This is a genomic window from Hyphomicrobiales bacterium (genome assembly GCA_039973685.1).
Lineage (GTDB): Bacteria > Pseudomonadota > Alphaproteobacteria > Rhizobiales > JACESI01 > JACESI01.
Window position 1 is genome coordinate 114,103 of record JBDWKL010000020.1, and the last position, 41,807, is coordinate 155,909.

Here is a 41,807-nt window from a genome sequence, read left to right on the forward strand (position 1 = left end):
GAAGCGTTGATCCCCAGCTTCATCGCCGGAGAGAGGTCGGGTCAGAAGGGGGTGTTAGGTTGTCTTGGTGGTTTTCGTCTTTGATGTGGCAGTCATAAACGCGCACGGCTTTGAAGACGCTGTGAACGCCGTCGTTGAAACCGTTTTTGTTGTCTTCATTGCAACTAAAAAGCGCATGACATTTCCATCTAAAATTCGATGGCGCACTCTATGCCCGCTCCAAGCCCTGCTGTCAATTAAACGATGATGTTACCGATCGTAGTCAACGTTAGGAAACGGGATAAAAACGCCCTGTTATTGTGGCAAAACTCGCCTCGAACAAACTGACACAATTATATGAACAGACATTTAGCTGTGCTTTTGAATAATTTTCGCTAGGCTCACTAACAAATCAAATCGGAGATATAAATGGCACTCTCAACCAAAGAACATGAAAAATCATTCGTATCCGTCGAGGGTAAGAAAATGGCCTATGTCGCCTTAGGAGAAGCTGACAACACGCCGATATTGTTTCTGCATGGCAACCCAACCTCCAGCTATCTATGGCGCAATGTTATGCCTCATGTGGCTGATGACTATTACGCCATCGCGCCAGACCTAATCGGCATGGGTGATAGTGATAAGCTCGATAACCCCAATGCTGAGAGCTACCGTTTTGTTGAACATCGCCGCTATCTTGATGGTTTCATTAATGCGGTTTTGCCTGAAGGCCCGATTTATCTTTGTATCCATGATTGGGGGTCCGCGCTGGGCTTTGATTGGGCACGTCGCAACAGCGAACGCGTTAAAGGCATTTGCTTTATGGAAGGCATCGTTGCACCCGTTCCAAGTTGGGATGATTGGCCCGAAGAAGCCCGCGCCGTCTTTCAAGGCTTCCGCTCTGAGGCGGGCGAAGACATGGTGTTAGAAAAAAACATCTTCATCGAAGCCGTTTTGCCAGGTTCCATCTTGCGCAAACTAACGGACGAAGAAATGGAGGTTTATCGTCGTCCTTTCAAAGACAAAGGCGAAAACCGTCGCCCAACACTCACATGGCCGCGCCAAATTCCAATTGAGGGCGATCCTGAAGACGTCACCAAGATTGTCGAAGATTATGCCGCATGGCTTGCTAAAACCGAGATACCCAAGTTGTTCGTTGACGCCTCACCTGGCGCTATTTTACGCGGGAAGCTCCGTGATTTGTGTCGCTCATGGCCGAATGTTACCGAAGTACAAGTTGCAGGCAGCCATTTCATTCAAGAAGATAGCCCCGATGAAATCGGTGGCGCAATGGCGGGTTGGTTGTCAGAAGTAGATAGCTAATCCCACCTATAAAAAAGCACACATTAAACGAAAAAGGCCCAGCAGTTGCTGGGCCTTTTAAATTTCAACTTATAAAACCGTGCTAGCCAGCCGCCTTACGACGCCCTCTGTCAGCAGCAGGTTGATAGGCGATCCGGCGATGATGCCCACAATAAGGAACGCCTTCATCTGATTTACGACCACAAAAATGGAATTCACTCTCTGTCGGGTCACCAATTGGCCAGCGACATGTGTGCTCTGTCAGGTCCATAATATTAGCGCGCTCACTAATTGGGATCACCAATTCTTCAAAACGCTGCGGACGCGGCGCTGGCTCAGCGGCTTGGTCCGGCGACATTTTGAGCGCCGCATTACCAACACTGCCACCTGATTGCCCCCTCGGTCGTGACGATGCATTAGGCGCACGCTGCGGACGACTACGACTTGCGGTTGATGTGGTTTTACCACGGCCAGACAAACCAAGTCTGTGCACTTTACCAATCACGGCGTTCCTTGTGACGCCCCCAAGTTCAAGCGCGATTTGGCTGGCGCTCAAGCCATCCATCCAGAGTTTCTTTAAAACGTCTACCCGCTCATCAGTCCAAGACATAACATCCCTCTCAAAAAATTGGCAGAATCCCTTACCATTCACAGCTGATACTTTTATCAAACTGTCTAAGTGGCCTTACATTTCAGGACTGCCGCACTTGTCGTGCTTTTCTATTTCTACTTTAATCAAACGACTGAATCCGCCGCAAACGCTCAGACCGTAAAAGTTAACGATTAGTTACTTTGTCCCCAAGTGAACAAACACTACTACGAATCAAAACGAGTCTTTTTTTAGCAATACAACCATAAGTTGAATTTAGAGTGTCGTTTACGCCATCAAATTTGAGCTGTCGTTTGGCCACAAAATGCTGAAAATCTTGACAATTATCCCTGTGCAATGCACATAAGCATCAAGAGAATTTAGGGGTCGCCGTTTCGAGGCGACTTTTTTCGTTTTAACAAAGCAACAACCGTCATACGGGCAACCCACAAGCACAGTACAATGTCATCTAACGCGCTTTTTCAGTCTTATAATCGTATCCCCCTCAAATTCGTATCCGGCGAAGGCAGCTGGTTGACGTCTGACAAGGGTGAGCGATATCTGGATTATGCGTCAGGCATTGCCGTGAATTCACTGGGTCACAGCCATCCAAAACTTGTGGAAGCACTTAAAACTCAAGCTGACGGCATTTGGCATCTGTCAAACCTTTATGAAATTCCAGAACAAAGCGCGTTTGCTGAACGCCTTTGTGCAGCAACCTTTGCTGACCGCGCCTTTATGGCAAATTCTGGCGCAGAGGCGATGGAATGCGCAATTAAAACGGCACGGCGCTATCACTGGCTCAAGGGCGACACGGACCGCAATCGGATCATTACGATTGAAGGAGCATTCCACGGCAGAACCCTTGGTACAATCGCCGCAGGTGGCAAAGACAAATACATGGAAGGCTTCGGGCCTAACATGGATGGCTTTGACCAAGTTCCCTTTGGCGACCATGACGCGTTGAAAGCTGCCATCACAGATAAGACTGCCGCAATCCTTGTCGAGCCTATTCAAGGTGAAGGTGGCATCCGTCCCGTTCCATCGCAATGCTTACGTGGCTTACGGGAATTATGCGACGAACATGGCCTCTTGCTGATTTTTGATGAAGTGCAATGTGGGGCCGGACGCACTGGCACTTTGTTTGCCCATGAAGCCGCAGGCATTACACCAGATATCATGGCCGTTGCAAAAGGCATCGGTGGCGGCTTCCCGCTCGGCGTGTGTTTAGCAACAGAAGAAGCTTCCACAGGCATTGGACCTGGCGTTCACGGCTCTACTTATGGTGGCAACCCGCTTGGCATGGCTGTTGGTCTCGCTGTTCTCAATGTGATGTTAGAAGACGGCTTCCTTGATGAGGTCAAACAAAAGAGCTTGGTGCTCAAACAAAAGCTTGCAGCTTTGATCGACACCAATTCAGATATCTTTGAAGAAGTTCGCGGTGAAGGACTTTTGCTCGGCCTTAAAACCCGCATTCCCAATTCAGATGTTATTGCAAGTGCACGCAACAACAATCTATTGATGGTACCAGCAGGCACCGACGTAGTCCGGCTTCTGCCGCCACTTACAACGACCGCCGAAGAACTCGACATTGCTGTTCAAAGCTTAGAAAAAGCCTGTTCAGAAATTCGAGCCGCGCAATCCGCTCAATAATCTAACTTTATTTATGCAAGAACCGAGAGTCGACATGACCAATCCTCGTCATTTTTTGGATTTGAAAGATCATAGTTCCAAGACACTACGCGCCATCATTGATGATGCGCGCTCCATTAAAGATGAGCGCACGAAGTCTGGTCGCATGAGCTACCAACCGCTTGCTGGCAAAATGCTCGCTATGATCTTTGATAAACCTTCTACCAGAACCCGTATTTCCTTTGATGTTGGAATGCGTGAGCTTGGTGGGGAAACGCTTTATCTATCCGGCGCCGAACTTCAGCTAGGTCGCGGAGAGAGCATTGCAGACACGGCAAAAGTAATGTCTCGCTATGTGGATGCGATCATGATCCGCACCACCGATCATAGTCGGCTGATCGAATTGTCGGAAGCGGCCACTGTGCCGGTCATCAACGGCCTGACAGACGATAGCCATCCATGCCAAATCATGACTGACATTATGACCTTTGAAGAGCATTGCGGCCCGATCAAAGGCAAGAAGCTTGCGTGGTCTGGTGATGGCAATAATGTGCTTTCCTCCTTCGTTCATGCCGCCGCACGTTTTGATTTCACGCTGGCAGTCGCAACGCCACAAGAACTGAAGCCAACAGATGCGATCCTTAAATGGGCGGAAAGCGAAGGTGCGAAGCTTGAGCTTACCAGTGACCCTTATGAGGCTGTGAAAGGTGCGGATTGTGTGATCACGGATACATTTGTTTCCATGGGGGACAATCAAAAATATCGTCGTCATAATCTACTCATGCCGTATCAAGTAAACGATGAGCTGATGGCAGCAGCCAAAGACGATGCAATCTTCATGCATTGCCTACCAGCACACCGCGAAGAAGAAGTAACAGCATCCGTCATGGACGGTCCGCAATCTGTTGTTTTCGATGAAGCAGAAAACCGATTGCACGCACAAAAGTCGATTTTAAAATGGTGCATGGAATAAACCCATGAGTTCTTTGAGCGATAAGAGCATTGATTTTAACCAGATCACACCTGCAGGTGATGATGCTGTGTTGCCGTTTGCTGTTGAGGACCTTGATACACGAGGCCGCGCTGTAAAATTGGGTGTTGCCCTTGATGGCATCATCCGCCGCCATGAATACCCAGAGCCAGTTGCCAGATTGCTGTGCGAAATGGTGACGCTCACCGTTCTGCTTGGCACCAGCCTAAAATTTGACGGCCAATTCATTGTTCAAACCCAAACCGATGGCCCCGTAACACTGCTCGTTGTCGATTTTCGCACCCCAGGCGACATTCGCGCCCATGCTCGATTTGACGAAGAGCGATTAGCAGCAGCCATTGAAGCCGGAATGACAGAGCCTGAGCATCTTCTTGGCAAAGGTGTGCTAGCGATGACTGTTGATCAAGGCGCTTATATGCAGCGTTATCAAGGCATGGTCGCACTTGAAGGTAACAGCCTTGAAGAAGTCGCCCATTCATATTTCATGCAGTCAGAACAAATTCCGACGTATGTTCGACTTGGCGTTGGTGAATTAACAGAAGCCGATGAGACAGGTAAACTTGTTGAAACGTGGCGCGCTGGTGGCGTGCTTATTCAGTTCATGCCTGAATCTGAAGATCGCATAAAACACCGCGACCTTCATGGTGGCGATGGTGAAGACACACGCGACCCATTAGACGAAGACAATGCATGGATAGAGGCGCAAAGCTTATTTGGAACCATCAAAGACCACGAGCTGACCGACCCACAAATTGGCGCTGAAAAGCTGCTGTTTAATCTGTTTCACGAACAAGGATTACGCATCTTTGAACCGCAACCAATAAACGATAAATGCTCCTGTTCTTCTGAAAAGATCTGGTCGGTCTTGCGCGCCATGTCAAAAGAAGAACTTGAAACTGTCGTCACCAACGGCAAAATTGAGGTGAAATGTGAGTTTTGCTGTACTGATTACACCGTTACACCAGAAGAATTAGCAGCGGGTAAGGCCTAGCATAAAACCCAGTTTCACTAGAACTTGAACACGCGGCCTTAAGGATAGGCGCAATTATCATTTCTTCTGGTCAAATATCCACTATATTATACGAACGGGCGCCATTGCCTTAAGCTGATCATATTCCACGTGCAATTTTGCTCAATCACTCTGGCCTGACCGCCAACAAAACAGAACCCAACATGAAGCAACCGCCTTCCACCGACATTACTGTTAGCGAAGCGACAGAGATTACACCGCATAACGCGGAAGTAGTGGCCAATACTGACGCCGTGGCAGAGCCAATGGTTGCTAACCCGTCACGCGGAAGTAAAACCTGGCAACTTGCTGTTTTTGCTGTGCGCAGTGGAATGCAATTTATCATCATGGCGGCAGTTTTGGTGGCCTCTGGCTTTTTGATGAACCAATTGGCTGACTCACGCAAAGAACGGCCAAAGCGAGTTCAAAAAGAAGCCATCTACACCGTTCAAACCCAAATTCTACAAGCAAGCCTCAATCAGCCAATGATTTCTGTTTATGGCGAATTGGTTGCAGGGCGAACGCTTAATCTAACCTCTCTGGTCAATGGAACAGTTGTTGAGATCAACCCAAATGTTAAAGCTGGTGCACGAGTTAAGGCGGGCGAAACCCTCATAAAACTCAATCCATTCCCCTTTGAAATTGCTGTTGCAGAAGCCGAAGCCAATTTAAAGGAAGCGGAAGCTTCCGTATTGGAAACCACAACCCGCATTAGTACCGAAGAAACCGGGTTGGAACGCGCCCGCGAACAATTAGCACTGGGGCAAGACGATTTGGACCGAGCCAAAAAGCTGCTCTCCAGAAAAGCCGTCACACAAAGAACAGTCGAAGAGCGCGAGCTCATTTTCAGCCAAAGACGTGCATCCTTCCAAACCAGTCAAGCAAATATTGCCATTCAAAAAGCTCAACTTGAAGCGCGCAAAGCCACTGTATTGCGATTGCAAGCATTGCTTCGCCAAGCCAAGAGCAACATCAAAAAAGTAAATCTCAAAGCCCCCTTCAACGCTGTCATTCAAGCAACAAACGTGGAAATTGGGCAGACAATTACATCAGCGCTTAACATCATTACGCTTTATGAGGCTGAAACACTGGATGCAGAATTTGTGCTTTCAGATGGACAATATGGTCGCCTTGTTACCAACAACAAAGACATCGACGGTCGTACTGTGAATGTTATTTGGAAGATTGGTTCATCTACCCTCGAGATTCCTGCAAAAATTGACCGTATTGGTGCTGAAGTTGCCGCCGGACGAGGCGGTGTTGCCGTCTACGCGAGGCTGGATAAAGCCGCCGTTTCAAAAGGCGTACGACCAGGTGCATTTGTTAGCGTCGCAGTACCGGATCAATCTTTTGAGCAAACTTTCCGCATCCCTGAAACCGCTCTTTTTGAAGGCGATACAGTTTATGTTGTCAGCAACGACAATCGCTTAAGCGCACGAAAAGTGACCATCGCAGCCTTTGACGGGCAGTCTGTTATTATCGGTGACGGTTTGAATGTGGGTGACGAAGTGATCATCACGCAAATTGCTGAGGTTGGTGAAGGCATTCTAATCCGACGCGAAGAGCAAACAACTGAAAGCGCCGAGACACCATCAACACAACCCAAAGGGTAAACCGTGATGAGCGAAAACGCTGAGCCAAATCACCAATCCAAAGCAAACGGATTGCTTCGCCTTTTCGTTCGCCACCCCAATGCCGCTAACCTACTGATGGTGGTTTTGTTGATTGCAGGCGTCTTTGCCGTTCAAAAACTGAATACGCAATTCTTCCCAAATTTCGTCGTCGACCGCATTACGGTCAACATCAATTGGCCAGGTGCTAGTGCGGAAGATGCTGAAGCTAATATTCTGGCCGCTGTTGAGCCGCAACTGCGCTTCCTTAATGATGTAAAAAAGCTTGATTCAACAGCCCGTGAAGGCGGCGCTGCGATTACGATTGAATATGATAGTGGAACCAATCTTAAAGACGCAGAAGCAGAAATAGAGACAGCACTCGATGCCGTCACCACTTTGCCAGAAGAATCGGAAGAGCCAGAAATTACGATCCCACGTTTCTTTGACCGCGTGGCGACACTCGTGGTGCATGGGCCGTTCCCAGAATCCACCATTCGAACGTTTGCAAAACGGATCAGAGACGATCTTCTCAACCGTGGCATTGATAATATCGAACTGAGCGGTCTGCGCGACAAGGAAGTTCATATCGATATTGAGCAAAAAATACTGCGCCAGCTCAATATGACAGTAAATGATGTCTCCACCGTATTGCGTAACAACACCCGTGATTTACCTTCTGGTGATCTAGAAGGATTGGTGGACAAACAACTGCGCACCATCGGTGAGACGGCGGATATTAGCAGCCTTCGCAAGCTTGAAGTACGCGCACTCGAATCAGGCGACCGCATCACGGTCGGCGACATCGGATCCGTGCGCGCCTCCTACGACATTGATCAAACCCGCGCCCTCATCAATGGCAATCCTGCCATCTCACTCACCGTCAATCGCGCTTCAAACAGTGATACGCTTGAGCAATCGAAAATTGTCGATGACTACTTGGCTGAGGTTTCCAGCACATTTCCAAAGTCTCTCATTGTTACGGCAGATTCAGGGCGGACAGATGCCTTGAAAGCACGCATTCAGCTTTTGCTGAAGAACGGCATTGGCGGCTTGTTATTGGTCGTTATCGTGCTCTTCATCTTCTTGAACGCACGTGTTGCCTTTTGGGTAACAGCTGGTATTCCCGTGGCCATTGCCGCCACCTTGGGCGTCATGCTGGTGGTGGGCGCTTCCATCAATATGGTTTCGCTTTTTGCCCTGCTCATGATGCTTGGCATTATTGTTGATGATGCCATTGTGGTGGGCGAACATACCGCCACCCGCCTTTCAATGGGCGATGATTCCTTTGTCGCGGCGGAGCGTGGAGCGGGCCGCATGATGCTTCCCGTATTTGCCGCAAGCCTAACCACTGCGGCGGCCTTCGGCCCAATTTTGCTCATTGGCGACGTGGTTGGTCAGATCATGGGGGCAATACCAATTGTTGTCATCTGCACCCTGATTGCCAGCCTAGTTGAATGCTTCTTGATTTTGCCCGGCCACCTCGGACATTCATTGCAATCCCACAAGAAGCGGCTTTGGTCACCGTGGCGCCAATTCCTGATTTCTCTTCTCATCGTGGCTTTTGCCTTTACTGTGCAAAACGCCAATGGCCCAGAAATAGCGACACTCATTTCAACTGCCGTTTCAAGTGACGTATCATTCGCTGGCGCATCAAGCATATATGCTTCATGGTTTGGTGCTGAAAGCTGGGTTGGGTTCGTCAAAGCAGATAGCAACCCGCTTGCTCATTTGCTCGTTGCCTTCGTTGAGCTTGTTCAACTTTGCCTCGCGCCAGTTTTCGCCACAGTACAATTGCTCTTCTCTTGGGTCGGCTCAGCTGCAAGTTATATGCTCTCCCTTTTCCTAGGTGGCCTTGGCTTCATGATCGGACAAGCCATCGCGATTTCGCAATGGGTAGCAGGACTTGCCTCCGCCAGCCTTCTCCCCGTTGTCCTCGGCCTCTTTGGATTTATTGTTGGCTTCTTGATTGAAGGCATCTTTTATCTCATGGCTCTCAATCGCAACCGACGACCTGAAGGGCAAGAAAGCTGGTTTCGCCGCCTCTTTGATCGTGGGTTCGGCACCTTCCGCGATCGTCCGTTTGACTGGGCCATTCGGACCTCTTTCCGTTGGCGCTATGTGACAATCGCAATTTGTCTTGCTGCCATGATGGTCTTTGCCGTTGGCCTCATTCGTAGTGGCAAAATCGGATTTAGCTTCTTCCCATCCCCTGAAGCTGAAACGATCACGGCGAACATTGTTTTCAACGCGGGCATTCCAAGACCAGAAGCGCTGAAAATTCTAGCCGATCTGGAACAAACAGCTTATGGCCTTGAAAACAAACTCGGTGATGGCGAGAAGTTCATCGACAGTGTTTTAATCACCTATGGCCAATCTGGTGTGAACCGTGGACAGAATGTAGCCGACATCAAAGTCGATCTCACCGTTTCTGAAAACCGAAATGTTCGCACCCCACTTATCGTGAAAACATGGCGTCAAAGCGTGCCAACAATTGCTGGCTTAAAATCTTTCTCAATCTCACAACGCCGTGGCGGCGCGCCAGGTCGCGATATCGATATTCAATTGCAAGGGGCAACCCCTGGCATTTTGAAACAAGCAGCCAATGAGATCACCCAGTTGATCGCCGTCATCCCTGGCGTATCAGGCACCGCAGACAATCTGCCATTTGGTAAGCCTGAAATAATACTGGAACTCAACGACCGTGGCCGCACGCTTGGTTTATCTATTGATGCGGTTGGCCAGCAAGTTCGAAGCGCATTTGAAGGGGCCATTCCGCGCCTTTTAGCTGAAGGTGACGAAGAGATCACGCTTAGGGTCAAACAAAAAATGGAAGCGCAAGGCACAGCCGCCCTTCGCAATTTCCCAATCCGCACGCCCACAAATAATTTTGTGCCGCTTGGCGAGATTGTTGAAATCAATGAAAGCCAAGGTTTTGCAGTGATCCAACGCAAAGATGGCAAGCTCACCGTTTCTGTTACCGCTGACATTAATGACAACGTGACCACCACCCAAGAAGTCATCGACGAGTTGGAAGAAAACGGTAGCGTGCGTGCCATTACATCAAAATATGGCCTTACCTACCGCTATGATGGAAAAGACAAAGAACGCGCCGATGCCTTCGCCGATTTAAAAGTTGGTGTCGCCATCGCGCTGGCCTTTATCTACATCATTTTGGCCTGGATTTTCGGCTCCTACACCATGCCGCTTGCCGTGATGATGATCATTCCATTTGGCGTTGTCGGTGCTGTGGTTGGGCATTTCGTGCTGGGCTTCAAGCTCACCATTTTGTCTTTTGTCGGAATGCTGGGCCTATCCGGTATTTTGGTGAACGACTCCCTCATTTTGGTGAGCCGTTTCCAAGAGCGCCGCGAGGAAGGTGAAAGTATTTTTGATGCAGCCATCGGCGCCAGTCGAGATCGTTTGCGCGCAGTGCTGCTAACCTCGCTATCCACCATCGGCGGACTAACACCGCTCATGTTTGAAACCAGCCGCCAAGCACAATTCTTGCTGCCGATGGTCATTACCATCGTGTTCGGTCTAGCCTTTGCAACGATACTGGTCTTATTCATGGTGCCAGCATTGCTTGGCATTGGTGCTGATATTAAATGGTTCTTCCGCTCGATCTTTTACGGCACGAGCGGACAGGTTGACCAACTAGCCAATCAAACCACGCGAACATCTGCAGAAAACAGACTTGCTACACCCGCCAAAACGCAGGCGTTAGAAGGACCAGCACAGTAAAGAGTTCCAACCGTCCAAGCAGCATACCAGCGGCAAGAAGCCATTTGGCAGTATCGCTCAACGTTGTGTAATTACCTTCTGGCCCGATCACCAAACCAAGGCCCGGCCCCACATTGGAAATGGCAGACGCAGCACCAGACAAGGCCGTCAACGTATCAAGCCCTGTCAAGCTCAACAAAGCGGCAAGCACGGCAAAGCAGGCAAGGTATAAGAAGAAGAAACCCATCACCGCAACCGACACGCTGTCTTGCAGCACAAGGCCATTAAAGCGCTTTACAAAGACGCCATTGGGAAACACCACACTATTTACGTGTTGCTTCAAATCTTGAAACAAAACCTGCCAGCGGAATATTTTAATGCCGCATGAGGTAGATCCAGCGCAACCACCAACAAACATCAGCAAGAAGAAGATCGCCGTGGAAAACGCACCCCAAGCGCCATAATCTTGGGTTGCATATCCAGTACCCGTCATGATCGAAACAACGTTGAAAGCCGCATGGCGAAACGCTTCAGCAGGCACAAAAAACTCGCCTGCCACTTCAAGCGACGTGACAATGATAATGAAGCCTAGAAGCGTCAACAAAAAGGCCCGCACTTGGCCATCGGTAAAAAGAGCATCCCTCTGTCCCTGCATCATTTTGATATAGAGCAGAAAGGGAAGCGACCCGAGCACCATGAAAATGACAGCAACCAAATCGACCCACCCGCTGTTGAAAGCGCCGATTGATAAGTCTTTGGTCGAAAAACCACCTGTTGCAACTGTTGTCATTGCATGGACCAACGCATCAAAGGCTGGCATGCCAACCACAAAATACGCAATCATGCAGGCCACTGTCAGCGCAGAGTAAATCGCCGTCATAATACCTGAAATTTGGGTTGCACTTGGCAAAATTTTCTCTGCCGTATCAAAAGCTTCCGCTTTAAAGATCTGCATGCCACCGACTTGCAGCATCGGCAAAACAGAAACCGCCATAACGATGATACCCAAACCACCAATCCACTGGAGTATGCCCCGCCATAGCAGCAAACCAGCAGGTGTATCATCCAACCCGACCATAATCGTTGCGCCTGTCGTGGTCAGACCAGAAATCGATTCAAAGTATGCATTTGTATAGCTGTCTATGTAAGTAGACCAATAAAATGGCAGCGCACCAAAGGCGCCAAGCATCACCCACGTCACAACAGACATTAAAAAAGCTTGCCGAAGATTTAGGCTGGGGCGGTCACCACGAGACGCGATAAAAAGGCCAAAGCCAATCAAAACTGTAATCAATCCTGAAGCAACGAATACCTTCCATTCCTCATTACCATTCACCCCGTCAACCAAAGCGGGAATGAACATTGCCACGCCAAGAATAGACGACAAAACACCAACAACCATTATGATAGGGCGAAGATCAATCACTAAATTCAGCCCTCAATTCAAAACAGGTTTTGCATCAGGCAAATCGAGCGAGAAGGCTGGAATTTCAGCATTGAACTCTTCGCCATCCTCATCAATCATCGAGTAATGCCCCATCATAAACCCAGAAGGAGTCGTCAGCGGGCAGCCGCTTGTATATTCAAACCGCGCACCTGCTTTAATGTATGGTTGTTGCCCGATAACCCCCGGCCCCTCAACTTCTTGAACGTTTCCGTTCGCATCTGAAATTTTCCAAAATCGGTCTTTGAGCTGCACGACAGTTTCGCCCAAATTCTCAATTTCCACACGATACGCCCAAAAATAACGATTCGCATCGGGGCTGGATTCGTTTTCCAGATAAATTGGCTCAACGACCACTTTAATATTGTTGGTAATGGCTTCGTACATAGCGATTTGGCCGTTTGTCATGATTGGTTACACTTCAATAACACTGGAGGCGGCGCATAAAAAGCTGAATTCACCAGACCTTAAGATGGCGCTGGCAAAATAAGGACCATGAGCAGCGCTGAGAACATTTTGATTATTGCTAGTCCTGACCTCGCCAAAGCGCGGGAACGGTGGGTACAATCTATTGAAAGCGAACGACAACTCGCTGAAAAAACCATCGAGGCTTACGAGCGGGATGTAGAACAATTTTTCCGGTTTTTAACCGAACATCTGGGTCATCCGCCAAAAGTGAAAGACCTATCAAATTTACGCCCAGCTGATATTCGTTCCTTCATGGCAAGAAGACGCGCCAATGGTGCAGGGGCAAGAACCATGGGGCGAAGCCTTTCTGGCATTCGCTCACTTGCCCGGTTTTTGGAACGCCAAGGCGAAATTGACGCCTCCGCTTTTGGCGCTATCAGAAGCCCAAAACGCGCGGCGACCCTGCCAAAGCCCTTGACTGAGAACCAATCAAAGCGCGTGGTCGATGCAAGTGAGCAACTCTCAGAAGAACCGTGGATTGCAGCCCGCGATGCTGCAGTTCTCACTCTTTGTTATGCAGCTGGATTACGTATCTCAGAAGCACTTTCGCTCACCCGCGCAATGGCGCCTGATCAACGAGCCAAAACAATGCGGATTATCGGCAAAGGCAATAAAGAGCGGATCATACCCCTGCTCCCAGCCGTTTCCGCTGCTATTTCGCAGTACATTCGCCTTTGCCCCTTTACCCTTGCCAAAGATGAGCCCCTGTTTCGAGGCGCGCGCGGTGGCCCACTTAATCCACGCCTTGTTCAAAAAGCCGTTGAACGCCTACGCTCCGCCTTGGGTTTGCCGTCAAGTGCGACACCCCATGCACTACGCCATTCCTTTGCGACCCATCTGCTCAGTCGTGGCGGTGACCTTCGTACTATTCAAGAACTACTCGGCCATGCAAGCCTTTCAACCACTCAAATCTATACCGGTGTTGATATGGATCGTCTGGCCGAAATCTATGATAAGGCCCACCCGAGAGCTTAGCATGCAAAAATATTTTCTCATCCTCACAGCATTCTTTATTGCCGTTCTTTCGCTAGGAACATCAGCAGTCGCAGAAACTTGCAAGGCCCATGAGCTAGATGGAAAATGGATCAATGTACGTGCAGAGAAAAAGGTTATACATCGCATTGAAATCGAAACTTCCTGCGCACAAAATACAGATGTTTTGAAGCTAAAAATCAGGGCACTCGAAAAATGTCACCCCCGTGATTGTTCTTGGGGTTGGAGCGAGCTTGTTGATCTTGGCCAAGGAGAATTGGTCGCCGTCTTCAAAACATTCATCGCCGAGCGGCGTTTAGAAATTTCGCCTGTGGGCAGCAGATTGCGCGTGGGCGTGGTTACGAATTATATCAGTCCAGAACGCCAAGACACATCCGTGTCGCACGTCTTGGTTCGGCAAGCCAATTAATCACGTTGCAACTGCAATACTGTCACCCATTGCAGTGATGAAACCAGTCATGCATTGTTAGGCCCTTCGCATAAGGGGAATTTGACAATGACGAATGCTTTTAATCCGCTTGATTACTTCGATTTGGACGATCCAGACCTCGCCGATGAAATCGCGGATCTTACATTTTCTTCCGGTGGTTATCCGCACAAAAAACCAATGAAGCGCAAAGAGTATGAAAAGCAACTTGAGCCGCTTCAAATTGAATTGGTGAAAGTTCAGCGTTGGTTACGTGAAACTGGTGAGCGTGTCGTCATGGTGTTTGAAGGTCGCGATGCGGCAGGCAAAGGCGGCACCATTCATGCGGTGAAAGAATTCCAAAACCCACGCTATACCCGCGTGGTGGCCCTATCTAAGCCAACCGACCGCGAGCAGGGCGAACTTTACTATCAGCGTTACATCAAGCATCTGCCAACCGACGGCGAAATGGTGTTGTTTGATCGCTCTTGGTATAATCGCGCCGGCGTTGAACCTGTCATGGGCTTTTGCACGCCTAAGCAACATGATAAATTCTTGACCGAAACGCCGCGCTTCGAAGACATGCTGGTGGATGACGGCATTAAACTATTCAAAATCTGGCTCAATGTTGGTCGCGAAATGCAGCTGAAACGCTTTCATGACCGTCGCCATAACCCGCTCAAGGTTTGGAAGCTCTCCCCTATCGACATCAAGGCTCTCGATAAATGGGATGATTACACCAAAGCACGTGACGAGATGCTAAAGCGCACGCACACAGATCATGCCCCGTGGACAATTGTCCGCTCAAACGACAAAAAACGTGCGCGGCTGAACGTCATTCGTCACCTCCTTCAATCGCTTGATTATGAGGGCAAAGACGAGAAGGTGATTGGCAAGCTCGATGATGAGGTGATCGGCTTTGGTCCAGAGTTTTTAAGCGGAGGCAAAGATTGAATACTTTCACGCCGAAATCTGAAAATTTCCAACAGCGCGTCCGCGAAAATTTCAACTTGCAGCCTATGATGAAAACCTTAGGCGTCAATCTTGAAACGGTTGAAGCTGGCAAAGTGATCTTTACGGTTCAACACCACAACCCAATCACTCAGCAACATGGGTTTTTGCACGGGGGTGGCGTTGCAGCGATTTTAGACAGCGCTTGCGGCTATGCGGCCTTGTCATTGCTGGGTGACGCGGAAGAAATTTTGACCGTTGAATTCAAGACCAATTTTTTAGCCCCTGCCCTCGGCGAGACCTATCGCTTTGAAGGAACCGTCGTAAAACCTGGTCGCACGCTCGTTGTAATGGAAGGCAAAGCTTTCGCCATTAAAGGCGGCGTGGAAAAGCAAGTGGCAATGATGACGGCAACCATGATGCCAATCAGGGATCGCGAAGACGTGAAACCAGCGCTTTAGACCGAAGCTTGCCATAACCTCAATTTTGCTAACAATTGGCCAACGACTTTCTTCCAAAATCTGAATTACCTTCTTGGAAAAACAGATTTACTTTCGTAGAAAACATTACAATGATGACCGTAATTTCACTACTTGGTTGCTTTTATGCTGACAGTTCGAGGCATTACAAAAACTTTTGGCACACTCGTTGCCAATGATGCCGTTGATCTCAACATAGGCACAGGAGAAATTCACGCCCTACTCGGCGAGAATGGAGCGGGCAAATCAACACTTGTCAAAATGCTCTACGGTGCACTTGCCCCAGACGGTGGTGAAATCAATTGGCAAAACACCCCCGTACAAATCGCCAGCCCCGCTTATGCGAGAAAACTTGGCATTGGCATGGTGTTCCAACATTTCTCACTGTTTGACGCGCTTAATGTTGCTGAAAATGTCGCGCTTGCCCTGCCAAAAGACAGAAGCTTGAGAGAAGTAAGTCAAAGCCTCTCAGAAATATCTCGCGAATACGGGCTCCCACTTGATCCAACCGCACAAATTGCAGACTTATCCGTTGGTGAGCGCCAACGAGTGGAGATCGTTCGTTGTTTGTTGGCCAATCCAAAACTGATCATTATGGATGAACCAACATCCGTGCTGACCCCGCAAGAAGCCGATACACTGTTTATCACACTGAAAAAGCTGCGCGATGAAGGGCGGTCGATCCTTTATATTTCCCATAAACTCGATGAGGTGCGGGCCCTATGCGATACGGCGACCATTTTGCGTCACGGGAAACTCGTCGGCCATTGTGACCCGCGCGAAACCTCAAAAGCAGAACTTGCAAGATTGATGGTTGGCACCAGTGTTGCTGATGTGAAAACCAGCACCAAACATCACGGCCAAGCTGAAACCGCTTTGGAAGCAAAGAACATGTCTTTGCCAACGGACTCGCAGTTTGGAACATCCCTCCACAACATCTCGTTCTCATTGAAAGCTGGAACTGTCGCCGCGATTGCAGGTATTGCGGGCAATGGACAAAACGAGTTTTTTGCAAGCCTAACTGGCGAAGCAAATTTAGATAATGCCTCAGCTCTTGAAATATTCGGCAAGCCCGCAGGACAAATCGGCGTCAACAAACGTCGTCAAATGGGCATGGCTTTTGTTGCAGAAGAGCGCCTTGGCCATGGGGCTGCACCCAGCATGTCGATGAGCGAAAATGTGATTTTGACCCGTGCGACAACCAGCAATGACCTGCGGTCTGCTTTCGGGTTAAAACGTTCCAGCGCTGATAAAATTCGCGAAGAAATTTGCGACGATTTCGATGTTCGTCGCGGCAGCAAAAACCCGCCCGCAGGTTCCTTGTCTGGTGGCAATCTGCAAAAGTTTGTTATAGGTCGCGAACTTGGCAGTGACCCTAAAATCATTGTCATCAACCAACCAACGTGGGGCGTTGATGCAGGTGCGGCTCGCCACATTAGGCAAACGCTAATCGATAGCGCAGAAGCAGGTATGGCGGTGTTGATCATCAGCCAAGATTTAGATGAGATTTTCGAAGTTGCTGACGAAATTGCCGTCTTGCATGAAGGCAGCCTTTCACCTTTTGTGGATGCATCGACAGTGACCCGCGAAAGCCTCGGCCTATTAATGGGTGGCGAAGGCTTTGACCATTCTAATACGGAGGCGGGCCATGCCACTTTCGCTTGAACGGCGGGTCGCTCCCTCTAAATGGATGATGTTCGCATCACCAATTATAGCGATCATTTTCACCCTTATTACCAGCGCCATCATCTTGCTTTTTCTCGGCAAAGATCCAGCCAATGGTCTCTATGTCTTTTTCGTTGAGCCGTTGACACAAGCATGGTCGCTTGAAGAAATTCTGGTCAAAACCATCCCGCTCGCACTTATTGCAGCAGGGCTTACGATTTGTTTCACCGCCAATGTTTGGAATATTGGCGCAGAAGGACAATTCATTCTCGGCGCCATCGCGGGCGCGACTATTCCAGTGCTCCTGCCTGACATGCAAGGCCCATATACTTTGCCGTTAATGATGATGCTTGGCTTTATGGGCGGGATGTTTTTTGCCCTTATTCCAGCCCTCTTCAAAGTGCGTTTTGGCGCCAATGAAATCCTTACCTCGTTGATGCTGGTCTATGTGGCTGAACTCATTCTCGACTATGTCGTGCGCGGCCCTTGGCGTGATCCAGCAGGATTAAATTTTCCACAAACCATCCGCTTTAATGAATGGGCGACTATGCCAATCATTGGTGCAGACCGTTTGAACATTGGCCTTTATATCGCCATCGCTGCCGCCTTTATCTTGCTGTTCTTTATGGGTCGCACCTTTCAAGGCTTCGGCATCAAGCTCGCTGGCCAAGCGCCAAAGGCTGCGAAATTCGCAGGTTTCAGTCGTGATAAAACGGTCTATCTCGTGCTCGCCATATCAGGCGGTCTTGCTGGCCTTGCAGGCATCATCGAAGTTGCAGGGCCAATCAAGCAACTCCGCCCTGCCATTTCGCCTGGTTATGGCTTTACGGCAATCATCGTTGCATTCTTGGGCAGGCTTAATCCAGTCGGCGCGCTGATCGCGGCATTCATTTTGTCGATTACTTACATCGGCGCCGAAAACGCGCAAATTTTCCTCAAGGTCACCAATAAAATCACCAGCGTGTTTCAAGGTGTCTTGCTGTTCTTCGTGCTCGCCTGCGACACGCTAATTTATTATCGTTTGCGCCTCAAAACGCGACTGAGTGAGGTACGCTCATGAGTGTTGATATTATCTTTGCCATTGCTGTCACCATTATGACAGCAGCAACACCCTTGTTGCTTGCAGCCATTGGTGAGCTCGTAGTTGAACGCTCAGGCGTTTTAAACCTCGGCGTCGAAGGCATGATGATCATCGGCGCAATCGCGGGCTTTGCAGGCGCTCAGCTAACTGGTTCGCCAACAGCAGGCATTTTCTTTGCCGTTGGTGCTGCCATGTTGCTTTCCGTTTTCTTTGCGTTGTTGGTTCTTGTCATGGCTGCCAATCAAGTCGCGACGGGCCTTTCAATCACACTTTTAGGTCTTGGGTTATCCGGTCTCATCGGCAATGCTTATATTGGTTTGCCGGGTTTAAAATTACCGAAGATGGACATTCCCGGCCTGACGGATCTTCCGCTTATCGGCAATTTGCTGTTTGGCCACGACATTTTGGTTTATGCGTCTTTTGCGTTGGCCTTCGGCGTTTCATGGTTCTTATTCAAATCAAGAAGCGGCCTCATTCTGCGTGCCGTTGGCGACAATCACAGCTCAGCTCACGCCATTGGTTATCCCGTCTTGTTCGTGCGTTTCTTGGCTATCTTGTTTGGTGGTGCCTGTGCGGGCCTTGCGGGTGCTTATCTATCGCTTTCTTACACAACACAATGGATTGAAGGCATGAGTGCGGGACGCGGCTGGATTGCCTTAGCCCTCGTGGTTTTCGCCTCTTGGCGACCAATGCGAGCGATTGCGGGCGCTTATCTCTTTGGCTCAGTGCTCATCCTACAAATTCACGCTCAGGCGCTCGGATTTAATGTTCCCACACAACTTCTGTCCGCTCTGCCCTATCTTGCCACTATTTTGGTCTTGATTCTGATCTCGAGAAACAGAAGACTGGTCCAAACGAATACCCCAGCTTGTCTTGGCTTGCCGTTCGTCGCTGATAAATAGCAGCGCGTTAAGGCATCAACCAAGTTTGCGGGCATAATAAAACCTGACAAGAACGTCAGGTTCGCGAATAAAATAAAGAGGAGACGTCATGAAAAAAACAGTAATCGGCGCACTTGCAGCACTCTCTATGATTGCCGTTGGTGCCACAGCAACAGTGCAAAACGCACTCGCAGCTGGCAAAGACAAAGTTAAAGTAGGTTTCGTTTATGTGGGACCAGTTGGTGATTTCGGCTGGAGCTACCAGCACGACCAAGGCCGCCTAGCCGTAGAACTAGCACTCGGCGATAAAGTTGAAACCACTTATCTTGAAAGCGTGCCTGAAGGCGCTGACGCGGAACGTGCAATTGAAGGCCTTGCCCGCTCTGGTCATGACCTGATTTTTACAACATCATTTGGCTATATGGATCCAACCAATGCGGTTGCCAAAAAATTTCCAGACATCAAGTTTGAACACGCAACTGGTTTCAAACGCGAGCATCCAAATGTTTCAACTTACGATAGCCGCTTTTATGAAGGCCGCTACGTTCAAGGCATGATTGCAGGCACAATGTCTAAAACAGGCGTTGCAGGCTATATCGCGTCATTCCCAATCCCAGAAGTTGTGCAAGGCATCAACTCATTCTTGCTTGGCGCACAATCTGTAAACCCAGATTTCAAAGTGAAAGTTGTTTGGGTAAGCACATGGTTTGACCCAGGCAAAGAAGCAGATGCTGCAAAGTCACTCCTTGATCAAGGTGCTGACATTTTGACACAACACACCGATTCTACAGCTGCAATGCAGGTTGCTGCAGAACGCGGTGCGAATGCATTTGGTCAAGCCTCAGACATGATCAAATTTGGTCCAAAAACTCAGCTAACAGCCATCATCGATGACTGGGCGCATTACTATGTTAAGCGCACGAAGCAAGTTCTTGATGGCACATGGACACAGCAGGCAACATGGGACGGCATGACTGAAGAGCACGTCATTATGGCGCCTTACACCAACATGCCTGCAGAGTTGGCTGAAAAAGCTGCTAAACTTGCTGAAAGCATCAAAAACGACACGTTCCACCCATTCACAGGTCCGATCACCAAAAAAGACGGCACTGTGTTCTTGAAAGCGGGCGAAGTGGCTGAAGATGGTGTACTTGCCGGCATGAATTTCTACGTGAAGGGCATGGACAGCGAGCTTCCAAAATAAGCGAATTACTTAGGTAAAAAAATTGAACCCCGGTCAGAAATGGCTGGGGTTTTTTACGGCTTGAAGAAGCGATAACTAGAACCCAGTCAATTATAAACTAACCCTTTTTACACCAATCATTTTCATTAGTTTAGAATTATTCTAAATTGACTTTACATAGATTTCTCGCTGGCCTATATAAATTGGGAGAACCCCAAACAAAAAGGAACGCCCTATGAAAGGCAGCGCAAAAGTAATTGAGCGATTAAACGAAGCCCTCCATCTGGAACTTGGCGCGATCAACCAATATTGGTTGCACTACCGCCTTTTGGATGATTGGGGTTATGGCAAGCTTGCTAAAAAAGAGAAAGAAGAGAGCCTTGAAGAGATGGTTCACGCTGACAAATTAATTGAGCGTATCCTCTTCTTAGAAGGCCATCCAAACCTGCAAACAGTCGCACCGCTGAACATTGGTACGAATGTAAAAGAAGTTCTGGAAGCAGACCTTGCAGGCGAAATGGAAGCCCTCGCATCTTACAGAAAATCCCGTGAAATCTGCGAAGCTGAAGGTGACTATGTTTCAATGAAGATCTTCGATGAGTTGCTTGTCGACGAAGAAGGCCACGCTGACTTCTTGGAAACGCAAATGGATTTGCTCGAAAAAATTGGCGAAGAGCGTTATGGCATGTTGAATGCCTTGCCAGCTGACGAAGCCTAAGCAAGACCCATTGCACGATACAAATTTTCAATAAGATAAAGGCCGCTTTTTGCGGCCTTTATACTTTTAAGTTCACGGCAGTTTAAAATGCTTTGAAAGCTTCAAGCCCTGCCCTTGATAATTGGATGTGGCAATTTCGCCGTAAAGGGTTTTTGGGCGCTCTAACATTTTCTCATAAACCAAGCGGCCAATGGTTTGCCCGTGCTCCAAAATAAACGGCACTTCATGGCTACGCACTTCCAAAACAGCGCGACTACCCGTTCCACCCGCGGCTGAATGACCAAAGCCCGGATCAAAGAAGCCTGCATAATGCACACGGAATTCACCAACTAGTGGATCAAACGGCACCATCTCAGCGGCATAATCTGGTGGCACGTGAACTGCTTCATTGGAAACTAGAATATAAAACTGATCAGGGTCCAAGATAATCGATCCAACTTCCGGCCCAGAGCCGCGCGCATAAATTGGTTCCCAAAAATCGCGCACATCGTGTTGCGTCTTTTTGTCCATATCAATCACGCCCGTATGACGCTTACCGCGATAGCCGACCAACCCATCTTCACCGCCTTGAAGATCGATTGAAAGAGAAATGCCGTGCTGAATGTAAGGTGTGCTGGAGGCAACCAGAGTTTCGCTATCATGCAATTCTTGCAGAGCAGCGTCAGACAAAAGTGAATCGCCCGTTCTAAACCTGATTTGGCTAAGCCGTGAGCCAGTACGCACCACAACAGGGAAAGTACGCGGACTGACCTCAAGATAAAGCGGCCCTTCATAAGCCTCTGGCACTTGGTCAAATTCGCGAGCACGGTCAGCAATCACACGGGTGAAAACATCAAGCCGCCCTGTCGAGCTTTTTGGATTGGCAGAAGCCGTCATGCCTGATGGCAGTTTAAAATGCTCAAGCAGCGGAATGATATAAACACATCCAACTTCTAAAACCGCCCCTTCGCGCAGGTCAATTTCGTGAAGTTTCACAGATTGCAACCGATCAATCACTGAGCGCTGCGGGCCGGGCAGAAAGCTCGCTCGCACACGATAAGCGATCTCACCAAGCCTAAGGTCCAAACTTGCAGGTTGGATTTGATCATCGTCCAAAGCTCGGGCTACCGAAATCGCATTAGTCGCGACCAGTTCAGCAATATGATGCTCTGCCAGAATGCCTGTTTTATCCATGAAACTCACGCTTTGCTTAGTTACTCTCTCTAATTCCTAACCAATCCGTGAATTGACGCCAAGAGACGATGAGTTTATACCCGTTCTTATCCCGTGGTGATTTGAGCGACCAGCTTGCGGCCACGTTAAAAAAGCAGCTAAACGGTTGGAGCTGGGTGCATCCCGACCAATCGTATTGGTCGGGTTTTTTGTAAGGAAAGTAATATGGTCTCCTCCCCCTCTGACCTCCAGTCCCTAGATCTTGCTACCAATCTTGTTCATGGCGGTTCAACGCGCTCTGAATTTGGCGAAACCAGCGAAGCGCTTTATTTAACGCAAGGCTTTGTCTATGACAGCGCCGAAGCGGCCGAAGCTCGTTTTGCCGGTGAAGAAGACGGTTATGTTTATTCACGCTACGCCAATCCAACCGTTGCCATGTTTGAAGAGCGCATGAAATTGCTCGAAGGCGCACCGGCTGCAATGGCAACAGCAAGCGGTATGGCCGCCGTTCATTCCGCTATTATGAGCATTGTAAGCGCTGGTGATCATATCGTTGCTGCCAAAGCATTGTTTGGTTCATGCCGCTATATCGTTGAAGAACTTGCGCCACGATTTGGTGTTGAGACAACCTTGATTGACGGCACTAAAATTGAAGAATGGGAAGCTGCAATAAAGCCAAACACCAAAGTTTGCTTTTTTGAATCACCCACCAATCCGACCCTTGATGTGATCGACATTGAAGCTGTTTCTACCCTTGCCCACGCGGTCGATGCAAAAGTAATCATCGACAATGTATTCGCAACACCCTTATGGCAGCGCCCTCGCACATTCGGTGTAGATGTCGTGGTTTATTCCGCAACAAAGCACATTGACGGCCAAGGCCGTTGTCTTGGTGGCATCATTCTTGGTGAAGAAGATTATATCGAGAAGGTTTTCGCTTATAACAAACACACTGGCCCGAGCATGAGCCCGTTCAACGCATGGGTCTTGCTTAAAGGTCTTGAGACGCTACCGCTTCGTGTGGAACGTCAGACAGAAACAGCAGGTAAGATTGCGAAAGAATTTGAAGGAAACTCAGCGCTCTCAAACCTGATCTATCCAGGCTCGGACACTCATCCACAGCGCGAGCTTATCAAAAAGCAAATGGCCGCAGGGTCCACCATGTTGGCACTTGATATTCACGGCGGCAAGAAAGCAGCTTTTGCCTTTTGCAATGCGCTCAACATCATCAAGATTTCAAACAATCTAGGTGACGCAAAAAGCCTTGTGACCCATCCCGCCACAACCACGCACCAACGCCTATCCGCAGATGAATGTGCGGAGCTTGGTATTGGTGATGGCTTGATCCGTTTGTCGGTTGGCCTTGAAAGTGCTGATGATTTGATTTCTGATATCACGAGAGGCTTAGATGCCGCCAAAAAAGCGGCAAAAAACCTGCGCGCTGCGTAGGCCCAAAAGTTAAAACCCACGCAAGAGATCAAAACCTTCGTGGGTCTTTTAAACCTCGCTTGAAACGTTGAAAGATTATCCTCCTTGCAGCAAGCCTGTCGACACTGATACAACGAGGTGCGTAGTCTCGAGCTTGCATCAGGCAGCCAATAAACTTTGTAGGAATTGTAGTTATGGTGTTTTCCCTTTTGAATTTTGAAAATCTACTTACTGGGATGCTCCAGCGTGCCATACGAACGGGCACATTGAACGTGCATTATCCTTCGGGTGAGCAGGTCAATTTTGGTAACGGCGAAAACCCTGTAGCGACTGTTCATTTTCAAGATGCAGAAGCCGTGCGCTCAGTCTACTTTGATCCAGCGTTGAAATTTGCTGAGATGTATATGGACGGTCGCATGACCATAGACAGCAGTGAGTTGGATCGCTTTATTGAGATTGTAAAAATTAATGGGGCCAAAAAATTTGCAACCCCACCTGCCGTTGCCCTTAGTTTATGGCGGGTCGTTGATCGATTTTGGCGCCGCCGTATTGCGCCTGAAAAGGCACAGCGTAATGTCGCGCATCATTATGATTTAGATGACCGCCTGTTCAAACTGTTTCTCGATGATGATTTGCAGTATTCGTGCGCATATTTTGAAACTCCTGATGCCAGCTTAGAAGAAGCCCAAAGCGCTAAAAAGCGCCATATCTCAGCTAAAATGATGCTGGAAGAGGGACAACGTGTATTAGATATTGGCTGCGGTTGGGGCGGCACAGGTTTATTCTTAGCCCAGAATTTTGATGTCGATGTTACCGGCGTTACATTGTCAATCGAACAGCAACGCGTTGCCCAGCAGCGCGCGCAAGATCTCGGCCTTAGCGAAAGCGTTCGTTTCAATTTAACCGACTACCGTGAGGTTGAAGGAACCTTTGATCGCCTGGTTTCTATCGGTATGTTTGAACATGTAGGGCCGCAAAACTTTATTCCTTATTTCAAAACCGCAAAAAAGCTGATGAAGGATGATGGCGTGTTTGTTTTGCACTCCATTGGGCGTGCGAAACCAAATGCGTTTGACCCTCCTTTCGTTGAAAAGTATATTTTCCCGAATGGGCATATACCGTGCCTTTCCGAAACTCTACGCTCTATTGAAAAGAGCGGATTGCTCGTGAAAGATATCGAGATTCTGACTTACCACTATGCTGATACACTCAAACATTGGCGTGAAAGGTTCAACGCTAATCGTGACAAGGTATTAGAGTTGTATGATGAACGCTTTTTCCGCATGTGGGACTTATACCTTGCAACGTCTGAGGTGAGTTTCCGTCATGGAAAGCTTTTTAATTTTCAAATTCAAGTTGTAAAAAAGCAGTCAACGGCAAAGCCGACGCGTAATTATATTCATGAAAACGAAGAGAAATTACGCAAGAACTCTCATAAGAATGCGGCTTAAAAAGCCGCATGGGTCTGCGTACGGTATGTCACGCACAATCATTTTAAGTCTGTATTTTACTGCGTGTTTCGTTCAATCAGGCACCTATGGCCTAACCTTTTTATTGCCCGACTTGTTCCAAACCTTTGGGGCCAATGAAAAGAATGTCGGGCAAATGCTTGCGGTCACAACAGTTGCAACATTGATTGTGGTGTATTTCGCGGGGCATCTTTCAGACAAAATTGGCCGTATGAGAACACTCAGCCTTTCAGGGGTTTTGATCGCAATCAGCCTGATGCTGTTCAGTGTGGCCACGTCAGTTGGCTTGGTTTTGATCATCGCAAGCATTTTGCTTGGTTTGGGCTGGGGTCTATTTTATAGCCTAATCCCCGTCGTCCTCACCCGTATCACTGACGCCCGCAAACGTATCAAGGCCTTCGCGGTTTTATCCGTGTTTGTTATGGGCGGCTTTGGAATTTCGCCTGTATTGGCGGCTTGGTTGCAAACCATAGAAGTTTCGATAGCTGAGACATTTCAATTAATGGGCCTTTTGTGCCTTGGCAGCGGCGCGTTATTCTTTGCAATCACAACCCACGTTCAAGCCCTTGCAAAGGACGCGACTACGCAACCAACCTCAAGATTAAATTGGTCTTCCCTTAAACGCATCATGCAATCCCCAGCTTGGCTTCCCATTACGATGGCTTGCATCGGTGCGAGCGTGTTTGCTGGCATGAACAATTTTCAAACCGTTTTCGCCAATGCCAGAGGTTTGGATTATTCTATCTTTTTCCTCACCTATACCATCACCGTTTTATCGTGCCGCTTACTGCTAATCGGCTTTCAAGGTGGCACTTCGCCCTATCGAACAATTGCGGTTATGCAAGCGGCCATGACAGCGAGTGTCGTCGTATTCATCATGATGGAAAACACCGAGCCGCTATACATATTGGTCGCCTTCATGTTTGGCATTGGCTACGGCGCTTCGTATCCCATTCTCACAGCAATGGCGGCAAATGATGCGAGAGACGATCTTGTCCCTCAAACGCTCCAACTTTTTGCCCTTAGTTATTTCATCGGCGTTTTTGGCTTTCCTCTCATTGCTGGAACGCTCATTGTTTGGATCGGGCACACCCCTTTGCTCATCATCGTCGCTATTCTTGCAAGCATTGAAACCTGCATGGCTATCCTCAGAAGCCGAAATCTAAAGGCAATGAACACGGTTGTGCACTAGTCATAGCATTGCTGCCAGATTGAAAGTTTATTGTTCTGGGACTCCACAAACTTGAGAATTTTGATACGTTAATCCAATATAGAACGACCAAACCACTTATAGATGCTGCACTTCTTATGGGTGTTTAATTTTGATTGATGGGACCATTTGACGTGACTAGGCACAGCGTGACAAAAACCTTATTTACAAGTTTGCTAGGTTTCTTTGCTGCAAGCATACTGGCTGCGTGCACGTCCACAGGTTCTTCAGGCTTGAAACCAACAGCAAACCAAGCCGTAGAAACAGCTCCAGCTGACCTTCAACTCGCCTGCTCATCCGAAATCGCAACCCGCTTCCCAAATTCTGGTAATATTTTACCCCTAAGCTCTAACCTCTTAGGTGCAGACGTTTTCCGTATCCGCATTACATCACAAGCTGGAAGCTACGTCTGCGACATTAATCGCGCTGGCATCATTGTGTCACTGCTGCCCGCAGCAGAATCTACGGATCAAATAGCCGTCGACCAAGAAGCCATTAAAAACGCGGACAAAGCAGTCCAAAAGAAAAATAAGGTCAAGTTATTCTAGGATAGCCGTTAGCTTCGCTGATCTGCTAACCGCTCTTGCCGGCTTTGCAAGGCTTGAATGCCATTGGCACGAATAATGCTGGCCGCCGTCACATTTTTAATGACGGCATCAGGCATGTCTTTGTTCGGCGTGTCAGCTGGGTTTTGGGGTTTGCTTGCTGGCGGGGCTCGTTATGTTTTTAAAGAGCCTCCGCCAACAAAAACCTAAATGTAGACTTACGTAATCGACTGGCCCGTCTTCGCCCAATCAGCCATAAATGTTTCAAGGCCTTTATCCGTCAATGGATGCTTGACCAATCCTTTGAGAGTAGACGGAGGGATAGTTGCTACATCTGCGCCTGCAAGGGCTGCGTCTTTTACGTGATTGGCTGTGCGAATGGAGGCTGCCAAGATTTCAGTCTCAAAACCGTAGTTGTCATAAATGGTGCGGATGTCTTCAATCAGCTCCATGCCATCAATTGCCATATCATCGAGGCGACCAATAAACGGTGAGATAAACGTCGCGCCTGCTTTTGCAGCAAGCAGCGCTTGGTTAGCTGAGAAGCAAAGCGTGACGTTGGTTTTATAACCTTCATCCGTCAGCGCCTTACAAGCTTTCAAGCCTTCCATTGTGAGTGGCAATTTAATGCAAATATTGCTCGCGATTTCAGCAAGCAATTTGCCTTCTTTAATCATGGCGCCGGCTTCCATAGCCACAACTTCGCCAGATACTGGACCTTCAACAGCGTCACAAATTTCCGCGAGCACTTCTTTGATGTCGCGACCAGATTTCAATATCAACGATGGATTGGTTGTCACACCATCCAAAAGGCCTGTTGCCTCCAATTCACGGATTTCAGCAACATCGGCGGTATCTACAAAAAATTTCATGGGAATAGCTTTCCTTGGATAGAATGCGAATTTGTACTTTCAATATCCGAATCCGGAAGCAAATGCACGGTTGTTTTGCTACTGTAACCGGTGAATCACCATCAGTTCACGGAAAACATGAGCGGACAAAAACCACCATCAGGGCTTTCCGACAATTTGTTGGGCTTTTTTGAGGAAGAGCAAACAGATTTCACGCCGGAAAAGACCCGTCCAAAGCCGGATGAAGCACGCCCATCTGTCGTAAAGACGGCGGGCGATGTAGTCGCTGTGATGGTGCCGCTTCCAACTGATGGACCATATTCCTATCTGGTCGGCGAAGATATGAACGTTGAGATAGGCTCAATTGTCAAAGTCCCGCTTGGCCCTCGCACCGTGATCGGCGTTGTTTGGGATGATGAGGGGGCTGAAAACGTTGATCCTAAGAAGCTCAGACCCATCGTCGACGTTTATGATGTACCCCCCATTTCCCACGACATTCGCCGCTTCGTTGACTGGGTAGCACGCTACACGCTTTCAAGCCCCGGTTTGGTTGCTCGCATGGTGGTGCGCATACCAAAAGCACTGAGCGAAGATAAGCCAATCATGGGTGTCCGCAGCAATGGCGAAAAGCCCAGCCGGATGACACCAGCGCGGGAAAAAGTGCTGGCCCTTGCGGATGATGGATTGGCGTGGTCCAAATCAAACCTTGCCTCTGCTGCTGGGGTCACACCGAGCGTTATTGATGGGTTGGTAAAAGCGGGTGCATTCGAAACCGTAATCCTACCGCCAAAGCCTGTTGCTGATAGACTTGATCCTGACTTTAGCGCCGTTGAACTTTTTGAAAGCCAAAAGGGAGCAGGCGCAACGCTGAGACAAGCGGTTGCAGCGGGTAAATACAGCGTCACGTTGATTGATGGAGTGACGGGCTCCGGGAAAACTGAAGTTTATTTTGAAGCCATCAGCGAAGCCTTGAAAGCAGGCAAACAGATATTAATCTTGGTGCCAGAAATCTCACTAACAGGCGCGTTCCTCGATCGCTTTGCTGCCCGTTTCGGTGGGCTACCAACGGAATGGCATTCCGACATCACATCAAAACGGCGGGAACTTGTTTGGCGGGGTGTTGCTGATGGAGAAGTCCGTGTTGTCGTGGGTGCGCGCTCGGCGTTGTTTCTTCCCTATCAAGATTTGGGCCTCATCATTGTCGATGAAGAACATGACATGGCCTATAAACAGGAAGATCGCGCAATCTATAACGCGCGGGATATGGCCGTGGTTCGGGGACACTTGAATGATTTTGCCGTGGTTCTCGCATCCGCCACGCCGTCGCTAGAAAGCTACGTCAATGCGGAAGAAGGCCGGTATCAGAAGGTCGTTCTTAAGGGCCGTTTTTCTCATGCAGAATTGCCGTCCCTAGCGGCGCTCGACATGCGGGTTAATCCGCCAGAAAAAGGCCGCTGGCTCGCCCCAGATTTGGTATCTGCAATGAAACAAACGATAGAGGACAGGAAGCAATCCCTTCTCTTTCTCAATCGCCGTGGCTATGCACCTTTGACGCTTTGTCGCCAATGCGGATTTCGGTTCCAATGCCCTGATTGTTCAACTTGGCTGGTGGAACACCGTTTTCGCAATACGATTGAATGTCACCACTGTGGTTACTCATCTAGAAAACCAGATAAGTGTCCCAATTGTGATGGCGAAGATACCTTGGTTGCCTGCGGTCCAGGTGTTGAGCGTATCCATGAGGAAGTGCTTGAAATCTTCCCTGATGCGCGATCAATTATTTTGTCGTCAGATATGTTCACGTCTGCGAAACGGCTAAAACAAGAACTCGCTGCCATTGAACGCGGTGAGGCGGACATCATAATCGGGACGCAGTTGGTGGCGAAGGGACATAACTTTCCCAAGCTATCTCTGGTCGGCGTCGTCGATGCGGACTTAGGTCTTGGCAATGGCGATATGCGCGCGGCGGAACGTACCTTTCAATTACTCAGTCAGGTAACAGGGCGTGCGGGTCGAGCTGGTGGGAAATCGCGCGCGCTTTTGCAAAGCTATGCGCCCGATCATGTGGTGATGAAGACCATTCTAGCGGGTGACCGTGATGCGTTTTATAAAGCGGAAAGCGAACAACGAAAACAAAACGGCCTTCCCCCTTATGGCCGCCTCGTCTCCTTCATCATCTCTGGGAATGATAAGGCCAGCGCCATGCAATATGGCCAACATTTGCGAATGAGTGCGCCAAACGATGCGCGAATATTGATCCTCGGTCCTTCTGAAGCCCCTCTTGCGGTCGTACGGGGCCGGTTTAGGGCGCGGCTTTTGATACAAGCGCCGAAGAACCTTGATATTCAATCTTATATCAAAGGTTGGCTTGGCGGCTGTCAAAACCCACGCAACGGTGTTCATTTGCAAATTGATGTCGACCCACAAAGTTTTTGGTAAAAGGTGCTGGGGTGATCGTTTCCGATTATCGAACAGTCTGATCACCTGTGTGTGTAATCGTCTTGCTATGAAATTTCACATAACGCACTATATTCAACGAGATGAACAATGCAGTTTAACTGCGATAGACCGGAGTTTGAATGATGGCCGAGCAAGATGAATATACACCCCCTAAGGTGTGGACGTGGGATGCTAAAAATGGCGGTGAGTTCGCCAATATCAATCGCCCGATCTCGGGACCAACTCATGACAAGGTTTTAGAAGTTGGCAAACATCCAATTCAACTGCATTCGCTTGCTACACCGAATGGTGTGAAGGTGACTGTGTTGTTGGAAGAGCTTTTGGCGCTTGGTCATACAGGGGCAGAATATGATGCTTATTTGATTAGCATTGGTAAGGGTGACCAATTTTCCAGCGGGTTTGTGGATATCAATCCAAACTCCAAAATTCCTGCGATGATGGACCACAGCACGACACCACCTACGCGGATTTTTGAATCAGGTTCAATCCTGCTTTATCTCGCGGAAAAATTTGGTGCTTTCATCCCAGAAGATGCGGCTGGACGCACTGAATGCCTTAATTGGCTGTTTTGGCAGATGGGTTCTGCCCCGTATCTTGGTGGGGGCTTCGGGCATTTTTATCACTACGCGCCCTTTAAGATGCAATATCCAATCGACCGTTTTGCTATGGAAACAAAACGGCAGCTTGACGTCTTAGACCGTCAATTGGCGAGCAATAAGTACATTGCAGGGGATGAATACACCATTGCAGATATCGCAATTTGGCCTTGGTATGGTTTGGTCGTGCTGGGTCGTATTTATGGTGATAGCGCTACATTCCTTGATGCCGCTTCTTATAAGAACCTGACCCGATGGGCTAAAGAGATCGACGAACGCCCTGCGGTAAAACGGGGTAAAATGGTCAATCGCGCCTTCGGTGAACTAAGCGAGCAATTGCATGAACGCCATGATGCCAGCGATTTTGATACGAAGACGCAGGATAAGATTGAAGCGGCTGAGTAGTCTGTTCAATATTTGTGATGAAGGGCGGCTTTGAGCCGCCCTTTTTTATAATTGAATGTGAACGTGATCATCATGTCTTGCAGCGCGGCAACCTTGAAAACGTACTTTATCGCTTTTTATATTCAATCTGTTCTTCAAGTGTGGCTCTAAAAGCAATTTTGAAACGTGGGGATCATCTGCGATTATATCAATTAATGCTGCAGTGCGTTTCTCTTCAAGCGGGTATTTGGGCAGCAACGACTGTAACCAGTTGAAATCCCATCTAAGGGTAATCCAGTTTGCTGGACATTCCGTCGGGCCTTGGATAAATCCAAAATAGCCGATTGGAGAGGGTGTTTTATCCGCGATATATTCACCATCTGCGTCTTGATAAAAGAAAGAAAAATCTAGCTTTTTCCCGTCGTGGTGAGATAGATGCGGCAGGAGCGGAAAACTGGCGAAATAGGGAAACCCGCCATCGAGGGTCAGTGTTTTCGTGCCAGGAAAGGATGCATCTATTTTATCGGCAATATCAAGCGCCACGCTTTTCAACTCGGGCGTTACATAGTGTCGGTTCAACACACAATATAACACGGACTGTGATTGCAGCGGGCCATCAGACCAACACGGAAGCGGAACGCGCCCGAGGGTTGGAGCGATGTAAATTGTGCTGATAGAGAGTACTGCATATACACCGACAAATGCTATCAACCGCAATCTAAAACGGAGCGCGATCAACCACGCAATGCCACCAATCTGAGAGAGAATAGTGAGTAGGATAAATATGAATGCATGGGATATTATTTTGATCATGGGCTACATGCTACTGACATAAAACCCTAATTCAATCAAAAAAAAGCGGGCTAAAAAGCCCGCTTTTAAAATTCATTATCGATAAAAGATTAGAGACCGAGGGAAGCTTTCACTTCTTTCAATTGGTCAACCTTCTCTTGTGCCGCTTGTTTTTTGTCTTCAATGGCGGCCTCAAGATCTGCTTCAGCGGCAGAAATTTGATCATCCATCATTGCTTTGTCCATGGCGGCAACCTCAACGGCTTGTTCAGCCAGTAGAGTGAAACCATTTGGTGAAACATCAGCCAAACCACCTTTGACGAAGATTTTCATCTCAGCGCCATCAGCAAGCTTTGCCTCAACAATGCCCGGCTTAACAGTAGACATAAACGGCGCATGGTTGGTCATGACGGTAAAGTAACCCTCAGAACCTGGCACCATAACTTCAGTTGCATCGCCAGAGAAGATCAGCTTCTCAGGGGAAACGAGTTCGAATGTGAAAGCGTCAGCCATTCGTTTTCTCTTCATTCAGCGCTGCTTCAAAATGCGAGGCAGCTTGTTCGAATTTATCCCGACATCCCGTATTGCAAAAGCCGACGACCTTATCTTTGTAGAGGGTCAAACTATCGGCACTTACCGGTTTGCCGGACCACGGGCAGGTTTCGTTGACACAATCGTCAAGCGAAAGATCTGCCCGATCCAACTTTACTAAGCCGCTTCAGCAGCGAGCTTTTCAGCTTTTTCTTTCGCTTCGTTGATATCACCAACGAGGTAGAAAGCAGCTTCTGGAAGGTGATCGTAATCACCAGCCACAAGACCTTTAAAGCCTGCAATTGTGTCTTCAAGAGCCACCAATTTACCAGGTGAACCAGTAAAGATTTCAGCAACGAAGAACGGCTGTGACAAGAAGCGTTCAATCTTACGGGCACGTGCCACTGTAATTTTGTCTTCTTCTGAAAGCTCGTCCATGCCGAGGATGGCGATGATGTCTTGTAGCGCTTTATAACGCTGAAGAATTTCTTGCACTGAACGTGCAACATCATAGTGCTCTTGGCCAACAACCAATGGGTCGAGAATACGTGATGTTGAATCAAGTGGATCAACCGCAGGGTAGATACCTTTTTCAGCAATCGAACGGTTCAACACTGTTGTCGCATCCAAGTGAGCAAACGTTGAAGCAGGCGCCGGGTCAGTCAAGTCATCGGCAGGAACGTAAACGGCCTGAACAGATGTGATTGAACCTTTAGTTGTCGTTGTAATCCGCTCCTGCATGGCGCCCATATCGGTACCAAGTGTTGGCTGATAGCCCACAGCAGAAGGAATACGACCGAGAAGCGCGGACACTTCAGAACCAGCCTGTGTAAAGCGGAAGATGTTGTCCACGAAGAACAAAACGTCTTGGCCTTTGTCACGGAAATCTTCCGCAATTGTAAGACCTGTCAAAGCAACACGAGCACGCGCTCCAGGAGGCTCATTCATCTGACCGTAAACGAGGGCCGCTTTAGAACCTTCGCCGCCGCCTTCTTTGTTCACACCAGATTCGACCATTTCCCAGTAAAGGTCATTACCTTCACGTGTACGCTCACCAACGCCAGCAAACACAGAATAACCACCGTGTGCTTTCGCGATGTTGTTGATCAATTCCATAATCAAAACGGTTTTACCAACACCAGCACCACCGAAGAGACCAATTTTACCACCTTTTGAATAAGGGGCGAGAAGGTCAACAACTTTAATACCTGTGACCAAGATTTCCGCTTCTGTTGATTGCTCAATATAAGCAGGCGCATCTTGGTGGATACCGCGTTTTTCTTTTGTTTTGATTGGGCCAGCTTCATCAACCGGCTCACCAATCACGTTCATGATGCGGCCAAGTGTTTCGTCGCCAACAGGAACCAAGATCGGCTCACCCGTGTCAGCAACTTCCTGACCACGAACCAAACCTTCAGTACCGTCCATCGCGATTGTACGAACAGTGTTCTCACCCAAGTGCTGAGCAACTTCGAGAACCAAGCGGTTACCGCCGTTGTCCGTTTCAAGAGCGTTCAAAATTTTTGGTAGATGATCATCAAACTGAACATCAACAACCGCACCAATCACCTGCGTTACGCGACCAACGGCACCTTTTGCCTTTGGTGCTGCTTTCTTCGGTGCGGCCTTTTTTGGCGCTGCTTTCGTAGCTGCTGCTTTAGCCATTTCTTTCCCTTTCGGTCTTTACTCATGCCCACCAAAGGCGGGGTCAATAAGGTTCTGGTTACAGTGCTTCTGCACCAGAAATAATTTCGATCAATTCTTTAGTAATTTGAGCCTGACGCTGACGGTTATAGCTAATCGTCAATTTGTCGATCATCTCACCAGCATTGCGTGTTGCGTTGTCCATGGCGCTCATCCGTGCACCCTGTTCAGAGGCCGCATTTTCTAGCAATCCACGGAAAATCTGCATGGCAATATTACGCGGGAGAAGGTCTTCAAGAATTTCGCCTTCTTCCGGTTCATATTCATACTGAACCGCATCGCCGTCACCTTCGCTAGCTTCCGGCACATCAGCAGGAATAATCTGCTGTGCAGTTGGAATTTGGCTAATGACAGACTGGAATTCTGAGTAGCAGATTGTGCAAACATCAAATTCTTCGCCATCAAACATGTCGATGACTGTTTTGCCGACGTCTGCTGCGTTTTCAAAACCGATCTGCTTTACGTCTTTCAGCTCGACCAGCTTAATGATTTGATCTGCAAATTGGCTTCTCAAGGCATCATAGCCTTTTTTGCCAACACAGATCATTTTCACTGTTTTGCCGTCAGCCATAAGACTGGTCGCTTTTTCGCGAGCAATACGTGCAATGGATGAATTGAAGCCACCGCAAAGACCGCGCTCAGCCGTCATAACAACAATAAGATGCACATCATCCTTGCCGCTACCAGCCATAAGCTTCGGTGCGTTATCGCTTCCTTGAACACCAGCAGAGATATTGGCCATAACCGAACTCATACGCTCGGCATATGGGCGCGCTGCTTCAGCGGCTTCTTGCGCTTTGCGAAGCTTCGCTGCTGCCACCATCTGCATGGCTTTAGTAATCTTCTGCGTCGCTTTAACAGACGCGATCCGATTTTTAAGATCCTTAAGGCTCGCCATCGAGGTCCCTTTGGTCAACAATCATAAAAGAAAGGTGCGAGGCATAATCGCCTCGCCCTTGTTTGTTTCAGTTAAGCAAATGATTTAGCAAACGCTTCAATCACGTCTTTCAATTTGCCTTCTGATTCGTCTGTCAGTTTCGCGTCATCACGGATCTGATCAAGAAGCGCTTGGTGGTCGCCACGCAAGCTGGTCAAAAGACCCTGCTCAAATGGGCCAACTTGGCTTACTTCAAGTGTATCAAGATAACCGTTCACACCAGCGTAGATCACAGCCACTTGCTCTTCCGTTTTAAGCGGAGAGAACTGTGGTTGCTTCAAAAGCTCTGTCAAACGCGCACCGCGGTTCAACAAACGCTGAGTTGAGGCATCAAGGTCAGAACCGAACTGCGCAAACGCTGCCATCTCACGATACTGGGCCAATTCACCCTTAATCGAACCAGCAACCTGTTTCATCGCTTTAATTTGAGCAGATGAACCAACGCGGGAAACCGATAGACCAACGTTCACAGCTGGACGGATACCTTGGTAGAACAAGTCTGTTTCAAGGAAGATCTGGCCATCTGTAATTGAAATCACGTTTGTTGGAATAAACGCTGACACGTCATTACCTTGTGTTTCAATCACTGGAAGTGCTGTCATTGAACCTGAACCATTGTCTTCGTTCAATTTAGCAGAACGCTCAAGAAGACGAGAGTGCAAGTAGAAAACATCACCAGGGTAAGCTTCACGTCCTGGTGGACGACGAAGAAGAAGTGACATTTGACGATAAGCAACAGCTTGTTTTGAAAGGTCATCATAACCGATCATCGCGTGCATGCCGTTATCGCGGAAGAATTCGCCCATCGCAGAACCAGTAAACGGTGCAAGATACTGCATCGGTGCTGGATCAGATGCGGTTGCGGCAATCACGATTGAATACTCAAGAGCGCCACGCTCTTCGAGGATTTTCACGAACTGAGCAACAGTTGAACGTTTTTGGCCAACAGCAACGTAAATACAATAAAGCTTTTTGCTTTCGTCTTTACCTTTGTTGATCGGCTTCTGGTTCAAGAATGTGTCGAGGATGATCGCTGTTTTACCAGTCTGACGGTCACCAATCACAAGCTCGCGCTGACCACGACCAACTGGGATCAAAGCGTCAATCGCTTTAAGACCTGTCGACATTGGCTCATGCACAGATTTACGCGGAATAATGCCTGGCGCTTTCACGTCCACACGAACACGGTCACCTTCGATCGGGCCTTTGCCGTCAATCGGGTTACCAAGCGCGTCAACCACACGACCAAGAAGGCCGCGGCCAACTGGTACGTCCACAATAGCGCCTGTACGCTTAACTGTGTCGCCTTCTTTAATGTCACGGTCAGAACCGAAGATCACAACACCAACGTTGTCACTTTCAAGGTTCAGCGCCATGCCACGAATTCCACCAGGGAATTCGACCATCTCACCGGCTTGTACATTATCAAGACCATAAACGCGAGCGATACCGTCACCGACGGAAAGCACTTGACCGACTTCAGAAACTTCCGCTTCTTTGCCGAAATTCGCGATTTGCTCTTTGAGGATTGCGGAAATTTCCGCGGCTTTGATTTCCATCAGCCGACCTCTTTCATCATCATTTTGAGGGAAGTAAGTTTTGTCCGAATGGACGTGTCAATCATCTGACTGCCAACCTTAACAATAAGGCCACCAAGAACAGATGGATCAACAATTTCGTTAAGCGCCACGTCTTTGCCAACTTTGGCCTTCAGTGCTGCCTTTAGGTCTTTAAGCTGTGCAGCGGTAAGCTTTACAGCAGACGTCACATCACCTGCGACTTCGCCACGGGCATCAGCTGCCATGCGACGGAATGATTCGATAATCGCAGGTAAAACAAACAAGCGGCGGTTTTGAGCAACCACGCGAATGAAGTTCGCTGTCATATCGGTAGTTTTTGATTTTGTCAGAAGCGCGTCAATTGCACGGACCTGATCTTCCGTTGAAAATACAGGGCTTTTGATCAGCCGTGTCAGGTCTTCGCTGCCAGAAAGGCTTTTATCAAGCGCGTCTAAATCTTTTTCAGTCGCTTTGATTTTTGCAGCAGTTGTGCACAGCTCGAACAGCGCACCCGCATAACGATCAGCAACACCGGAAAGAGGAGAAGATGCAGTCACTGGAACCCTATCGTAACTCGTTTGAATATTCGCTCAGACGCCATTTTTATTAACTCCTTGATTTTATTTAAAAAACCATCTTATCAATTTAGGAGGTAAAGCAAATATGCCTGAAATTTGCGCTTTGGTAGCACAGCAATATAAGCGACGCAATAACGTCTAAGGTCTGATAAGGCAGGAAATTCAATGATTCTGCCCCCACCTTCAGTTTATAAAGCTTGAACTGCGTTTAAATTCAAACAAATGGCTGGTTTCTCGCACCAGAATATAAATCGCCAAGCTTTATATTGTCCGACAATAATACATCTCTGGGTGGAAAATAGTTGCAACGCAACTTTAAATATATATGGTTTTGGCAGATTTCACTATTATTGGAGGATTTAACGTGAAAAAATTAATGGCTGAAGCCTTTGGCACATTCTGGTTGGTGTTTGGTGGTTGCGGCAGTGCTGTGTTCGCAGCTGCATTTCCAGATGTAGGCATTGGTTTATTGGGAGTTTCTTTTGCTTTCGGCCTAACAGTGCTGACAATGGCTTATGCCGTCGGCGGCATTTCTGGCGGGCACTTTAATCCCGCTGTCTCTGTTGGTCTTGCTGTGGCAGGCAAATTTTCTTTCAAAGAATTACCAATGTATGTGATCGCACAAGTTGTCGGCGGCTTGTTGGCAGGTCTTGCCTTGTTTCTCATTTTGTCTGGAAAATCAGATTTCACCTCAGTCGGCGGATTTGCATCAAATGGATTTGGCGAACATTCGCCAGGTGGTTTCTCTTTGATCAGCGTAATTATTGCTGAAGTCATCTTAACCGCCTTTTTCTTGATTGTGATTTTGGGTTCAACCAGTAAAATTGCTCCCGCAGGCTTTGCGCCAATCTCAATCGGCCTTGCCTTGACCTTGATCCACTTGATCTCGATCCCAATCTCCAACACCTCAGTGAACCCAGCGCGCTCAACTGGCGTTGCAATTTTCGCTGAACCTTGGGCGTTGCAGCAACTTTGGGTTTTTTGGGCAGCACCAATCGTCGGCGCTGTAATCGGCGCTATTTTGTGGAAAGGTTTGCTTTCACCAGACGCTGAATAAACAGTACAAAACAATCTCAAGAGAAGCGCGGTCTTGGCCGCGCTTTTTCTTTTGCTGGATTTCACCTTCTTTATTTGCCATGAAAAATGACCCTTATTTAATGATGAACCTAGTGATGAAGAAATGAAAAATCGCCATTTTGAAGATCAAGGCGACGCCTACGCGCAATATCGCCCGACATATCCCGCACAACTTGCCCAAGCATTGGCAAATATTTGCTCCACCAAAAACCTTGCGATCGATGTTGGATGCGGCAACGGGCAATTCTCTTTGTTGCTGGCCGAACATTTCGACACTGTATTAGCAAGCGATGTCAGCGCAGACCAAATTTCTAACGCAACCGCTCACCCCACCATCACCTACAATGTTGGCCCAGCCGAAAAAATCGAAGTTCCAGATCAAAGCGCTGATTTGGTGGTTGCCGCGCAAGCTGCCCATTGGTTCGATCTGCCAGCATTTTATAAAGACGCAAGACGCATCTTAAAGCCTGACGGCATTATCGCGCTCATCACCTATGGCGTTTTGGAAGTGGACGGACCAGCAAGCCAACGTATCGATGATTTTTACTGGAAGGAAATTCATCCGTTTTGGCCACAGGGTCGGGAAAATGTGGAAAATGGCTACAAAGACTTTCCGTTTCCCTTTAGCCCAATCGAAATGCCAAGCCTTGCCATTGAGCGCACATGGTCGGTCGATCATTTCGCCAATTATTGCAACACGTGGTCAGCTGGTAAACGCGCCAAAGCGGCAGGCCGCAGTGATATTATTGAAACCATGCGTGACGAGGTAGCAGAGATAATTGGTACAGATGGAACATTATCCATACGGTGGCCTATTACCATTCGTGCCGGAACTATAGAGAACTATTGAGAACCATCAATAAGAGCTGCATCAACGCTGATTCGTGATATAACTGGAAATTACGCGCAACATCCGCCATATAGTCGGCAATCACAAAGCTGGACATACCTTATGAGCGACAACGCTGTACCTCTTTTTAAAATGAACGGGGCGGGAAACAAAATTCTCGTCGCTGACCTGCGTGGTTCTGAAAAACCACTAACGGGAAAGATGGCGGCTGTTCTCGGCAAAAACGACATGCTGCATTTTGACCAGTTGATGGCAATTGAGGCGCCGCAAACTGATGGCACCAATGCCTATGTCAAAATCTATAATATTGATGGGTCTGAAGCTGAAGCCTGCGGCAATGGCACGCGCTGTGTTACCGATGTTATGTTGAATGCAGAAGGTGGGACACAACTCAGCCTTGAAACCTCACCCGGCATTTTGACTGCTAAGCGCTTAGACAATGGGTTGATTACTGTTGATATGGGCGAACCGAAATTTGCATGGCAGGATATCCCGCTTGCAGAAGAGTTTCGCGACACCCGCATGATCGAATTGCAAATCGGCCCGATCGACGATCCTGTTCTCCATTCTCCTTCTGTTGCCAACATGGGCAACCCTCATGCGATTTTCTGGGTTCAAAACGATGTCGAGAGCTACGGCCTTGAGCGTTTCGGCCCGCTTTTAGAAAATCATCCAATCTTCCCAGAAAAAGCCAACATCTCTCTAGCCCAAGTGGTAAGTGAGACGGAGATCAATCTAAAAGTATGGGAACGCGGTGTCGGCCTCACCCTTGCTTGTGGGTCTGCGGCTTGTGCCGCTGCTGCTTGCGCGGCTCGCACGGGGCGAACAGGTCGCAAAGTCGGTGTTAATCTTCCCGGTGGTAAACTGACAATAGAGTGGACCGAGAACAATCGCATTTTGATGACAGGCCCAACCGCTTATGAAGCTGTCGGCGTGGTCCATCTTAATGACCTTGATTGGGAACTGGTCGAAACAACTGACCCGTTTGGCTTGGCAGAGCAGATATAAATGAGTGACGCCAAAAACCTCGATATCATCACCATGGGCTGTCGGCTTAATACGCTCGACAGTGAAGTGATGCTGCGTGCGGCAGAAGAGGCTGGCCTTGAAAATACACTTTTAGTGAACACCTGCGCCGTAACAGGCGAAGCCGTGCGCCAAGCGCGCCAAGCGATCCGCCGTGCTAAGCGTGAAAACCCTAACCGACGTGTTCTGGTTACAGGCTGCGCTGCCCAGACCGAAGCTGAAACCTTCGCCAATATGGAAGAAGTCGACGCGGTTTTAGGCAATGAGGAAAAACTCAAAGCCTCAAGCTATACCCGACTGCCAGATTTTGGGGTGAGCGCTGAAGAGAAAATCGTCGTCAACGACATTATGAGCGTGACGGAAACCGCGCCGCACATGGTGGATGCCATGGGCGACCGCACCCGCGCCTTTGTTCAAGTGCAAACTGGATGCGACCATCGCTGTACTTTTTGCATCATCCCCTTTGGTCGTGGCAATTCGCGCTCTGTGCCTATGGGCGCGGTGATTGATCAAGTAAAACGGCTCGTTGAAAATGGGTTCCTCGAAGTCGTCATTACAGGCGTTGATATTACCTCTTATGGTGCAGACCTTGCTGGCACGCCCACGCTTGGCACATTGGTTCAAAACATTCTGACTTCCGTACCGCACTTGCCGCGTTTGCGGCTTTCTTCGATTGATTCGATTGAAGTTGATCCTCCGTTGATGGAAGCCATCCACCATGATCACCGCCTCTTGCCGCATCTTCATTTGTCTCTGCAATCGGGCGACAACATGATTTTAAAGCGCATGAAGCGTCGTCATTTGCGCGAAGATACGATCCAGTTTTGCAATGAGGTGCGTGAAAACCGCCCCGACATCGTATTTGGTGCCGACATCATCGCGGGCTTCCCGACAGAAACTGATGCAATGTTTGAAAACTCACTTCGCATTGTTGATGAATGCGGCCTTACCCATCTACACGTCTTCCCCTATTCACCGCGACCGGGCACGCCAGCTGCGAAAATGCCGCAAGTAAATGGGAAAACTATTAAAGACCGCGCCCGACAACTGCGCGAAAAAGGCGAAGCACAACTTAGCGCCCACCTTGAAAAAACAGTTGGAAATTCGGCATCAATCTTGGTGGAACGCCTTTTAGAGGACGGCACGAGATTGGGGCGCACTGAACAATTTACACTTACCCGTTTGAACCAAGGCCAAGAGGGTGAGATTATCAACGCGCGAATCACAGGCCGCACGAATAACGAACTCGTTGCAACTGCCTGAGCAGATGCACGAATAGGGACGATATGAGCGACAAAAAACCAGGTCTTTTAAAACGGATTTTCTCTTTCGGCAGAAAGAAGGAAGAACCTGTTGTTGAAGAGGTGATCGAAGAAATTGCCGAGGTTGAAGACGTAGCCGCTGTTATAGAAGAGCCGATCGTTGCCGAAATTCCAGCAGAGCCAGAGCCAGAGCCAGAGCCAGAGCCAGAGCCAGAGCCAGAGCCAGAGCCAGAGCCAGAGCCAGAGCCAGAGCCAGAGCCAGAGCCAGAGCCAGAGCCAGAGCCAGAGCCAGA

The 41,807-nt window shown here is 48.6% G+C and carries 38 protein-coding genes, 1 pseudogene and 1 riboswitch; of the genes and pseudogenes, 27 read left to right on the forward strand and 12 right to left on the reverse strand.

The annotated features are described in order from the left end of the window. Positions 1-408 precede the first annotated feature (408 nt). Positions 409-1,302 carry a haloalkane dehalogenase gene (locus tag ABJO30_06565; protein MEP3232473.1) on the forward strand — a complete coding sequence of 298 codons (894 nt, stop codon included), beginning with the start codon at positions 409-411 and terminating at the stop codon, positions 1,300-1,302. A gap of 82 nt (positions 1,303-1,384) precedes the next feature. Here the strand turns inward: ABJO30_06565 and ABJO30_06570 are convergent, their stop codons facing one another. Then, entirely contained in the window at positions 1,385-1,891 is a 507-nt protein-coding gene (locus ABJO30_06570; GenBank protein ID MEP3232474.1) for a GcrA family cell cycle regulator, read from the reverse strand. A gap of 441 nt (positions 1,892-2,332) precedes the next feature. Between ABJO30_06570 and ABJO30_06575 the strand changes: the two genes are divergently transcribed. From ABJO30_06575 to ABJO30_06595, 5 genes are all read left to right on the forward strand, one after another. Beyond that, positions 2,333-3,523: an aspartate aminotransferase family protein gene (locus ABJO30_06575; GenBank protein ID MEP3232475.1), complete on the forward strand. Its 1,191-nt coding sequence runs from the start codon at positions 2,333-2,335 to the stop codon at positions 3,521-3,523. A 34-nt stretch (positions 3,524-3,557) separates the two neighbouring features. Next, positions 3,558-4,475, forward strand: coding sequence for an ornithine carbamoyltransferase (gene argF, locus ABJO30_06580; protein MEP3232476.1), 918 nt, complete (start codon positions 3,558-3,560; stop codon positions 4,473-4,475). Between the two features lie 4 nt (positions 4,476-4,479). Beyond that, the gene (locus tag ABJO30_06585; GenBank protein ID MEP3232477.1) at positions 4,480-5,484 is read left to right on the forward strand and encodes an Hsp33 family molecular chaperone; all 1,005 of its coding nucleotides are present in this window, start codon (positions 4,480-4,482) and stop codon (positions 5,482-5,484) included. Positions 5,485-5,666: 182 nt separating this feature from the next. Beyond that, positions 5,667-7,115: an efflux RND transporter periplasmic adaptor subunit gene (locus tag ABJO30_06590; GenBank protein ID MEP3232478.1), complete on the forward strand. Its 1,449-nt coding sequence runs from the start codon at positions 5,667-5,669 to the stop codon at positions 7,113-7,115. A gap of 6 nt (positions 7,116-7,121) precedes the next feature. After that, positions 7,122-10,856 carry an efflux RND transporter permease subunit gene (locus ABJO30_06595; protein ID MEP3232479.1) on the forward strand — a complete coding sequence of 1,245 codons (3,735 nt, stop codon included), beginning with the start codon at positions 7,122-7,124 and terminating at the stop codon, positions 10,854-10,856. Here ABJO30_06595 and ABJO30_06600 read toward each other — a convergent pair. Together ABJO30_06600 and apaG are read right to left on the reverse strand one after the other, a co-directional pair. Continuing rightward, positions 10,813-12,261 carry a TrkH family potassium uptake protein gene (locus ABJO30_06600; protein ID MEP3232480.1) on the reverse strand — a complete coding sequence of 483 codons (1,449 nt, stop codon included), beginning with the start codon at positions 12,259-12,261 and terminating at the stop codon, positions 10,813-10,815. The two genes, ABJO30_06595 and ABJO30_06600, sit on opposite strands and share 44 nt — an antisense overlap. 12 nt (positions 12,262-12,273) lie before the next feature. Beyond that, complete coding sequence (gene apaG, locus ABJO30_06605) at positions 12,274-12,666, reverse strand: Co2+/Mg2+ efflux protein ApaG (protein ID MEP3232481.1); 393 nt, start codon at positions 12,664-12,666, stop codon at positions 12,274-12,276. Between the two features lie 108 nt (positions 12,667-12,774). Between apaG and ABJO30_06610 the strand changes: the two genes are divergently transcribed. The 9 genes from ABJO30_06610 (at position 12,775) to bfr (ending at position 21,104) form a co-directional block, all read left to right on the forward strand. Next, positions 12,775-13,722, forward strand: a complete 948-nt coding sequence (locus ABJO30_06610) for a tyrosine recombinase XerC (protein ID MEP3232482.1) — start codon at positions 12,775-12,777, stop codon at positions 13,720-13,722. A gap of 1 nt (position 13,723) precedes the next feature. After that, positions 13,724-14,149, forward strand: coding sequence for a hypothetical protein (locus tag ABJO30_06615; GenBank protein ID MEP3232483.1), 426 nt, complete (start codon positions 13,724-13,726; stop codon positions 14,147-14,149). Positions 14,150-14,236: 87 nt separating this feature from the next. Beyond that, complete coding sequence (gene ppk2, locus ABJO30_06620) at positions 14,237-15,100, forward strand: polyphosphate kinase 2 (protein MEP3232484.1); 864 nt, start codon at positions 14,237-14,239, stop codon at positions 15,098-15,100. Continuing rightward, complete coding sequence (locus ABJO30_06625) at positions 15,097-15,558, forward strand: PaaI family thioesterase (protein MEP3232485.1); 462 nt, start codon at positions 15,097-15,099, stop codon at positions 15,556-15,558. Before ppk2 ends, ABJO30_06625 begins: the two co-directional genes overlap by 4 nt. Before the next feature lie 144 nt (positions 15,559-15,702). Then, entirely contained in the window at positions 15,703-17,241 is a 1,539-nt protein-coding gene (locus ABJO30_06630; GenBank protein MEP3232486.1) for an ABC transporter ATP-binding protein, read from the forward strand. Further along, positions 17,225-18,301: an ABC transporter permease gene (locus tag ABJO30_06635; protein MEP3232487.1), complete on the forward strand. Its 1,077-nt coding sequence runs from the start codon at positions 17,225-17,227 to the stop codon at positions 18,299-18,301. Before ABJO30_06630 ends, ABJO30_06635 begins: the two co-directional genes overlap by 17 nt. Beyond that, complete coding sequence (locus tag ABJO30_06640) at positions 18,298-19,224, forward strand: ABC transporter permease (GenBank protein ID MEP3232488.1); 927 nt, start codon at positions 18,298-18,300, stop codon at positions 19,222-19,224. The genes ABJO30_06635 and ABJO30_06640 overlap by 4 nt, the downstream gene beginning before the upstream one ends. Positions 19,225-19,312: 88 nt before the next feature. Beyond that, on the forward strand, positions 19,313-20,407 hold the full coding sequence (locus ABJO30_06645) for a BMP family ABC transporter substrate-binding protein (protein ID MEP3232489.1): 1,095 nt from the start codon (positions 19,313-19,315) through the stop codon (positions 20,405-20,407). A 214-nt stretch (positions 20,408-20,621) separates the two neighbouring features. Then, positions 20,622-21,104: a bacterioferritin gene (gene bfr / locus ABJO30_06650; protein ID MEP3232490.1), complete on the forward strand. Its 483-nt coding sequence runs from the start codon at positions 20,622-20,624 to the stop codon at positions 21,102-21,104. Between the two features lie 72 nt (positions 21,105-21,176). On the opposite strand, the gene ABJO30_06655 is transcribed toward bfr, so the two are convergent. Beyond that, complete coding sequence (locus ABJO30_06655) at positions 21,177-22,277, reverse strand: 2'-deoxycytidine 5'-triphosphate deaminase (GenBank protein ID MEP3232491.1); 1,101 nt, start codon at positions 22,275-22,277, stop codon at positions 21,177-21,179. An 83-nt stretch (positions 22,278-22,360) separates the two neighbouring features. Then, positions 22,361-22,438, forward strand: a riboswitch (SAM riboswitch). A gap of 43 nt (positions 22,439-22,481) precedes the next feature. Between ABJO30_06655 and metZ the strand changes: the two genes are divergently transcribed. From metZ to ABJO30_06680, 5 genes and pseudogenes are all read left to right on the forward strand, one after another. After that, positions 22,482-23,705, forward strand: a complete 1,224-nt coding sequence (metZ, locus tag ABJO30_06660; GenBank protein MEP3232492.1) for an O-succinylhomoserine sulfhydrylase — start codon at positions 22,482-22,484, stop codon at positions 23,703-23,705. A 173-nt stretch (positions 23,706-23,878) separates the two neighbouring features. Next, positions 23,879-25,135 carry a cyclopropane-fatty-acyl-phospholipid synthase family protein gene (locus tag ABJO30_06665; protein ID MEP3232493.1) on the forward strand — a complete coding sequence of 419 codons (1,257 nt, stop codon included), beginning with the start codon at positions 23,879-23,881 and terminating at the stop codon, positions 25,133-25,135. A 25-nt stretch (positions 25,136-25,160) separates the two neighbouring features. Next, the gene (locus tag ABJO30_06670; protein MEP3232494.1) at positions 25,161-26,345 is read left to right on the forward strand and encodes an MFS transporter; all 1,185 of its coding nucleotides are present in this window, start codon (positions 25,161-25,163) and stop codon (positions 26,343-26,345) included. 167 nt (positions 26,346-26,512) lie between these two features. Beyond that, positions 26,513-26,911 (forward strand): hypothetical protein, encoded by a 399-nt coding sequence (locus tag ABJO30_06675; protein ID MEP3232495.1) that lies wholly within the window; start codon positions 26,513-26,515, stop codon positions 26,909-26,911. An 81-nt stretch (positions 26,912-26,992) separates the two neighbouring features. Further along, a pseudogene (locus ABJO30_06680) lies at positions 26,993-27,118 on the forward strand (benzoate/H(+) symporter BenE family transporter). 8 nt (positions 27,119-27,126) lie between these two features. Here ABJO30_06680 and fsa read toward each other — a convergent pair. After that, complete coding sequence (gene fsa / locus ABJO30_06685; GenBank protein MEP3232496.1) at positions 27,127-27,780, reverse strand: fructose-6-phosphate aldolase; 654 nt, start codon at positions 27,778-27,780, stop codon at positions 27,127-27,129. Positions 27,781-27,897: 117 nt separating this feature from the next. Here fsa and ABJO30_06690 point away from each other — a divergent pair, with 117 nt between their 5' ends. Together ABJO30_06690 and yghU are read left to right on the forward strand one after the other, a co-directional pair. Beyond that, complete coding sequence (locus tag ABJO30_06690; protein ID MEP3232497.1) at positions 27,898-30,198, forward strand: primosomal protein N'; 2,301 nt, start codon at positions 27,898-27,900, stop codon at positions 30,196-30,198. Between the two features lie 143 nt (positions 30,199-30,341). Beyond that, positions 30,342-31,220 carry a glutathione-dependent disulfide-bond oxidoreductase gene (gene yghU, locus ABJO30_06695; protein ID MEP3232498.1) on the forward strand — a complete coding sequence of 293 codons (879 nt, stop codon included), beginning with the start codon at positions 30,342-30,344 and terminating at the stop codon, positions 31,218-31,220. Between the two features lie 45 nt (positions 31,221-31,265). Here yghU and ABJO30_06700 read toward each other — a convergent pair whose 3' ends face one another. The 7 genes from ABJO30_06700 to ABJO30_06730 all read right to left on the reverse strand — a co-directional run bounded on the left by ABJO30_06700 (position 31,266) and on the right by ABJO30_06730 (position 37,278). Beyond that, positions 31,266-32,012: a hypothetical protein gene (locus tag ABJO30_06700; protein MEP3232499.1), complete on the reverse strand. Its 747-nt coding sequence runs from the start codon at positions 32,010-32,012 to the stop codon at positions 31,266-31,268. A gap of 89 nt (positions 32,013-32,101) precedes the next feature. After that, the gene (locus ABJO30_06705; protein ID MEP3232500.1) at positions 32,102-32,503 is read right to left on the reverse strand and encodes a F0F1 ATP synthase subunit epsilon; all 402 of its coding nucleotides are present in this window, start codon (positions 32,501-32,503) and stop codon (positions 32,102-32,104) included. Next, positions 32,496-32,693 carry a glutathione S-transferase gene (locus ABJO30_06710; GenBank protein ID MEP3232501.1) on the reverse strand — a complete coding sequence of 66 codons (198 nt, stop codon included), beginning with the start codon at positions 32,691-32,693 and terminating at the stop codon, positions 32,496-32,498. Before ABJO30_06710 ends, ABJO30_06705 begins: the two co-directional genes overlap by 8 nt. 5 nt (positions 32,694-32,698) lie before the next feature. Beyond that, complete coding sequence (gene atpD / locus ABJO30_06715) at positions 32,699-34,186, reverse strand: F0F1 ATP synthase subunit beta (GenBank protein MEP3232502.1); 1,488 nt, start codon at positions 34,184-34,186, stop codon at positions 32,699-32,701. A gap of 58 nt (positions 34,187-34,244) precedes the next feature. Beyond that, positions 34,245-35,123 carry a F0F1 ATP synthase subunit gamma gene (locus ABJO30_06720; GenBank protein MEP3232503.1) on the reverse strand — a complete coding sequence of 293 codons (879 nt, stop codon included), beginning with the start codon at positions 35,121-35,123 and terminating at the stop codon, positions 34,245-34,247. A 71-nt stretch (positions 35,124-35,194) separates the two neighbouring features. Next, a complete protein-coding gene (gene atpA / locus ABJO30_06725; protein MEP3232504.1) occupies positions 35,195-36,721 on the reverse strand; it encodes a F0F1 ATP synthase subunit alpha in 1,527 nt (508 codons plus the stop codon). Next, positions 36,721-37,278 carry a F0F1 ATP synthase subunit delta gene (locus ABJO30_06730; GenBank protein MEP3232505.1) on the reverse strand — a complete coding sequence of 186 codons (558 nt, stop codon included), beginning with the start codon at positions 37,276-37,278 and terminating at the stop codon, positions 36,721-36,723. The genes atpA and ABJO30_06730 overlap by 1 nt, the downstream gene beginning before the upstream one ends. 397 nt (positions 37,279-37,675) lie before the next feature. Between ABJO30_06730 and aqpZ the strand changes: the two genes are divergently transcribed. The 5 genes from aqpZ to ABJO30_06755 form a co-directional block, all read left to right on the forward strand. Then, the gene (gene aqpZ / locus ABJO30_06735; GenBank protein MEP3232506.1) at positions 37,676-38,356 is read left to right on the forward strand and encodes an aquaporin Z; all 681 of its coding nucleotides are present in this window, start codon (positions 37,676-37,678) and stop codon (positions 38,354-38,356) included. 123 nt (positions 38,357-38,479) lie between these two features. Continuing rightward, positions 38,480-39,226, forward strand: a complete 747-nt coding sequence (locus ABJO30_06740) for a class I SAM-dependent methyltransferase (GenBank protein ID MEP3232507.1) — start codon at positions 38,480-38,482, stop codon at positions 39,224-39,226. A gap of 102 nt (positions 39,227-39,328) precedes the next feature. Beyond that, on the forward strand, positions 39,329-40,234 hold the full coding sequence (gene dapF / locus ABJO30_06745; protein MEP3232508.1) for a diaminopimelate epimerase: 906 nt from the start codon (positions 39,329-39,331) through the stop codon (positions 40,232-40,234). After that, positions 40,235-41,515 (forward strand): tRNA (N(6)-L-threonylcarbamoyladenosine(37)-C(2))-methylthiotransferase MtaB, encoded by a 1,281-nt coding sequence (mtaB, locus tag ABJO30_06750; GenBank protein ID MEP3232509.1) that lies wholly within the window; start codon positions 40,235-40,237, stop codon positions 41,513-41,515. Positions 41,516-41,538: 23 nt separating this feature from the next. Further along, a partial coding sequence (locus tag ABJO30_06755; GenBank protein MEP3232510.1) for a hypothetical protein occupies positions 41,539-41,807 on the forward strand: 269 nt, incomplete at its 3' end.

What these genes read in the sequence shown, in the direction of transcription:
- ABJO30_06635 (MEP3232487.1), top strand. Translation starts at nt 17,225, where the DNA reads ATGCCACTTTCGCTTGAACGGCGGGTCGCTCCCTCTAAATGGATGATG.
- ABJO30_06610 (MEP3232482.1), top strand. Translation starts at nt 12,775, where the DNA reads ATGAGCAGCGCTGAGAACATTTTGATTATTGCTAGTCCTGACCTCGCC.
- apaG (MEP3232481.1), bottom strand. Translation starts at nt 12,666, where the DNA reads ATGTACGAAGCCATTACCAACAATATTAAAGTGGTCGTTGAGCCAATT.
- ABJO30_06565 (MEP3232473.1), top strand. Translation starts at nt 409, where the DNA reads ATGGCACTCTCAACCAAAGAACATGAAAAATCATTCGTATCCGTCGAG.
- ABJO30_06645 (MEP3232489.1), top strand. Translation starts at nt 19,313, where the DNA reads ATGAAAAAAACAGTAATCGGCGCACTTGCAGCACTCTCTATGATTGCC.
- ABJO30_06690 (MEP3232497.1), top strand. Translation starts at nt 27,898, where the DNA reads ATGAGCGGACAAAAACCACCATCAGGGCTTTCCGACAATTTGTTGGGC.
- atpD (MEP3232502.1), bottom strand. Translation starts at nt 34,186, where the DNA reads ATGGCTAAAGCAGCAGCTACGAAAGCAGCGCCAAAAAAGGCCGCACCG.
- ABJO30_06575 (MEP3232475.1), top strand. Translation starts at nt 2,333, where the DNA reads ATGTCATCTAACGCGCTTTTTCAGTCTTATAATCGTATCCCCCTCAAA.
- atpA (MEP3232504.1), bottom strand. Translation starts at nt 36,721, where the DNA reads ATGGAAATCAAAGCCGCGGAAATTTCCGCAATCCTCAAAGAGCAAATC.
- ABJO30_06570 (MEP3232474.1), bottom strand. Translation starts at nt 1,891, where the DNA reads ATGTCTTGGACTGATGAGCGGGTAGACGTTTTAAAGAAACTCTGGATG.
- metZ (MEP3232492.1), top strand. Translation starts at nt 22,482, where the DNA reads ATGGTCTCCTCCCCCTCTGACCTCCAGTCCCTAGATCTTGCTACCAAT.
- ABJO30_06585 (MEP3232477.1), top strand. Translation starts at nt 4,480, where the DNA reads ATGAGTTCTTTGAGCGATAAGAGCATTGATTTTAACCAGATCACACCT.
- ABJO30_06630 (MEP3232486.1), top strand. Translation starts at nt 15,703, where the DNA reads ATGCTGACAGTTCGAGGCATTACAAAAACTTTTGGCACACTCGTTGCC.
- ABJO30_06705 (MEP3232500.1), bottom strand. Translation starts at nt 32,503, where the DNA reads ATGGCTGACGCTTTCACATTCGAACTCGTTTCCCCTGAGAAGCTGATC.
- ABJO30_06720 (MEP3232503.1), bottom strand. Translation starts at nt 35,123, where the DNA reads ATGGCGAGCCTTAAGGATCTTAAAAATCGGATCGCGTCTGTTAAAGCG.
- ABJO30_06655 (MEP3232491.1), bottom strand. Translation starts at nt 22,277, where the DNA reads ATGGATAAAACAGGCATTCTGGCAGAGCATCATATTGCTGAACTGGTC.
- ABJO30_06670 (MEP3232494.1), top strand. Translation starts at nt 25,161, where the DNA reads ATGTCACGCACAATCATTTTAAGTCTGTATTTTACTGCGTGTTTCGTT.
- ABJO30_06615 (MEP3232483.1), top strand. Translation starts at nt 13,724, where the DNA reads ATGCAAAAATATTTTCTCATCCTCACAGCATTCTTTATTGCCGTTCTT.
- ABJO30_06665 (MEP3232493.1), top strand. Translation starts at nt 23,879, where the DNA reads ATGGTGTTTTCCCTTTTGAATTTTGAAAATCTACTTACTGGGATGCTC.
- aqpZ (MEP3232506.1), top strand. Translation starts at nt 37,676, where the DNA reads ATGGCTGAAGCCTTTGGCACATTCTGGTTGGTGTTTGGTGGTTGCGGC.
- fsa (MEP3232496.1), bottom strand. Translation starts at nt 27,780, where the DNA reads ATGAAATTTTTTGTAGATACCGCCGATGTTGCTGAAATCCGTGAATTG.
- ABJO30_06595 (MEP3232479.1), top strand. Translation starts at nt 7,122, where the DNA reads ATGAGCGAAAACGCTGAGCCAAATCACCAATCCAAAGCAAACGGATTG.
- mtaB (MEP3232509.1), top strand. Translation starts at nt 40,235, where the DNA reads ATGAGTGACGCCAAAAACCTCGATATCATCACCATGGGCTGTCGGCTT.
- argF (MEP3232476.1), top strand. Translation starts at nt 3,558, where the DNA reads ATGACCAATCCTCGTCATTTTTTGGATTTGAAAGATCATAGTTCCAAG.
- ABJO30_06590 (MEP3232478.1), top strand. Translation starts at nt 5,667, where the DNA reads ATGAAGCAACCGCCTTCCACCGACATTACTGTTAGCGAAGCGACAGAG.
- ABJO30_06740 (MEP3232507.1), top strand. Translation starts at nt 38,480, where the DNA reads ATGAAAAATCGCCATTTTGAAGATCAAGGCGACGCCTACGCGCAATAT.
- ABJO30_06700 (MEP3232499.1), bottom strand. Translation starts at nt 32,012, where the DNA reads ATGATCAAAATAATATCCCATGCATTCATATTTATCCTACTCACTATT.
- ppk2 (MEP3232484.1), top strand. Translation starts at nt 14,237, where the DNA reads ATGACGAATGCTTTTAATCCGCTTGATTACTTCGATTTGGACGATCCA.
- yghU (MEP3232498.1), top strand. Translation starts at nt 30,342, where the DNA reads ATGGCCGAGCAAGATGAATATACACCCCCTAAGGTGTGGACGTGGGAT.
- dapF (MEP3232508.1), top strand. Translation starts at nt 39,329, where the DNA reads ATGAGCGACAACGCTGTACCTCTTTTTAAAATGAACGGGGCGGGAAAC.
- bfr (MEP3232490.1), top strand. Translation starts at nt 20,622, where the DNA reads ATGAAAGGCAGCGCAAAAGTAATTGAGCGATTAAACGAAGCCCTCCAT.
- ABJO30_06640 (MEP3232488.1), top strand. Translation starts at nt 18,298, where the DNA reads ATGAGTGTTGATATTATCTTTGCCATTGCTGTCACCATTATGACAGCA.